Annotated in this window: 48 protein-coding genes (1 of these 48 running past the window's edge); 23 read left to right on the top strand and 25 right to left on the bottom strand. The window is 52.4% G+C overall.

The window, feature by feature from the left end; all coding sequences use genetic code 11:
- A protein-coding gene (gene norR / locus OGX96_RS11835; protein WP_286583122.1) for a nitric oxide reductase transcriptional regulator NorR crosses the window boundary here: on the bottom strand, positions 1–361 show its beginning. It extends 1,160 nt beyond the left edge of the window; the window shows 361 of its 1,521 coding nt (coding positions 1–361); the start codon lies at positions 359–361; the stop codon falls past the left edge of the window.
- Between the two features lie 191 nt (positions 362–552).
- Between norR and norV the strand changes: the two genes are divergently transcribed.
- Together norV and norW are read left to right on the top strand one after the other, a co-directional pair.
- Positions 553–2,007, top strand: a complete 1,455-nt coding sequence (gene norV / locus OGX96_RS11830) for an anaerobic nitric oxide reductase flavorubredoxin (protein WP_286583121.1) — start codon at positions 553–555, stop codon at positions 2,005–2,007.
- On the top strand, positions 2,004–3,137 hold the full coding sequence (gene norW, locus OGX96_RS11825) for an NADH:flavorubredoxin reductase NorW (protein ID WP_032944731.1): 1,134 nt from the start codon (positions 2,004–2,006) through the stop codon (positions 3,135–3,137). The genes norV and norW overlap by 4 nt, the downstream gene beginning before the upstream one ends.
- 162 nt (positions 3,138–3,299) lie before the next feature.
- Here norW and hypF read toward each other — a convergent pair whose 3' ends face one another.
- The 3 genes from hypF to OGX96_RS11810 all read right to left on the bottom strand — a co-directional run bounded on the left by hypF (position 3,300) and on the right by OGX96_RS11810 (position 7,388).
- Entirely contained in the window at positions 3,300–5,540 is a 2,241-nt protein-coding gene (gene hypF, locus OGX96_RS11820) for a carbamoyltransferase HypF (protein ID WP_286583118.1), read from the bottom strand.
- A 143-nt stretch (positions 5,541–5,683) separates the two neighbouring features.
- Positions 5,684–6,229, bottom strand: coding sequence for an electron transport protein HydN (gene hydN, locus OGX96_RS11815; protein WP_003037366.1), 546 nt, complete (start codon positions 6,227–6,229; stop codon positions 5,684–5,686).
- A gap of 145 nt (positions 6,230–6,374) precedes the next feature.
- Positions 6,375–7,388 carry a LacI family DNA-binding transcriptional regulator gene (locus OGX96_RS11810; protein ID WP_048215688.1) on the bottom strand — a complete coding sequence of 338 codons (1,014 nt, stop codon included), beginning with the start codon at positions 7,386–7,388 and terminating at the stop codon, positions 6,375–6,377.
- Positions 7,389–7,652: 264 nt separating this feature from the next.
- Between OGX96_RS11810 and ascF the strand changes: the two genes are divergently transcribed.
- The 3 genes from ascF to OGX96_RS11795 all read left to right on the top strand — a co-directional run bounded on the left by ascF (position 7,653) and on the right by OGX96_RS11795 (position 10,966).
- Positions 7,653–9,107 carry a PTS cellobiose/arbutin/salicin transporter subunit IIBC gene (ascF, locus tag OGX96_RS11805; RefSeq protein ID WP_032944740.1) on the top strand — a complete coding sequence of 485 codons (1,455 nt, stop codon included), beginning with the start codon at positions 7,653–7,655 and terminating at the stop codon, positions 9,105–9,107.
- 22 nt (positions 9,108–9,129) lie between these two features.
- Positions 9,130–10,554, top strand: coding sequence for a 6-phospho-beta-glucosidase (locus tag OGX96_RS11800; protein WP_286583117.1), 1,425 nt, complete (start codon positions 9,130–9,132; stop codon positions 10,552–10,554).
- 172 nt (positions 10,555–10,726) lie between these two features.
- Complete coding sequence (locus OGX96_RS11795) at positions 10,727–10,966, top strand: SymE family type I addiction module toxin (protein ID WP_008785630.1); 240 nt, start codon at positions 10,727–10,729, stop codon at positions 10,964–10,966.
- A 56-nt stretch (positions 10,967–11,022) separates the two neighbouring features.
- Here OGX96_RS11795 and hycI read toward each other — a convergent pair whose 3' ends face one another.
- The 9 genes from hycI to hycA form a co-directional block, all read right to left on the bottom strand.
- Positions 11,023–11,493 (bottom strand): hydrogenase maturation peptidase HycI, encoded by a 471-nt coding sequence (hycI, locus tag OGX96_RS11790; RefSeq protein ID WP_003037382.1) that lies wholly within the window; start codon positions 11,491–11,493, stop codon positions 11,023–11,025.
- Entirely contained in the window at positions 11,486–11,896 is a 411-nt protein-coding gene (locus OGX96_RS11785) for a formate hydrogenlyase maturation HycH family protein (protein WP_003037385.1), read from the bottom strand. Before OGX96_RS11785 ends, hycI begins: the two co-directional genes overlap by 8 nt.
- Positions 11,893–12,660, bottom strand: a complete 768-nt coding sequence (gene hycG, locus OGX96_RS11780) for a formate hydrogenlyase subunit HycG (protein WP_003037388.1) — start codon at positions 12,658–12,660, stop codon at positions 11,893–11,895. Before hycG ends, OGX96_RS11785 begins: the two co-directional genes overlap by 4 nt.
- Positions 12,660–13,202 carry a formate hydrogenlyase complex iron-sulfur subunit gene (locus OGX96_RS11775; RefSeq protein ID WP_032944742.1) on the bottom strand — a complete coding sequence of 181 codons (543 nt, stop codon included), beginning with the start codon at positions 13,200–13,202 and terminating at the stop codon, positions 12,660–12,662. The genes hycG and OGX96_RS11775 overlap by 1 nt, the downstream gene beginning before the upstream one ends.
- 9 nt (positions 13,203–13,211) lie before the next feature.
- Positions 13,212–14,921, bottom strand: a complete 1,710-nt coding sequence (gene hycE, locus OGX96_RS11770; RefSeq protein ID WP_286583116.1) for a formate hydrogenlyase subunit HycE — start codon at positions 14,919–14,921, stop codon at positions 13,212–13,214.
- 17 nt (positions 14,922–14,938) lie between these two features.
- Entirely contained in the window at positions 14,939–15,862 is a 924-nt protein-coding gene (locus OGX96_RS11765) for a respiratory chain complex I subunit 1 family protein (protein WP_003825914.1), read from the bottom strand.
- 2 nt (positions 15,863–15,864) lie between these two features.
- The gene (gene hycC, locus OGX96_RS11760; protein WP_003825912.1) at positions 15,865–17,691 is read right to left on the bottom strand and encodes a formate hydrogenlyase subunit 3; all 1,827 of its coding nucleotides are present in this window, start codon (positions 17,689–17,691) and stop codon (positions 15,865–15,867) included.
- Positions 17,688–18,299, bottom strand: a complete 612-nt coding sequence (gene hycB / locus OGX96_RS11755; RefSeq protein ID WP_003825909.1) for a formate hydrogenlyase subunit HycB — start codon at positions 18,297–18,299, stop codon at positions 17,688–17,690. Before hycB ends, hycC begins: the two co-directional genes overlap by 4 nt.
- A 143-nt stretch (positions 18,300–18,442) precedes the next feature.
- Entirely contained in the window at positions 18,443–18,901 is a 459-nt protein-coding gene (gene hycA, locus OGX96_RS11750) for a formate hydrogenlyase regulator HycA (protein WP_008785633.1), read from the bottom strand.
- A 198-nt stretch (positions 18,902–19,099) separates the two neighbouring features.
- On the opposite strand from hycA, the gene hypA reads away from it, so the two are divergent.
- From hypA to OGX96_RS11715, 7 genes are all read left to right on the top strand, one after another.
- Positions 19,100–19,471 carry a hydrogenase maturation nickel metallochaperone HypA gene (hypA, locus tag OGX96_RS11745; RefSeq protein WP_008785634.1) on the top strand — a complete coding sequence of 124 codons (372 nt, stop codon included), beginning with the start codon at positions 19,100–19,102 and terminating at the stop codon, positions 19,469–19,471.
- Positions 19,472–19,574: 103 nt separating this feature from the next.
- The gene (gene hypB / locus OGX96_RS11740; RefSeq protein ID WP_003037409.1) at positions 19,575–20,447 is read left to right on the top strand and encodes a hydrogenase nickel incorporation protein HypB; all 873 of its coding nucleotides are present in this window, start codon (positions 19,575–19,577) and stop codon (positions 20,445–20,447) included.
- The gene (gene hypC / locus OGX96_RS11735) at positions 20,438–20,710 is read left to right on the top strand and encodes a hydrogenase 3 maturation protein HypC (RefSeq protein ID WP_003037411.1); all 273 of its coding nucleotides are present in this window, start codon (positions 20,438–20,440) and stop codon (positions 20,708–20,710) included. Before hypB ends, hypC begins: the two co-directional genes overlap by 10 nt.
- A complete protein-coding gene (hypD, locus tag OGX96_RS11730; protein ID WP_003825899.1) occupies positions 20,711–21,832 on the top strand; it encodes a hydrogenase formation protein HypD in 1,122 nt (373 codons plus the stop codon). It abuts the gene before it with no gap.
- A complete protein-coding gene (gene hypE, locus OGX96_RS11725; protein ID WP_032944749.1) occupies positions 21,829–22,839 on the top strand; it encodes a hydrogenase maturation carbamoyl dehydratase HypE in 1,011 nt (336 codons plus the stop codon). Before hypD ends, hypE begins: the two co-directional genes overlap by 4 nt.
- 220 nt (positions 22,840–23,059) lie before the next feature.
- Positions 23,060–25,138 (top strand): formate hydrogenlyase transcriptional activator FlhA, encoded by a 2,079-nt coding sequence (gene flhA / locus OGX96_RS11720; RefSeq protein ID WP_032944751.1) that lies wholly within the window; start codon positions 23,060–23,062, stop codon positions 25,136–25,138.
- A 44-nt stretch (positions 25,139–25,182) separates the two neighbouring features.
- Positions 25,183–25,611, top strand: a complete 429-nt coding sequence (locus OGX96_RS11715; RefSeq protein ID WP_003825890.1) for a TOBE domain-containing protein — start codon at positions 25,183–25,185, stop codon at positions 25,609–25,611.
- A 122-nt stretch (positions 25,612–25,733) separates the two neighbouring features.
- Here the strand turns inward: OGX96_RS11715 and OGX96_RS11710 are convergent, their stop codons facing one another.
- Positions 25,734–26,078, bottom strand: coding sequence for a nitrous oxide-stimulated promoter family protein (locus OGX96_RS11710; protein ID WP_048236638.1), 345 nt, complete (start codon positions 26,076–26,078; stop codon positions 25,734–25,736).
- Positions 26,079–26,265: 187 nt separating this feature from the next.
- On the opposite strand from OGX96_RS11710, the gene OGX96_RS11705 reads away from it, so the two are divergent.
- From OGX96_RS11705 to OGX96_RS11680, 6 genes are all read left to right on the top strand, one after another.
- Positions 26,266–27,183 (top strand): metal ABC transporter substrate-binding protein, encoded by a 918-nt coding sequence (locus tag OGX96_RS11705; protein ID WP_008785641.1) that lies wholly within the window; start codon positions 26,266–26,268, stop codon positions 27,181–27,183.
- Positions 27,180–27,995, top strand: a complete 816-nt coding sequence (gene sitB / locus OGX96_RS11700; protein ID WP_003825870.1) for an iron/manganese ABC transporter ATP-binding protein SitB — start codon at positions 27,180–27,182, stop codon at positions 27,993–27,995. Before OGX96_RS11705 ends, sitB begins: the two co-directional genes overlap by 4 nt.
- Before the next feature lie 2 nt (positions 27,996–27,997).
- Positions 27,998–28,855, top strand: coding sequence for an iron/manganese ABC transporter permease subunit SitC (gene sitC / locus OGX96_RS11695; protein WP_008785642.1), 858 nt, complete (start codon positions 27,998–28,000; stop codon positions 28,853–28,855).
- Positions 28,852–29,703 (top strand): iron/manganese ABC transporter permease subunit SitD, encoded by an 852-nt coding sequence (gene sitD / locus OGX96_RS11690; protein WP_032944764.1) that lies wholly within the window; start codon positions 28,852–28,854, stop codon positions 29,701–29,703. The genes sitC and sitD overlap by 4 nt, the downstream gene beginning before the upstream one ends.
- Before the next feature lie 163 nt (positions 29,704–29,866).
- The gene (locus OGX96_RS11685; protein WP_111465136.1) at positions 29,867–30,589 is read left to right on the top strand and encodes a cysteine hydrolase family protein; all 723 of its coding nucleotides are present in this window, start codon (positions 29,867–29,869) and stop codon (positions 30,587–30,589) included.
- A 94-nt stretch (positions 30,590–30,683) separates the two neighbouring features.
- Positions 30,684–32,306 carry a serine hydrolase gene (locus tag OGX96_RS11680; protein WP_191215466.1) on the top strand — a complete coding sequence of 541 codons (1,623 nt, stop codon included), beginning with the start codon at positions 30,684–30,686 and terminating at the stop codon, positions 32,304–32,306.
- Between the two features lie 59 nt (positions 32,307–32,365).
- Here the strand turns inward: OGX96_RS11680 and OGX96_RS11675 are convergent, their stop codons facing one another.
- The 9 genes from OGX96_RS11675 to OGX96_RS11635 are packed head-to-tail and all read right to left on the bottom strand — an operon-like array spanning position 32,366 to position 44,284.
- The gene (locus OGX96_RS11675) at positions 32,366–32,725 is read right to left on the bottom strand and encodes a hypothetical protein (RefSeq protein ID WP_003825861.1); all 360 of its coding nucleotides are present in this window, start codon (positions 32,723–32,725) and stop codon (positions 32,366–32,368) included.
- Complete coding sequence (locus tag OGX96_RS11670) at positions 32,709–33,233, bottom strand: chemotaxis protein CheW (RefSeq protein ID WP_008785646.1); 525 nt, start codon at positions 33,231–33,233, stop codon at positions 32,709–32,711. Before OGX96_RS11670 ends, OGX96_RS11675 begins: the two co-directional genes overlap by 17 nt.
- 11 nt (positions 33,234–33,244) lie before the next feature.
- Positions 33,245–34,921: a diguanylate cyclase gene (locus OGX96_RS11665; RefSeq protein WP_057068091.1), complete on the bottom strand. Its 1,677-nt coding sequence runs from the start codon at positions 34,919–34,921 to the stop codon at positions 33,245–33,247.
- Positions 34,922–34,938: 17 nt separating this feature from the next.
- Entirely contained in the window at positions 34,939–35,298 is a 360-nt protein-coding gene (locus OGX96_RS11660) for a response regulator (protein WP_008785648.1), read from the bottom strand.
- A 22-nt stretch (positions 35,299–35,320) separates the two neighbouring features.
- Complete coding sequence (locus OGX96_RS11655; RefSeq protein WP_286583112.1) at positions 35,321–37,453, bottom strand: hybrid sensor histidine kinase/response regulator; 2,133 nt, start codon at positions 37,451–37,453, stop codon at positions 35,321–35,323.
- Between the two features lie 11 nt (positions 37,454–37,464).
- The gene (locus OGX96_RS11650; protein ID WP_167820607.1) at positions 37,465–38,877 is read right to left on the bottom strand and encodes a CheR family methyltransferase; all 1,413 of its coding nucleotides are present in this window, start codon (positions 38,875–38,877) and stop codon (positions 37,465–37,467) included.
- Positions 38,874–39,941: a chemotaxis protein CheB gene (locus OGX96_RS11645; RefSeq protein ID WP_286583111.1), complete on the bottom strand. Its 1,068-nt coding sequence runs from the start codon at positions 39,939–39,941 to the stop codon at positions 38,874–38,876. The genes OGX96_RS11650 and OGX96_RS11645 overlap by 4 nt, the downstream gene beginning before the upstream one ends.
- Complete coding sequence (locus tag OGX96_RS11640) at positions 39,938–42,028, bottom strand: methyl-accepting chemotaxis protein (protein WP_008785652.1); 2,091 nt, start codon at positions 42,026–42,028, stop codon at positions 39,938–39,940. Before OGX96_RS11640 ends, OGX96_RS11645 begins: the two co-directional genes overlap by 4 nt.
- A 45-nt stretch (positions 42,029–42,073) precedes the next feature.
- Positions 42,074–44,284 carry a sensor domain-containing phosphodiesterase gene (locus OGX96_RS11635; protein ID WP_008785653.1) on the bottom strand — a complete coding sequence of 737 codons (2,211 nt, stop codon included), beginning with the start codon at positions 44,282–44,284 and terminating at the stop codon, positions 42,074–42,076.
- A gap of 610 nt (positions 44,285–44,894) precedes the next feature.
- Here OGX96_RS11635 and OGX96_RS11630 point away from each other — a divergent pair.
- Genes OGX96_RS11630 through lapD form a run of 5 tightly spaced genes read left to right on the top strand, consistent with a single transcriptional unit; the run spans position 44,895 to position 51,528 of the window.
- Complete coding sequence (locus tag OGX96_RS11630; protein ID WP_003825843.1) at positions 44,895–47,087, top strand: putative bifunctional diguanylate cyclase/phosphodiesterase; 2,193 nt, start codon at positions 44,895–44,897, stop codon at positions 47,085–47,087.
- The gene (locus OGX96_RS11625) at positions 47,080–48,012 is read left to right on the top strand and encodes an amino acid ABC transporter substrate-binding protein (protein ID WP_071446382.1); all 933 of its coding nucleotides are present in this window, start codon (positions 47,080–47,082) and stop codon (positions 48,010–48,012) included. Before OGX96_RS11630 ends, OGX96_RS11625 begins: the two co-directional genes overlap by 8 nt.
- 7 nt (positions 48,013–48,019) lie before the next feature.
- Positions 48,020–48,889, top strand: coding sequence for a transporter substrate-binding domain-containing protein (locus tag OGX96_RS11620; protein ID WP_223849080.1), 870 nt, complete (start codon positions 48,020–48,022; stop codon positions 48,887–48,889).
- A 2-nt stretch (positions 48,890–48,891) separates the two neighbouring features.
- On the top strand, positions 48,892–49,584 hold the full coding sequence (gene lapG, locus OGX96_RS11615; protein WP_032945487.1) for a cysteine protease LapG: 693 nt from the start codon (positions 48,892–48,894) through the stop codon (positions 49,582–49,584).
- Positions 49,585–49,593: 9 nt separating this feature from the next.
- Positions 49,594–51,528 carry a cyclic di-GMP receptor LapD gene (gene lapD, locus OGX96_RS11610; protein WP_008785657.1) on the top strand — a complete coding sequence of 645 codons (1,935 nt, stop codon included), beginning with the start codon at positions 49,594–49,596 and terminating at the stop codon, positions 51,526–51,528.
- Between the two features lie 77 nt (positions 51,529–51,605).
- Here lapD and OGX96_RS11605 read toward each other — a convergent pair whose 3' ends face one another.
- Positions 51,606–51,881 carry a hypothetical protein gene (locus OGX96_RS11605; protein ID WP_008785658.1) on the bottom strand — a complete coding sequence of 92 codons (276 nt, stop codon included), beginning with the start codon at positions 51,879–51,881 and terminating at the stop codon, positions 51,606–51,608.
- 62 nt (positions 51,882–51,943) lie between these two features.
- On the bottom strand, positions 51,944–57,671 hold a 5,728-nt coding region (locus OGX96_RS11600; protein ID WP_286583106.1), incomplete at its 5' end, for an Ig-like domain-containing protein.

Raw genomic sequence — 57,671 nt, 5'->3', positions numbered from 1 at the left:
CGGCGAACAACGGCAGCCCAATACAGGCATGCACCTTCAGACTCTCCTGCCCCGGAATCAGACCATCATATGGGTCTGGCAAATCGCTGTCGGCAGGGAAACGAACTACGTCTCCGGCGCGGGCAATCGCCTCCAGACGCGGATGCCCTTCCAGAGTAAAGCGTCTGCCGAGAACATCCTGCGCCAGCCCATCGATCGCCAGCGGAATAAACTGTCGCGACTCGTAGCGCAGCAGTGCCGACGCGTCGCACTCCAGCACCTGACGCAAAGTGGTTATCAGACGTTGAAAACGGTCCTGATGCCCAATACCGCTTTGTAATTCAATGGCGATGCCCGCCAGCACGTCTACGGAAAAGCTCATGACTACCTCATTGTCATTTTGACAATTCATATTGTCATATTGACAATGAAATAAATAGTCATTTTGACTACCACTTAATAAGCACAAAACAATAAAAACATTAAAATCAATAAGATAAAAAGTTGGCACGCAACCTGCAATAAGCAAAACATCTTTTTTAGAAAAACGCTGAATTAATTACTGAGGTTGCTATGTCTATTCTGGTTAAAAATAACATTCATTGGGTTGGCCAACGTGACTGGGAAGTTCGTGATTTCCACGGGACTGAATACAAAACGCTGCGCGGCAGCAGCTACAACAGCTATCTCATCCGTGAAGAAAAAAATGTCCTGATCGATACAGTAGACCACAAGTTTAGCCGTGAATTCGTACAGAACCTGCGCAGTGAAATTGACCTCGCGGATATCGACTACATCATCATTAACCACGCGGAAGAAGACCATGCAGGGGCGCTGACTGAGCTGATGTCCTGCATCCCGGACACGCCGATTTACTGCACAGCCAACGCCATTGACTCCATCAACGGGCATCACCATCACCCGGAGTGGAATTTCAACGTGGTGAAAACCGGTGATTCACTGGACATTGGTAACGGCAAACAGCTGATCTTCGTTGAAACGCCAATGCTGCACTGGCCTGACAGCATGATGACCTACATGACCGGCGACGCGGTGCTGTTCAGTAACGACGCCTTCGGCCAGCACTACTGCGACGAACGTCTGTTTAACGACGAAGTTGACCAGACCGAACTGTTCGAACAGTGCCAGCGTTACTACGCCAACATTCTGACGCCGTTCAGCCGTCTGGTTACACCGAAAATTACTGAGATCCTCGGCTTCAACCTGCCTGTCGATATGATTGCTACTTCCCACGGCGTGGTATGGCGCGACAACCCGACGCAAATCGTGGAAATGTATCTGAAATGGGCGGCGGATTATCAGGAAGACCGCATCACCATTTTCTACGACACCATGTCCAACAACACCCGCATGATGGCGGACGCCATAGCCCAGGGCATCAATGAAGTTGACCCGAACGTGGCAGTGAAAATCTTTAACGTCGCCCGTAGCGATAAGAACGAAGTTCTGACTAACGTCTTCCGCTCTAAAGGCGTGCTGGTCGGTACTTCGACGATGAACAACGTGATGATGCCAAAAATCGCCGGTTTGGTGGAAGAGATGACCGGCCTGCGTTTTCGTAACAAACGCGCCAGCGCCTTTGGCTCACACGGCTGGAGCGGCGGCGCAGTAGACCGTTTGTCTACGCGTTTGCAGGATGCTGGTTTCGAAATGTCGCTGAGCCTGAAGGCGAAATGGCGTCCGGACCTGGATGCACTGGAACTATGCCGCCAGCACGGCCGTGAAATCGCACGTCAGTGGGCGCTTGCTCCACTGCCGGAAACAACCGTAAAAGCCGCATCCAAAGAAGAAGAATGCGCTTGCGCCGCTGCGGCTGCGGCTGCCGCCGATCTTGGCCCTAGCATGCAGTGCAGCGTGTGCCAGTGGATTTACGACCCGGCAAAAGGTGAACCGCTGCAGGATGTCGCGCCGGGAACACCGTGGAGCGACGTGCCGGATAACTTCCTGTGCCCGGAATGTTCATTAGGTAAAGACGTCTTCGACGTCCTGGCAACGGAGGCAAAATGAGCCGCGGAATTGTCATTATTGGTTCGGGCTTCGCCGCCCGCCAGTTAGTCAAAAATATCCGTAAGCAGGATGCAAATGTCCCGCTGACCCTGATTGCTGCGGACAGCATGGATGAGTACAACAAGCCCGATCTCAGCCATGTTATCAGTCAGTCACAGCGTGCAGACGACCTCACCCGCCAGTCGGCGGGGGAGTTTGCCGAACAGTTTAATTTGCGTCTGTTTCCGCACACCTGGGTAACCGACATCGATGCTGATGCCCACGTAGTGAAAAGCCAGGATCAGCAGTGGCAGTACGACAAACTGGTGCTGGCGACAGGCGCGTCAGCCTTTGTACCGCCGGTTACCGGACGTGAGTTAATGCTCACATTGAACAGCCAACAAGAGTATCGCGCTTGTGAAACACAGCTGCGTGATGCCCAGCGGGTACTGATTGTCGGCGGCGGCTTGATTGGCAGTGAACTGGCGATGGATTTCTGTCGTGCCGGTAAAGCGGTAACGCTTATCGACAACGCCGCCAGCATTCTGGCTTCGCTGATGCCGCCGGAAGTCAGCAGTCGCTTACAGCATCGTCTGACCGATATGGGCGTACACCTGCTGTTGAAATCACAGCTTCAGGGGCTGGAGAAAACGGCGTCAGGTATTTGTGCCACGCTCGATCGTAGCCGCAGCGTAGAAGTCGATGCGGTGATCGCCGCCACCGGTTTACGCCCGGAGACCGCACTGGCGCGTCGTGCCGGATTGAACATCAATCGTGGCGTCTGCGTCGATAGCTACCTGCAAACCAGCCACCCGGACATTTATGCTCTCGGCGACTGTGCGGAGATTAACGGTCAGGTGCTCCCGTTCCTGCAGCCGATTCAGCTGAGCGCCATGTATCTGGCGAAAAACCTGCTCGGCGGCAATGCGCCATTGAAACTGCCAGCCATGCTGGTAAAAGTCAAAACGCCAGAACTGCCTCTGCATTTGGCCGGGGAAACCCAGCGCCGGGATCTAAACTGGCACATCGCCGCCGAAGCGCAGGGGATGGTCGCCAGAGGGATGAACGACGAAGGCCAGCTGTGTGCGTTTGTCGTCAGTGAAGACCGCATGAAAGAGGCCTTTGCGCTGCTGAAAACGTTGCCCGTGTAAGTCCGGGATGCCGGATGGCGCCGCTTCGCGTCTTATCCGGCCTACGACTTTGCCCGGCAACGCTGCTACTGATTTATTAACCTCACGCACATGGATGTGCGTTGCCACTTGTCGGTATGCCCCGACATGTTTTCCTTGCCCCGCCAGTCCCGGGGCTTTTTTTTATTTTTTCGCCAATGCTCGCGCTGCGGCAGTCACGCCCTGCCCCAATGACAACCCGCCGTCGCCCGCCGGTAAACGCTGCGGGAACAGTAAGGTAAAATCACGCAGATAAAACGCCAGACGGGCCGACAATAAGCGGTTATGCATCACGCCACCGCTAAATACTAACGTCTTAATCCCGCGCGCTTCGGCCTGCATTCGCATCAGAGTGGCAAACCCACGCGCCAGCGCGTCGTGAAACGCCCACGCCCTTTCTGCTGGTTTGGCCTGCCAGTTCAGCCATTGCTGCCAAAAAACTGCTAAGTCCAGCTGATTGTCATCAAGCGGCACCGTGACTGGGTGATCAACGCCATCACATTGCGATGCCATCGCCTCAAGCGCACAGGCCGCTTCACCTTCATAACTCAATGATTCCGGTGCACATTGCAACGCGGCAGCAACGGCATCAAACAGTCGTCCGCACGATGACGCCAGCGGAGCGTTAATTCCCCGTTCAATAGCGCGCGCCAGCACGTTCCAGTTTTGATGTTGCAGCACCGATGTTTCCGGATAACGCTGCCAGTCAGGAACAAAACGCAGGCACTGCGCGAGCAGATTACGCCACGGCTGTTTTGCCGCCAGATCGCCGCCCGCCAGCGCTACCGCCGGTAAGCCGCCAAGGTGTTCGCATTCACGATAGTTGACCCGCAAACACTCCCCTCCCCACAGCGCGCCGTTTTCCCCCATACCGATACCGTCTAGCGTCAGAGCAATCACATCATCGCCATTGAGCGGCCAGCCGTGCTCCGCAAGACACGCAGCGGCATGCGCATGGTGATGCAGCACCGTTTCAGTTGGCAGCTCCATTTCACTGGCCCACTGGCTGGAAACATAGCCAGGGTGTGCATCATGCACGATACGCTGCGGCGTAAAGTCATAAATGTTCTGGATCAGGCGTAGCGCATCACGCCACTGTTGCTGAATGCCGTCATCGCTGAGATCGCCCAAATGCTGGCTGATAACCGCCTGTTCACCACGGACCAGACAGAAAGTATTTTTCAGATCCGCGCCTAAGCACAGCATCGGCGGCACGTCGCGAAATCCTGGTGGTAGTGCGACCGCATCCGGCACATAACCTCGGGAACGACGCAGCATTTCCCCACTGTCACGCACCACGGAGTCATCCATCCGCTGCACAATTTCGCGATTATGCAGCAGGAAACCGTCGGCAATGTCATGTAAATCTTCCAGCGCCTGGGCGTTAGTAATGGCCGGAGGCCTGCCGCTGAGGTTGCCAGAGGTCATCACCAGCGGACAATTCATCTCTTGTAAGAGTAAATGCTGTAACGGATTCGCTGGCAGCATGACGCCAACCTCCGTTAACCCCGGCGCAATGCCCTCGCTCAATGCAGCGACATAGCGTTTCTGCACCAGCACGATCGGCGCAGCAGGGGTAGTCAGCAAACGACGAGCGGGTTCAGGCAATCCCTCATCAGAGGGCAGCATCACTGCCAGAGGTTTCGCCGGACGGTGTTTGCGCAGCCTGAGTAGCGCTACGGCATTATCATTTCGCGCATCGCACACCAGATGAAACCCACCAATGCCTTTAACCGCCACAATACCGCCTGCTTTCAGCCGCGATACCGCCGCCTGCAGCGCCACTTCTTTCTCCGCTCGCTCACCCGCACAGAACCACTCCAGATGAGGGCCGCATGCCGGACAAGCCACTGGCTGGGCGTGGAATCGACGGTCGTACGGATCGCGATACTCTTTGTCACATTGCGCGCAGAGTGGGAATGACGCCATTACGGTAAACGGACGATCGTAGGGCATCGCGCGGATAATCGTAAAACGCGGACCACAGTGGGTGCAGTTGATAAAGGGGTATCGGTAACGACGTTCGCCGGGGGTGTTCATTTCAACAAGGCATTCGGGACAGGTCGCGGCGTCCGGAACGATTTGCGTATTCATCGTACCGCCAGCACTTTGACGAATCGAGAAATCGGCGGGCTGCTGCGTCCAGGCGAATAGTTCGCTCTCAACGCTGTCAATGCGCGCCAGCGGTGGGCAGTGTTGATGCAACTGCGCAATAAATTCCGCCGGATCTTCCTGTAAGCGCACAACCACACCGTCACCGTCGTTACACACATCGCCATGCAGTTGTAAGCGCTGCGCCAGTTGCCAGACGTAGGGGCGAAATCCGACGCCCTGTACTTTGCCGCGAATACGCAGCTGTACGCCGGAGTGGTTGTTTATTGTCATTAAGTCGTTCCCGCAGTCATCTATCCCGGTTTGCCCGATGACGCTACGCTTATCAGGCCTACGTGGATGCGAACAGTAGGCCGGATAAGGCAAAGCCGCCATCCGGCATAAGTACTACCGTATTTTACGCGGATTTTCAGATATCAGAACAGCAAAGATGCGGTGGAATCCAGCGCGGCGCGACGACGTTTTTCCGCGCTCAGTTGCTCAAGCTTATTGCGATCCACATATATCAGCGCGTGAGTTGGGCACACTTCCATACAGGCAGGACCGGCCTCACGATGGTGGCACAGGTCGCACTTATTGGCTTCAGCTTTTTCTGCGCGGACGTTCAGACCTGCGCCGCTGTTACGCACGACCGGACGCACGACCACTTCCATTGCGCCGTAAGGACAAGCCACAACGCAGGTTTTACAGCCAATGCAACGTTCCTGCATTACATGAACAAAACCTTTATCACGGCTGATCGCACCGTTCGGACAGACGTTAGCGCACGGCGCGTCTTCGCACTGGCGGCACAGCGTCGCCGTGGAGACATTAACGCCTTTGATGACGTGAATGCGGGGTAAAAAGGTTTCAGGGGTCAGCGATGCGCAATCCTGGTTATCCTGATGGGATACCACGCAGGCCACTTCACAGGTACGGCAACCAATGCATTTATTGGCGTCTGCAATGATGAAACGGTTCATCAATTTCTCCAGCAATGACAGAATATCTGCCGAAGCATACACAAATCGTGCCAGAATTTAATTTACTGTTATTAAAGGAATTTTATTCTGAAGAACGCAAGAAGGGCGTGTCATCGTCACTAGTGACGATGACAAATGACAGCCGTCAGCGCGAAACGGGCGGCGCAACTGAGTCGCGCGCAATGAGTTCACCGGTGAAGGTCTTTGACGGCGTAAACGCCCCGTCACCTAGCATAAAGATCAGACGCCCAATCGTTTCCTGAATCATTTCTGTTACCGGAATTTTAACGCTGGAAAGCGCCGGAATAGTGTATGGCGCGAGGGCGATATCATCAAAGCCAATCACCGACACCTGTGCGGGAACGCTCACACCATGCTCGTGCAACTGCTTCATCGCGCCGATCGCCATATCGTCATTGCTGGCCACCAATGCGGTAAAATTGACCTTGCGCGAGAGCAAAGTATCCACACCCGCTGCGCCGCAGGCTGGCGTCCATTTCCCTTTAACAATCAGATCATTATTTAGCGCGATCCCATGATGTGCCAGCGCGTCTTTATAGCCTGAAAGTCGCTCCACGCCGGTTGGCGAATCCATCGAGCCGGTAATAAAACCAATCTCTTTATGCCCGGTGGCAATGAGCTGAGTAACGGCGTTAAAGCTGGTCTGCTTTTGATCGCACCATACGCTGTGGCTACTGTTTTTCCGCAGGCGTCGATTAAGCACCATAATCGGCTGGCTGTGGGCATCGATGATGTCATCTATCTCATCCACGCTGAGAAAACGCGGATATATCATAATCGCGTCACAGCGCAGGTCGAGCAGGTACTGGATCGCCTGGCGCTCTTCCTCAGCGCTATGCTTACCGTCAGCCAGTAACAGCTGGCGCCCTTTATCTTCCGCCATCCGCGCGGTATGAAACAGCAGTTCGCTGAAATAGACGCCGTGATAAAGGGTGTTTGTTACCACCAGGCCCAGTGTCTGCGTGGTTTTCGCCGCGAGACTGCGCGCCAGCAAATTTGGGCGGTAACCACTCTCTTCAATGGCCTGAAACACGCGGTCTTTGGTTTCCTGGCTGACATAGCCGTTTCCAGAAAGCACCCGGGAAACCGTCGCTTTCGACACTCCGGCACGCTTCGCCACCTCCAGCATCGTGGTCATATTACTCATCCCTTTTCTCTCAATGTGACGCAGTGTACTGCACCGTTTTGCCGCTGTCCTTGCTGCTAAATCGCAGACGCTGACATCTGGTGATCGGAGTCACAATTACAAAAATTGATCAAAATTAAATCTTGATCAGTTAATACAATTTAAACATGATTTTGTGGAACCGGTTTCCTATCTGAGTTTCATCAACCCAGAAAAGCGATCCACGTAAACGGATAAAAAATAACGTACTCTACTGATAAAACAGGATTAAATCCGATGTCCAAGAATTATGCAGCGCTGGCGCGCTCCGTTGTGACGGCTCTGGGAGGCGTCGACAACATCACAGCAGTGACCCACTGTATGACCCGTTTGCGTTTCGTTATCAAAGATGACTCGCAGGTCGACAGCGCGACGCTGAAAACCCTCACTGGCGTGCTGGGCGTGGTGCGCAACGAGAACCAATGTCAGGTGATTATCGGCAACACCGTTTCGCAGGCGTATCGTGAAGTGGTCAGCCTGTTGCCTGCCAACATGCAGCCTGCTGAGCCGCAAATCAAACCCCGACTGACGCTGAAGCGGATTGGCGCGGGGATCCTTGATGCGCTGATCGGCACAATGTCGCCGTTGATCCCGGCGATTATCGGCGGATCAATGCTCAAGCTGCTGGCGATGGTTCTGGAAATGACCGGCGTGCTGGTGAAAGGATCGTCCACGCTCACCATTCTGACCGTCATTGGCGACGGTGCATTCTTCTTTCTGCCGCTGATGGTCGCCGCGTCGGCCGCTATCAAATTCAAAACCAACATGTCGCTGGCTATCGCCATCGCGGGCGTACTGGTGCATCCCAGCTTTATCGACCTGATGGCGAAGGCCGCGCAGGGTGAGCACGTTGAGTTTGCCCTGATCCCAGTGACGGCGGTGAAATACACCTACACGGTGATCCCGGCGCTGGTCATGACCTGGTGCTTGTCATACATCGAACGTTGGGTCGATCGTATAACTCCGGCGGTGACCAAAAACTTCCTCAAACCGATGCTGATCGTGCTGATCGCCGCCCCGCTCGCCATCGTCATCATTGGCCCGATCGGTATCTGGATTGGTAGCGCGATTTCAGCGCTGGTCTATACCATCCACGGCTATCTCGGCTGGCTGTCAGTGGCCATTATGGGCGCGCTGTGGCCGCTGCTGGTAATGACCGGTATGCACCGTGTCTTTACGCCAACCATTATTCAGACCATTGCCGAAACCGGAAAAGAAGGCATGGTGATGCCGTCGGAAATCGGTGCCAACTTGTCGTTAGGTGGTTCATCGCTGGCAGTGGCATGGAAAACCAAAAACCCGGAGCTGCGCCAGACGGCGTTAGCGGCCGCCGCCTCAGCCATCATGGCGGGCATTTCCGAACCCGCGCTGTATGGCGTGGCAATCCGCCTGAAACGTCCGCTGATTGCGAGCCTTATCAGCGGTTTTATCTGCGGTGCTGTTGCTGGAATGGCCGGGCTTGCAAGCCACTCCATGGCGGCTCCAGGTCTGTTCACCAGCGTCCAGTTTTTCGATCCGGCCAATCCGATGACCATCGTTTGGGTATTTGGCGTGATGGCGCTGGCGGTAGTGCTTTCTTTTGTACTAACGCTGATTCTCGGCTTTGAAGATATTCCTGTCGAAGATGCAGCCGCGCAGGCCAGAAAAAACCAGGCCGCACAACCGGGCAATATCAATGGAGCCAGCATTTGACTGGTATGAACTGAGGTTAATTATGTCTGTTTTTCCGCAAGGATTTTTATGGGGCGGCGCACTGGCCGCCAACCAGTCTGAAGGGGCATACCGGGAAGGCGGCAAAGGGCTGACTACTGTCGATATGATCCCCCACGGCACACACCGCATGCCCGTCAAACTGGGTCAGGAAAAGCGCTTTACGCTGCGGGATGACGAATTTTATCCCAGCCATCAGGCGATCGACTTTTATCATCGCTATAAAGAAGATATCGCGCTGATGGCGGAAATGGGGTTTACGGTTTTTCGGACTTCCATTGCCTGGAGCCGCCTCTACCCTAACGGCGACGAGCTGACGCCGAATGAAGACGGAATCGCGTTTTATCGGGCCGTGTTTGCCGAGTGTAAAAAATACGGTATTGAGCCATTAGTCACGCTGTGTCACTTCGATGTGCCTATGCATCTGGTCACCGAGTACGGCTCCTGGCGTAACCGCAAAATGGTGGAGTTCTTTACCCGCTACGCCCGTACCTGCTTCGAGGCCTTTGACGGTCTGGTGAAGTACTGGCTGACGTTCAACGAAATCAACATCATGCTGCACAGCCCCTTTTCAGGCGCCGGGCTGGTATTTGAAGAAGGTGAAAATCAGGATCAGGTGAAATATCAGTCCGCTCACCACGAACTGATAGCCAGCGCCCTGGCGACTAAAATAGCCCATGAAATTAATCCGCAAAACCAGGTCGGTTGTATGCTGGCTGGCGGTAATTTTTATCCTTACTCGTGTAAGCCGGAAGATGTGTGGACCGCACTGGAAAAAGACCGTGAAAACCTGTTCTTCATTGATGTGCAGGCGCGTGGGGCCTACCCGGCTTACTCTGCCCGCGTGTTTCGCGAAAAAGGCGTGGTAATCGAAAAAGCCCCGGAAGACGACGACATCCTGAAAAACACCGTCGATTTCGTCTCTTTCAGCTATTACGCATCGCGCTGCGCCTCCGCTGAAATGAACTCGGGCAATACCAGCGCTGCCAACGTGGTGAAGTCGCTGCGTAATCCGTACATTGCCGCCAGTGAATGGGGCTGGGGCATCGATCCGCTCGGCCTGCGCATCACCATGAATATGATGTATGACCGCTACCAGAAGCCGCTGTTTCTGGTGGAAAACGGGCTGGGAGCGAAAGATGAAATCGATGCCAACGGTGAGATCAATGACGACTATCGCATCAGCTATTTACGCGAACATATTCGCGCCATGGCAGACGCGATTGAAGATGGCGTGCCGCTGATGGGTTACACCTCCTGGGGCTGTATCGATCTGGTTTCTGCCTCAACCGGTGAGATGAGCAAACGCTACGGTTTTGTGTATGTGGACCGCGATGACGCGGGCAACGGCACGCTGGCACGTACACGCAAGAAATCATTCTGGTGGTACAAAAAAGTCATCGCCAGTAACGGTGCCGATCTGGCATGACGGATCTGCCGGAGGGGGTTACAGCCTTCCGGCAGAAGTACACATTTTCATTTCATTTATTACATTCCGGATTTGGAATCGTCCTTCCAGTTTCAGGTTTGCCCTCCCCCTTTTTTACTGGCATTTTATTCAGTAGTTTTTAATCCTGGCCGTTCACCACAAGGAAGCGTGCATGTTTGATAAAAAGGGCAAAACAGCGGTGGCAATCACCAAACCGGTACGTCGCTTGAAAGTCAGCTATGTCAGAAAACGCCATGAAGATCCAAAAACGGGATATACACGACGAATCAGTCGTCACGCCTCACTCACGCTGAACGGCGACTGGCTGGAACAAGCTGGATTTCCGACCGGTACGGCAGTGAATGTATCAGTGATGCAGGGGAAATTAATTATTGAGCAGGCAATTGAATGACGAGGATACACTGGGAAAACAGGCCGGATGTGGTTCACATCCGGCACTGATACAGTTTACTCTTCTGGTGCTTCCAGCTCGGAGAATCCACCGTGTCCTTCCCAACCGGCTAATCGCTGATAGACGGTATCAACCGCATCTTTGATCGGCTGTGTCATCGGGTAGTAAAAACCGACGATGTCCGGTTGAATGCCGAGGAAAATCACCTCACCAACATCGTCTTTCAGTTGATCTACCAGGTAGTTCAGCGGCATGTTGTGGGTGGTCATCATGAACATCTCGGCAATGTCATCAGGATCGATAATGCGGATTTCACCGGGGTTCAGCCCCATATCGGTGGCATCAACAATCAACAAACGTTGCGGACGCAGTTCACGGATGGCGACAATATCGTTCTCCGGCGCGCTACCGCCGTCGATGACAACCCAGTTGCCTTGAGGATTTGCAGCACACATTTCAGCCAGCAGCGGGCCCGCGCCGTCATCGCCCATCATGCTGTTACCCACACATAATAAAACGTCAGTCACGGTGTCTCCTCACCATCAGATAGATGGCGCTTTCCTGGTGTATGTCGTGCAGCATGCTAAGCATCAGCTTGCTCCACTCCTGCTGCTGCGGGGTCTGCACGGCACGCGCATCATCGAACGCGCGCGCCAGCATTTGTACATGGTTGAAATCGATAACGATCTCGCCGTATTTCGGCACGCCTTCCATTTTCCGGCGGGCTTCGCTTCCCTCAGCAAGGGTAGCAATCCATGCCAGATATTCGTCCCATGGACAAGTTAACGCCGCTTCCAGGCAATCGATGATCCCAAGGTGGTGACCAATCGCCAGGCTGTAATAGACAACCTGCTGCGCCTCAGCAGGCGTCGCATCGTTCTCATCAATAAACTTACGGCTCAGTTGACTGAACACCACCGTTTCACTCATCGGATACGCGCCTCTTCGACAACATGATTAAGATGCGTGACGATCTCGGTCAGACGCGGATCGTTTTCCGCTTCCAGCCAGCGCGCCACCTGATGCTCGCCCTGCCCTAACTGCGTCATATAGTCATCAGCAATCTGGCGACCATAGCGGTATCCCGCCAGACGGCGAGCCTCGCGATCCACCTTCACGCGCAGCGGCTGAACCATGTCCGGATGCAGAATTTCCGCCGGCTGTTCGTCCAGTTCACCCGGCGCACGCGCGTGAATTTTTTGCTCCAGCAGACCCAGCGCCATGGCAAAACCATACAGCGTTGCCGCAGGCGTCGGCGGACAACCTGGAATATACACGTCCACCGGTACGATTTTGTCCGTGCCGCCCCATACGCAGTATAAGTCGTGGAAGATACCGCCGCTGTTACCGCAGGCACCGTAAGAGATACAAATTTTCGGATCTGGCGCAGACTGCCAGGCACGCAGCGCCGGAGAGCGCATGGCACGGGTTACCGCGCCGGTAAACAGCAGAATATCCGCATGGCGCGGTGACGGTACGACTTTGATGCCAAAACGTTCGGCATCAAACAGCGGAGAAAGCGTAGCAAAGATTTCGATTTCGCAACCGTTGCAGCCGCCGCAGTCCACGCGGTAAACATACGCTGAACGCTTGATGCTTTTCAGCAGCGATGCTTTCATGCTGGCAATGGATTCATCCACCGTCATCGGTACCGGAATACCGTTGGCGTCACGTGGGCCTAATAAATTGCTCATCAGCTAGCCTCTTTCATATGGCGAGTCAGTTCAATACGGTCAGACGGCACCAGGCATTTCTGGCGCTTACAGTCCGGGCAGGTCTCAAAGCTTTCACGGTGGTTTTCCGCGCGGGTATCACCGTTGTGCTTAAGCAGCGCAATGGCGTAATCAATCTCTTTTTGCACCGCAAACGGACGGTTACATACGCGGCAATTGCACAGCGCAAAACGAGACTGCTGCAGGAAATCATCTTTCTTCCACACCGCCAGCTCATACTCCTGCGACAGCTTGATTGCCGCTGTCGGGCAGACTTCTTCGCAGCGGGCGCAGAAAATGCAGCGCCCAAGGTTGAACTGCCACGCCAGCTCATTGGTGACCAGATCGGTTTCTACCGTCAGCGCGTTCGACGGGCACGCGTTCACACAGGCCGCACAGCCGATGCACTGCTGCGGATTATGTTCCGGTTTGCCACGGAAGTTTTTATCGACCGCAATCGGCTCGAGCGGATACGACGACGTCGGTGCCCCGGTTTTGATGACTTTTTTGATAAAGGTAAACATGGCGATTCCTTATTTCAGCGGCGAGTTTTTACGCTCGATGCTGTAGCGCTCAAGTTCTTTGTACGGCACGACTTTGCTCTTCTTCTTACGCACATCGACCACGGTCATACGGTCAGTACAGGAGTAGCAAGGATCGAGGCTACCGATAATCAGCGGGGCATCGGAAACGGTATTGCCACGCAGCATGTAGCGCAGCGTCGGCCAGTTGGCGTAAGTCGCCGCACGGCAGCGCCAGCGATACAGTTTCTGGTTATCGCCGGTCATGCTCCAGTGGATGTCATCCCCGCGCGGCGCTTCGGCAAAGCCCAGCGCGAAGCGGTGAGGAATATAGGTAAAGCCTTCCACCGCCAGCGGGCCGCCCGGCAGGTTGTCCAGACCAAAGTCGATCATGTTCAGTGCGGTATAGACTTCATTGATACGGACTTTAAGACGAGAAATAACATCGCAACCCTGCTCGCTGTGCACTTCCATCGGCAGCAGGCCATAGCCTACAAACGGGTGATCGGCGCGGGTGTCACGCGCGTGACCGCTGGCGCGAACCATCGGGCCGACGTTACTGAAGTCACGGGCAATTTCTGGATCCAAACGACCAATACCCACGGTACGCTGTTCCATGTTCGGCGTGCTGAGCAGCATATCGACCAGTTCCTGCACCTCACGACGCATCTGCTGCGCCAGTTGACGGGTCTGGATCATATCGTCTTTCAGCAGGTCACGACGGATACCGCCGATCAGGTTCAGACCGTAGGTTTTACGCGCCCCGGTGAGGATCTCCGCCATCTTCATCGACGTTTCACGCACACGGAAGAACTGCATAAAGCCGGAGTCAAAACCGGTGAAGTGGCAGGCCAGGCCGAGGTTCAGCAGGTGCGAGTGCAGACGCTCAACTTCCAGCAGAATGGCGCGGATCATCTGCGCACGTTCCGGCACCACGATGCCCATCGCATTCTCAACGGAGGTGGTATAAGCGGTGCTATGTGCAAAGCCGCAGATGCCGCACACGCGATCCGACAAGAACGTCACTTCGTTATAACCCATACGGGTTTCCGCCAGTTTCTCCATGCCGCGGTGGACATAGAACAGACGGTAGTCGGCGTCGATGATGTTCTCACCGTCAACAAACAGGCGGAAGTGACCGGGTTCATCGGAGGTGACGTGCAACGGGCCAATCGGCACCACGTTATTTTTCTTGTCGCCCAGTTCGTTGATGAACTCGTAGGTTTCAGCATCGGTAGTCGGCGCCGGGCGCTGACGATAATCCATGCTGTCTTTACGCAGCGGATAGAGTTCGTCCGGCCAGTCATCCGGTAACACCAGACGGCGCTCATCCGGTAAACCAACCGGGATCAAACCGTACATGTCGCGCACTTCACGCTCGCCCCAGACCGCTGCTGGAACGCGCGGCGTGACGGACGGGAACTCCAGTTTATTGGCATCGACTTCAACGCGGACGGTTATCCAGCACTTGGTGCCCTGCTCCATCGACATCACGTAATAAACGGCGTAATGACCGCACAGCTGACGTTCGTCGTTACCAAACAGCACGGATAACCAGCCGCCCTGTTTGTAGTACAGGAACTCCACCACTTCCGGCAGGTAGTTCACCTTGACGGTGATCGTCAGCTGATCTTTGGTCTGCCAGGCTTCATCCAGCACCACGCCCGGAAAGGCCTGGTGCAGCGCAGCGAGATATTGTTGACCTAATTTTTCTTCAGACATGCTCAAACTCTCTTAAATCACGCCACCAGCAAGGAGACGAACGCTAAAAACGCAAACCCAAAACCGGCCCAGGTCACGCGTGAAGTGGCGCAAAAACGCAGACGCGCCATGCTGTTTTCGAACAGGGCGATAACCAGCACGCCGAGGACCAGCTTGACGACGGCAATCACCAGCGCCAGCAGCAGTCCACCGGCGGTGAAGGTTTCCATCTGTCCCCACGGCAGGAACACGCCAACGAACATTTGCAGAACGACCAGCTGTTTGAGGCTAATGCCCCACTTCAACACGGCAAAACCGCTGCCGCTGTATTCAGTCAATGGACCTTCCTGCAGCTCCTGCTCTGCTTCCGCCAGATCGAACGGCAGTTTGCCCATTTCGATAAAGGTGGCGAAAGCACAGGCGCACAGTGCCAGAATCAGCGGGATGCTGCGCGCAGCAGGCCAGTGGTAAATGGTATCGGCGATATTGCTGATATGGGTTGAACCCGCAACCTGTGCCGCTACCCACAGCCCCAGCAGCAGGATAGGTTCGACCAGCACGCCGAGCATCGCTTCACGGCTGGCGCCAATGGCGGTAAACGGGCTACCGGTATCCAGTCCCGCGATAGAGAAGAAGAAACGGGCGATGGCGAACAGGTAAATTAAGGTGATCAGATCGCCCAGTTGTGGCAGCGGCGAGCCAACGGTCACGACCGGCAACGCAGTGGCGATAGTCAGCATCACGCCCACCATCACAAACGGCGTCAGGCGGAAAACCCAGCTGGAATCCGCTGGCGCAATGCTCTGACGGCCCAGCAGTTTGATAATGTCGCGGTATTCCTGCAAAACGCCCGGACCGCGGCGATTGTGCAAACGCGCACGCGCCACGCGGGTAACACCGGACAGCAGCGGCGCAACGGCAAACAGCACCAGCGCCTGAATTAACGGATATAAAACACTCATTCTCAGGCTCCTCGTGAAACCACAATCACCACCAGCACCGCCAGCTCAATCAGCGCCAGGCGACGGAACAGCACCGGTGCAGCCGCATTCTGCCAGCCCGGAACCAGTGATACCGGGTTCAACCATTTACGCAGTTTGAGTACCGGGGCAAAGGCTTCTTTCACCGGCATAGCAAAACCGTGCGCGGTAATCACCATTGACTGCTCGTGATCGTAACCACACACCCATGCCGCACCGCGTGAACGCGACGGCAGACGGTTGCCTTTGAAAATGGCCATGATGATGAACGGCAGCAGCGGACACGCGATCAGCAGCAGCGTGATCATTGGCTGAGAAACGGTGGTGTTCGCGGTTTCCAACGGCAGCGGAACGGCAGAGGAGATCATCGGCAGCAGCCACGGCGCAGCAACGCCGCCAATCACGCAGCAGATAGCCAGCGCGACGACGCTCACTCCCATCAGGATTGGCGCGCAGCAAGCATTTTCAGCTTCCTTCGTGCGCGGTGCGCCAAGGAACGTAACGCCATAGACTTTCGCCATACACATCACCGCCAGCGCGCCGGTAATTGCCAGCCCTACCGCCAGCAACGGTCCTAACAGGCTACCGACAAACGCGCCGCTGTTGCCAAGCTTAAAGAAGGATTGGTAGATAACCCACTCACCGGCAAAACCGTTCAGCGGCGGCAGTGCGGCCATCGCCATCAGACCAACCAGCATCGCCAGCGAGATAACCGGCATACGTTTACCGATACCGCCCAGTTTTTCGATATCACGATGACCGGTACGGAACCAGATGCTGCCTGCACCCAGGAACAGAACGCTTTTGAACAAGCTGTGGTTTACCAGGTGGTACAGACCGCCGGTCAAACCCAGCGCGATCAGCGCCGGTTGATTCAGGGAAATTCCGGTCACGCCAGCGCCCAGACCCAGCAGAATAATGCCGATGTTTTCCAGCGTGTGGTACGCCAGCAGGCGCTGGATATTGTGTTCCATTAGCGCATACAGACCACCAACAAACGCGGTGATCATGCCCAGCACCAGCAGCGTAATCCCCCACCACAGCGGCGCGTTACCGCCCAGCAGCGACAGGGAGAGAATACCCAGCAGACCAACCTTCATGACGACGGTAGAGAACAGCGCAGCAGCCGGTGCGCTGGCATTGGCGTGTGCCTGTGGCACCCAACCGTGGAGCGGAATAATCCCGGCCAGCAGGCCAAAACCTGCCACGCCCAGCAGCCAGATGTCAGATCCGAGCGGCAGTTCCTGGGTGCGCAGGTCTAGCAGACGCAGCTCCAGCGTGCCGTAACGTTGCCACACCAGGTAGCAGGCGACCGCCAGCAGCAGCGTACCAATACGCCCCAGCGCAAACCAAAGTTTGCCTTCTTTACTGCATCCGGTAAGGAACACGGCACACAGCGCCATGATTTCCGCCATCACCACCAGCGTACCGAGGTTACTGGCAACCACCGCACATACCGCCGCGGCCATCAGCAGATTCACCAGCAGGCCGTTAGCTTTCACCTGCGGATGACGATGCCAGTCAATGTTGTACAGGCTGACAAACAGGCCGCACAGGCCCAGTGTAATCAGCCAGATAGCATTCAGCGGAGTAATTTGCAGACTGTGACCAATAAACGGCATCACGCCGCTCACTGCCAGCGCATTAGTCAGAACGGTAAAACCCGCGGCTGCCGTACACAGGCTGCCGACTGCACCGCCAACCCCAGCAATCCAGCCGCTCAGCGATTTATGAAATGAAAACAGAAATGCCAGAACCGCCGCAGCCGTAAACCAGGCCACGCCGCTGTTAATCAGTGAAATTGCGCTCATTTTGCATCCCCACTCTGAGCCTGCTGAAACAAGGTGAGATCGCCGAAATCGGTATTGAAAGTCAGCTCACGCTTACGTTTGCTGGCGCGGGCGATATCCATGTTGCTCACCAGATGCAGGGCTTTGGTCGGACACATGCGCACGCAGGCAGGACCTTGCTCGTCAAAACTACACAGATCGCATTTCACCGCGATAGCACGAACGCCAGGAACCCAGTCCAACAGCGAACTCACGCGAGCAGGCGCTGGCGGAGCCGGAGGCGCTTTTGGCGTATTGGCGTTTGCCGGAATGTGTAGCGGACGGCTACCGGAAAACTCTATCGCGCCAAACGGACAAGCGATCCCGCACAGTTTGCAGCTTACGCACAGGCTTTCGTTCAGCTGTACGGCGCCATCAACGCGGTTAATGGCATTAACCGGACACACGGTGGCGCAAGGCGCATCTTCACACTGGTGGCAAAGCTGCGGCGCGGATTCTTTTTCATTTAACATCACTTTCAGGCGCGGCATTGACTGCAGGCCATGCTGGCGATGTGTCTCTGAGCAGGCGGCTTCACAGGTGTGGCAGCCAATACAAAGAGTGGAGTCAGCAATTACAAAACGATTCACCAGGCATTCCTCAGGTGATAGTCATTTTTGACGAAAACATGTCTACCAAATGTCATTTCGACATTTTTCGACATGCCCATTCCCTAAAACGTCGTGACGCAGTATGTAGACCGCACCATGACAAAGTGGGCAGCACCCGAGGCTTAAGCCGGGCTGTGTCCCTCAACCAGCTGGCTTAAATTCACCGGCATATTGTTCTCAACCGCGGTGTACAGGCTGTCGTAGACGGTGGCGATTTTTTCGAGATAGTGCTCCAGCACCTGCTCGCGATCGCGGTTGCTAATACGCTCATCGACCTTACCGTCGATAGTCAATTCTGCCTGTGCAATCAGCTGCTTATCATCACCGTCTTTCGTTTCGACGTAGTATTCGATGGTATGGCTGTTAAAGCCGTCCGCCAGCGTGACGTAGATAGTGAAGTGTTCAAAAAGGACGAAGCAGAGATCCTTGTCCGGTGCGCAGCTCATCGCATGATGCAAACGCGCTTTTGACAGGGTGATCCCCTGAACCAGCGAGTTGCAGTAAATACGCCACTGGTCCTGTAGGCGACGATGCCGTTCAGCGATGTAATCGGCTTTTTCGCTTATTTCCCAAATAGTCATGTCAGGTTACCCGTTTAGCAGAGATGAACAGCCTTAAGCACATTTCATGCCAAAATTAAATCACTTAATTTTCATATAGATAAAAAATCAAAGGCGGGTGACGACATGTCATTTCGTCATCGTCGTCATTGTCACGAATGAAAAAAATCAACCTGGCATGCTTATTGCTTTTAATACGGCAACTTCACAGGAGGCGGTATGCACGAAATAACCCTCTGCCAACGGGCACTGGAATTGATTGAACAACAGGCCACGCAACACGGTGCTAAGCGAGTAACTGGGGTCTGGCTCAAAATTGGCGCATTTTCTTGCGTAGAAACCAGCGCTCTCTCCTTTTGTTTTGATCTGGTATGCCGCGGGACCCTTGCAGAAGGTTGTAAACTCCACCTCGAAGAACAAGAAGCCGAATGTTGGTGCGAATCTTGTCAGCAATACGTCACGTTACTGACGCAACGCGTGCGCCGATGTCCGCAATGCAACAGCGATATGCTGAGAATTGTGGCCGATGACGGCTTACAGATTCGACGTATTGAAATAGATGAAACTCCAGCGCCGGATGGCGACGCTTAAGCGTCTTATCCAGCCTACAGAAACAGCTCGTTTGTAGGCCGGATAAGGCAACGCAGCCATCCGGCAACAGATGTATCGCAAGTAAAAAGATCAGGAGTGAGCGATGTGTACGACATGTGGTTGCGCTGAAGGCAACCTATATATAGAGGGTGATGAGCATAATCCCCACTCGGCGTTTCGCAGCGCGCCATTTGCCCCGGCGGCTCGTCCGGCGCTGAATATTACCGGTGTGAAGACCTCAAATTTCACACCGAGCCAAACTGAAGAAGGCGATTTGCACTACGGTCACGGTGAGGCCGGAACCCACGCACCAGGTATGAGCCAACGCCGTATGCTGGAAGTGGAAATTGACGTACTGGACAAAAACAACCGCCTCGCCGAGCGCAACCGTGCCCGCTTTGCGGCCCGTCAGCATCTGGTGCTGAACCTTGTTTCAAGCCCGGGCTCTGGTAAAACTACCCTGCTGACCGAAACGCTGATGAAGCTGAAAGATAGCGTGCCGTGCGCCGTTATTGAAGGTGACCAGCAGACGGTGAACGATGCCGCCCGTATTCGCGCCACAGGCACACCCGCCATTCAGGTCAACACCGGTAAAGGTTGCCACCTTGACGCACAAATGATTGCTGACGCCGCGCCGCGTTTGCCGCTTGACGATAACGGTATTCTGTTCATTGAAAACGTCGGCAACCTGGTCTGCCCGGCCAGCTTCGACCTCGGAGAGCGCCATAAAGTGGCCGTGCTTTCAGTAACCGAAGGTGAAGACAAACCGCTGAAATACCCGCATATGTTTGCCGCCGCATCGCTGATGCTGCTCAACAAAGTGGATCTACTGCCGTACCTCAATTTTGACGTTGAAAAATGCATCGCCAGCGCCCGGGAAGTGAACCCGGGGATTGAGATTATCCTAATTTCCGCCACCAGTGGTGAAGGGATGGATCAATGGCTCTCCTGGCTGGAGACACAGCGATGTGCATAGGTGTTCCGGGTCAAATCCGCACCATTGATGGCAACCAGGCCAAAGTCGACGTCTGCGGTATTCAGCGCGACGTCGACCTGACGCTGGTCGGTAGCTGTGATGAACATGGCCAACCGCGTCTCGGCCAGTGGGTACTGGTCCACGTCGGTTTTGCCATGAGCATCATTAATGAAGCTGAAGCGCGCGATACGCTCGACGCGCTGCAAAACATGTTTGACGTTGAGCCGGATGTCGGCGCGTTGCTGTACGGCGAGGAAAAATAAATGCGTTTTGTTGACGAATACCGCGCACCAGAACAGGTGATGCAGTTGATAGAGCACCTGTGCGAACGTGCCGCCCACCTCTCCTACACGGCTGAACGCCCGCTGCGGATCATGGAAGTTTGTGGTGGTCATACCCACGCTATCTTCAAATTCGGGCTCGACCAGTTGCTACCGGAAAACGTGGAGTTTATTCATGGTCCGGGTTGCCCGGTTTGCGTTCTGCCGATGGGCAGAATCGACAGCTGTGTAGAAATTGCCAGCCATCCAGAAGTGATTTTCTGCACCTTTGGCGACGCTATGCGCGTCCCGGGTAAGCAAGGCTCCCTGCTGCAAGCCAAGGCGCGCGGTGCGGATATCCGTATTGTCTATTCACCGATGGATGCACTGAAGCTGGCGCAGGAAAACCCAACGCGTAAAGTGGTGTTCTTTGGCCTGGGTTTTGAAACCACAATGCCAACGACCGCTATCACCCTGCAACAGGCAAAGCAGCGTGACGTGCAGAACTTTTACTTTTTCTGCCAGCACATCACGCTTATCCCTACGCTGCGCAGCCTTCTGGAACAGCCGGACAACGGTATCGACGCCTTTTTAGCACCGGGCCACGTCAGCATGGTAATTGGCACCGACGCCTACAACTTCATTGCTTCAGATTTCCATCGCCCGCTGGTGGTCGCCGGTTTTGAACCGCTCGATCTCCTGCAAGGCGTAGTGATGTTAATTGAGCAGAAAATTGCAGCCCAAAGCCAGGTAGAAAACCAGTACCGCCGCGTGGTACCGGATGCCGGTAACGCGTTAGCGCAACAGGCCATTGCCGAGGTGTTCTGCGTCAATGGTGACAGCGAATGGCGCGGTCTGGGCGTTATCGAATCCTCTGGCGTTCACCTGACGCCGGACTATCAGCGCTTTGATGCCGAAGCACATTTCCAGCCAGCGCCGCAGCAGGTGTATGACGATCCGCGCGCGCGTTGTGGGGAAGTGCTGACGGGCAGATGTAAACCACATCAGTGCCCGTTATTTGGCAAAACGTGTAACCCGGAGACCGCGTTTGGCGCCCTGATGGTCTCCTCAGAAGGCGCATGTGCCGCCTGGTATCAGTATCGTCAGCAGGAGTGTGAAGCATGAGCAGCGTACAACTCGCCCACGGTAGCGGCGGTCAGGCTATGCAGCAGTTGATCAACAGTCTGTTTATGGAGGCTTTCGCGAATCCGTGGCTGGCGGAACAAGAAGATCAGGCGCGTCTGGAACTGGCGCAACTGGTGGCAGAAGGCGATCGTCTGGCGTTTTCAACTGACAGCTACGTTATCGATCCGTTGTTCTTCCCCGGCGGCAATATCGGCAAGCTGGCCATCTGTGGTACGGCTAACGACGTGGCGGTCAGCGGGGCTATTCCACGCTACCTCTCCTGCGGTTTTATCCTCGAAGAGGGTCTGCCGATGGAGACACTGAAAACCGTTGTTAACAGCATGGCAGCAACCGCGCGCGAAGCAGGCATCGCCATCGTGACTGGCGATACCAAAGTCGTGCAGCGTGGTGCAGCAGACAAGCTGTTCATTAACACTGCCGGAATGGGGGCAATTCCCGCCAACATTCACTGGGGCGCACAGACTCTCAGCGTGGGTGATGTGCTGCTGGTCAGTGGCTCTCTTGGCGATCACGGGGCAACTATCCTTAACCTACGCGAGCAATTGGGTCTGGATGGCGAACTGGTCAGCGACTGCGCGGTGTTAACACCTCTTATCCAGACGCTGCGTGATATTCCTGGCGTGAAGGCGCTTCGTGACGCCACCCGTGGCGGCGTGAATGCGGTCACGCATGAATTTGCCGCTGCATGCGGATTTGGTATTGAGCTGTCGGAAGCTGCTCTGCCCGTGAAGCCCGCGGTGCGTGGCGTTTGCGAGCTGCTGGGTCTGGATGCGCTCAACTTTGCTAACGAAGGCAAACTGGTGATTGCCGTTGAACGCCAGGCCGCTGAAACCGTACTTGCCGCGCTGCGCGCGCATCCGTTAGGGTGCGATGCCGCAATGATTGGTGAAGTGGTCGAACGCAAAGGTGTTCGTCTTGCCGGACTCTACGGCGTGAAACGAACCCTCGATTTACCACACGCCGAACCATTACCTCGTATATGCTAGCAGCCGGTTGGCAGCATGCTGTAGGCCGGATAAGACGCATTAGCGTCACTATCCGGCGTTAATGCTGCATTATGCCTGATACCGCTTTGCTGAGCGGGCCAACGGATTGTATATCCTGGCCAGTTCAGTGGCAGGCCATCCGGCAATAATTTACGACTTATACCTATAATTCATTTACCGTTTTCGCACCGTTCTGCGGTGCTTTCCCTGGAAAAGCAATATGTCGTATACACCGATGAGTGACCTCGGACAGCAAGGCCTGTTCGATATTACTCGTACATTATTACAGCAGCCCGATCTCCCGTCTCTTAGCGAGGCGCTTTCGCAGCTGGTCAAGCGTTCAGCGCTGGCCGACTGCGCGGCTATTGTCTTATGGCAGGCACAAACGCAACGTGCGCGTTATTTTGCAACGCGTGAAAATGGTAAACCCATCGATTATGAAGACGAAACGGTGCTGGCACATGGTCCGGTACGCCGTATTTTGTCTCGCCCTGATGCGTTGCACTGCAACTATCATGAGTTTACGGAAACATGGCCACAATTGGCTTCAGGTGGACTGTATTCTGAATTTGGCCACTACTGCCTGCTGCCACTGGCGGCAGATGGGCGCATCTTTGGCGGTTGCGAATTCATCCGTAACGAAGACCGTCCGTGGAGTGAAAAAGAATATAACCGTCTACAGACCTTCACTCAGATAGTCGGCGTCGTTGCTGAACAAATTCAAAGCAGAGTCAGCAACAACGTCGATTACGATCTGCTGTGTCGTGAGCGTGACAACTTTCGCATCCTGGTCGCCATCACCAATGCCGTGCTCTCCCGACTGGATATTGATGAGCTGGTCAGCGAAGTCGCCAAAGAGATCCACCACTACTTCGATATCGATGCCATCAGCATCGTGTTACGCAGCGATCGCAAAAATAAACTCAGTATCTATTCCACTCACTATCTGGATGAACATCATCCGGCACACGAACAAAGTGAAGTGGACGAAGCGGGAACGCTCTCTGAACGGGTCTTCAAAAGCAAAGAGATGCTGCTGATCAACCTGAGCGAACGTGACATCCTTGCCCCTTACGAACGGATGCTGTTCGAAACCTGGGGCAACCAGCTACAAACCCTGTGTCTGCTACCGCTGATGTCCGGCAATACTATGCTCGGCGTACTCAAGCTGGCACAGTGCGAAGAGAAAGTTTTCACTACCGCCAACCTCAAGCTATTGCGCCAGATTGCCGAGCGTGTGGCAATTGCCGTGGATAACGCCCTCGCCTATCAGGAGATCCACCGCCTGAAGGAACGTCTGGTCGATGAAAACCTGGCGTTGACTGAACAACTCAACAACGTAGAGAGTGAGTTCGGCGAAATCATTGGTCGCAGCGAAGCGATGTACAGCGTACTCAAGCAGGTCGAAATGGTGGCGCAAAGCGACAGCACCGTCTTGATTCTGGGTGAGACCGGAACGGGTAAAGAGCTGATCGCACGAGCCATTCACAACCTGAGCGGACGTAACGCCCGTCGGATGGTGAAGATGAACTGCGCGGCAATGCCTGCCGGATTACTGGAAAGCGATCTGTTTGGTCATGAGCGTGGCGCGTTTACCGGTGCCAGCACGCAGCGGATTGGTCGTTTCGAGCTGGCAGATAAAAGTTCGCTGTTCCTCGATGAAGTTGGCGATATGCCGCTGGAGCTTCAGCCTAAGCTACTGCGGGTTCTGCAAGAGCAGGAATTTGAACGTCTGGGCAGTAATAAGCTGATCCAGACCGACGTGCGCTTGATCGCCGCTACCAACCGCGATCTGAAGAAGATGGTTGCCGATCGCGAATTTCGTAACGATCTGTACTACCGGCTGAACGTCTTCCCGATCCATCTGCCGCCGCTGCGTGAGCGCCCGGAAGATATTCCGCTGCTGGTAAAAGCCTTCACCTTCAAAATTGCTCGTCGGATGGGACGCAATATCGACAGTATTCCCGCCGAGGCTCTGCGCACGCTGAGCTGTATGGAATGGCCGGGTAACGTGCGTGAGCTGGAAAACGTGGTAGAACGTGCGGTTCTGCTTACCCGGGGCAACGTGCTGCAACTGTCCCTTCCGGATATTGCCCCTTTGACGCCGTCCACGCCTCCGGTGGCAACCGAAGTCGCGCAGGACGGTGAAGATGAATACCAGTTGATTATGCGCGTACTGAAAGAAACCAACGGGGTGGTTGCCGGTCCCAAAGGCGCGGCACAAAGGCTGGGGCTGAAACGTACAACGTTACTCTCACGCATGAAGCGATTAGGCATTGATAAGGATGCACTGGTTTAGCCAGTGTGGCTATACTGGGTGATATCTCAACGAAAGGAGGCAGTATGGCGGTATCAGCACGTAATCAATTAACCGGTACGGTGAGCGCAGTCGCTACGGGCGCAGTGAATGATGAAGTTGAACTGACGCTGGCTGGCGGCGCAAAACTGGTCGCGATTGTAACCCATAGCAGCCAGCAGGCGCTGGGTCTGGCGAAAGGGAAAGAAGCAATTGCCCTGATTAAAGCGCCATGGGTGACGCTGGCAACTGAAGACTGTGGTCTGAAGTTCTCTGCCCGCAACCAGTTTGCTGGCAGTGTTTCCCAGGTCACAGAAGGCGCAGTCAACGCCACGGTACATATCAAAACTGACGCAGGCTTCGAGATTGTTGCCGTCGTCACCAACGAAAGTCAGCAAGAGATGAAACTGAGTCAGGGAAGCCGTGTTGTTGCGCTGATCAAAGCCTCAGCTATTCTGATTGCCACCAAAGCGTAGTCGCCATTCATCACCACATGGCTAAGTTGCCCGATGGCGCAATGCGCATCGGGCCTACGCGACAGATGCACTTATTCTCTTAGGCCAGATAAGGCGCAGCCGCCATCCGGCGCACAGCGACCTTATTTTTTCCGCTGGTACTTCTCGGGTAACTCCGGCACTGGACGTTTGTCATCAATCAGGTGACGTACGGTCAGAATCGGGTGACGCCAGAGCATTCTCGGCCCAGCCCAACGCATAATTTGCTTCATCTCTTCGCGTTTAGCAGGTTGATAACAGTGCACAGGACACTGTTTACAGGCCGGTTTTTCCTCACCAAATACGCACTTGTCGAGGCGCTTTTGCGCATAGGCAAATAACGCATCGTAATGCCCCGGCTCGCCTGAAGCCTGCGGGCACTGGCTCTCGTAGAGCGAAATCATTCTCTGGATCGTCATTTTTTCACGTGCAATGCGTTTGCCGGACATGATGCCTCCACAATTAAGTTGCATAAATAATACACCTTAACTAAGCACAGAACTATTACCTGAAGGTGATACATCCTTAGCACCCTACGCAAATAAGAATTATTTTCATTTGTTTATGCCATGTGCTATATAACATAGCAAAGGCTATATTCGATGATAAATTAACCACTTTGTTGCGAGGGATACTATGCCGCATCTGCCCCATCTGAAGTCATTTCTCCTTGCCAGCGTGTTAACAGCGCTGACGCTGTCACCCGCCTGGGCGAAAGAAAAATTCAAAGTGGTGACCACCTTTACGGTGATTGCCGATATGGCAAGCAATGTAGCAGGTGACGCGGCGGACGTTAGTTCTATCACCAAACCGGGTGCTGAAATTCACGAATATCAACCAACCCCAGGCGATATTAAACGGGCGCAAGGCGCACAGCTTATTCTCTCCAACGGTCTAAACCTCGAACTATGGTTTTCCCGCTTCTACCAAAATTTGTCCGGCGTACCAGAAGTGATGGTCTCAAACGGCGTGCAGCCAATGGGCATCAGCGAAGGGCCGTACAACGGTAAACCAAACCCGCATGCCTGGATGTCAGCAGAGAACGCGCTGATCTACGTGGATAACATTCGTGATGCGCTGATCAAATATGATCCGGACAATGCCGCAACCTACCAGAATAATGCGCAGAATTATAAAGCGAAAATCCAGCAGACCCTGGCGCCACTGCATACAGAACTGGCAAAGCTCCCTGCTGATAAACGCTGGCTGGTCACCAGCGAAGGCGCATTCTCTTATTTAGCTCGTGATAACAATCTCAAGGAGCTGTATCTGTGGCCGATCAATGCCGATCAGCAGGGTACGCCCAAGCAGGTACGCAAGGTTATCGATGCCATCAGAGAGCATCATATCCCGACGGTATTTAGCGAAAGCACCGTGTCCGACAAACCAGCGCGTCAGGTTGCCCGTGAGTCTGGCGCACATTACGGCGGCGTGCTGTATGTCGATTCGCTCAGTGCAGCCGACGGTCCGGTACCGACCTATCTGGATTTACTGCGCGTCACCACGCAAACCATTGTTAACGGCATCAACAAGGGTCTGGAGAGCCAACCATGAGTCACTCTGCGATTACCGTAAATCAGGTTACGGTGACGTATCGCAACGGTCATACCGCATTGCGGGACGCCACTTTTCAGGTTCCGGGCGGCTCAATTGCCGCGCTGGTCGGCGTAAACGGTTCGGGAAAATCAACGCTTTTTAAAGCGCTGATGGGTTTTGTCCGCCTGGCGCAGGGGGAAATCTCAATTCTGCAACAGCCGGTAAATAAGGCGCTCAAACAGAATCTGATCGCCTATGTCCCCCAGTCAGAAGAGGTGGACTGGTCGTTTCCGGTACTGGTGGAAGATGTGGTGATGATGGGACGCTTTGGCCATATGGGCTGGCTGCGTCGACCAAAACAAATTGACCACGCCTGCGTAGATGCGGCGCTGGCGCGGGTTGATATGCTGGATTATCGCCATCGTCAGATAGGTGAACTGTCCGGAGGGCAGAAAAAGCGTGTTTTTCTGGCAAGGGCCATCGCACAGGACGGACAGGTTATTTTACTGGATGAACCCTTTACCGGCGTGGATGTAAAAACCGAGGCCCGGATCATCGACCTGCTGCGTGAACTGCGTGATGAGGGTCGAACCATGCTGGTCTCTACCCATAATTTGGGATCCGTCACCGAGTTTTGTGATTACACGGTGATGATTAAGGGCACGGTGCTGGCAAGTGGACCCACCGAAACCACCTTTACCCCCGAGAATCTCGAACTGGCATTCAGCGGTGTACTGCGTCACGTTGCGCTGAGCGGCGGTGAACAGCACGTAATTACCGATGATGAACGCCCGTTTATTTCGCGACGCACGGCAAACGAGGGGGAATAACCATGAACTGGCTAACGGAGCCGTTTGGCTACCAGTACATGCTCAACGCCATGTGGGTCTCGGCGATGGTCGGTGGCCTGTGTGCGTTTCTCTCCTGCTATCTGATGCTCAAAGGCTGGTCGCTGATTGGCGATGCGCTGTCGCACTCTATCGTGCCGGGCGTGGCAGGCGCTTATATGTTAGGGCTTCCCTTCGCGCTTGGCGCATTCCTTTCCGGCGGACTGGCGGCGGGCAGTATGCTGTTTCTTAATCAACGTTCGCGCCTGAAGGAAGATGCGATTATCGGACTGATTTTTTCGTCTTTTTTCGGTATCGGGCTGTTTATGGTGTCGCTCAATCCGATGTCGGTGAATATTCAGACCATTATTCTCGGCAACGTGCTGGCGATTGCGCCAGAAGATATTCTGCAACTGGCCATCATCGGGGTTATTTCGCTAACCATCCTGTTTTTGAAGTGGAAAGATCTGATGGTGGTTTTTTTTGATGAAAACCACGCGCGCTCTATCGGTCTGAATCCGGGCCGGTTGAAGCTGTTATTTTTTACGCTGCTCTCCGTTTCCACGGTCGCCGCGCTGCAAACCGTCGGCGCATTTCTGGTGATTTGCCTGGTGGTTACGCCCGGTGCAACGGCCTGGCTGCTGACCGATCGTTTTCCACGCCTGCTCACTATCGCCGTAGCTATTGGCAGCCTGACCAGCTTTTTCGGCGCCTGGCTGAGCTACTGGCTGGACGGTGCAACCGGCGGAATTATTGTCGTTCTGCAAACGCTGCTGTTCCTGCTGGCATTTGTCTTCGCGCCAAAACACGGTCTGCTGGCGAATCGCCGCCGCGCCCGTCTGGTGAACAAGGAGTCAGTATGATCTTAACAACGCTGCTGGAACCCTTTCAGTTTGGTTTTATGGTCAATGCGCTGGTCATCTCCACCATTGTCGCCGTGCCCTGCGCGCTGCTGTCTGTATTTTTAGTACTCAAAGGCTGGGCGCTGATGGGCGATGCAATGAGCCACGCGGTTTTCCCGGGAATTGTACTGGCGTGGATTGCGGGCATCCCACTGGCAATTGGCGCATTTATCGCCGGGCTGTTCTGTGCGGTGGCGACGGGTTATCTCGACGATAACAGCCGCATCAAACGCGATACCCTGATGGGAATCGTCTTTTCCGGCATGTTTGGCGCAGGGCTGGTGCTGTACGTCTCTATCCAGTCAGAGGTCCATCTCGATCATATTCTGTTCGGCGATATGCTGGGCGTATCGTTCAGCGACATCATACAAACCGCGGTTATTACGCTTGGGATAGCACTTATTATTGGGCTTAAGTGGAAAGATCTGCTGCTGCATGCGTTCGACCCGCATCAGGCAAAGGCCAGTGGGCTTAACACTGCACTGCTACATTACGGCCTGCTGTGCATGATCGCCCTGACGATTGTCGCCACGCTAAAATCAGTAGGGATTATTTTGTCGATCTCCTTACTGATTGCGCCTGGCGCCATTGCGATTTTAATGACGCGGAAATTTTCCCACGCCTTGTGGCTGGCGGTGATTATGTCGGTCGTTACCTCGTTTATGGGCGTGTACCTGTCTTTTTTCATCGACAGTGCACCGGCCCCCACCATCGTCGTACTATTTTCACTACTGTTTGTGATGACCTTTATTTATTCCACCCTGCGCGACCGTCGTTTAGAACGGCGACGCCAGCAATACGACCTCTAACGGAGTGGGCAGTGATATGCCCACTATCGTTATTAGAATACGTAATGACAATATTCCCAGCGTCCTGAACAAATGCCCCGTTCTGAAACCATGCCATATTTACCAGCGCTATTTAATAATCAGATAGTCACTATCACATTAGATAAAAATACAGGTAAATTTTATGAGCAAGATGAGAATGTCAGAAATCTATTCTGAACCAGAGGCCTATGGCTTACCACGCAAAGGTATAACACTTAATAATAAGGAAGCTGCGTTGGTGGTAGTCGATCCACAGATCGATTTTTTAAGTCCTCAGGGTATTGGCTGGGAGGTTTTTAAAGACAGCATTATTGAAAATAATACTGTAGAAAATCTCGAGACGTTGTTCAAAATGGCAAAAGAAGCACAAATGCCTGTTTTTATTTCTCCACATTATTACTTTCCGCACGACCATAAATGGCAATCTACCGCTCCGGGAGAAACATTTATGCACGGCACTGGAATGTTCAATCGTAAAGGTCCACTGACGATGGAGAATTTTGAAAATTCCGGCGCAGACTTTTTACCGCAGTTTAAGCCATATATTTATGATGGCGAAACGGTCATTGCCTCACCGCATAAGATTTTCGGACCAGAAACCAACGACCTGGTACTGCAATTAAGAAAACGCGGTGTCTCACAGGTCATTCTCGCCGGTATGGCTGCCAATCTGTGTATTGAATCCCATATGCGTGAATTGATTGAGCAAGGTTTTGAAGTTGTCGTCGTTAAAGATGCGACAGCGGGTCCGCGCATTCCAGAAGGTGACGGTTATCTCGCTGCTCTAACCAACTACCGCATCATTGCCAATGATTTATGGGACACCGACACCACGGTTGAAAAGGTAAAGGCAGCAGCTAAGTAATAGCTATGAGTACGGTTACCGAGGGTAATTGTATGTACAACATCGCTCATCCATTAGCCATCAAAATAAATTTCATTAAGCGCGGAGCTTTTCCATGAATCTTAAGTTAAAGGTTATTTCGGCATGTATTTTACTTTCCATGTCTGTTTCAGCTACTCAGGTATTGGCCGCTGCCAGTACAAATGAGACAACTTACTTAGTTAACCGTGGTGATCCACAATTAAAGGTCAACGGCAAATATATCGATCAGATCATTGCCGAGGTAATGGCGAAAAATAATCTGCCGGGTTTATCCATGGCGATTGTTCAGGCGCCTTATATTCCGCGCTCAGCGGGATACGGTCTGGCAACGGCTGCCAATGATGAGCTTGCTTCCACCAAAACCATGTGGGGAATTGGCCCTATCACGCAAGCTTTTACTGCAGTCGCAGTAATGCAACTGGTAGAGCAAGGTAAATTGGATCTTAATACTCCTGTGAGTGTTTATTTGCCTGGCCTGCCGGAAAGCTGGCATAACATTACGATTCTGGAATTAATGCAGCACTCATCCGGGATCCCTGATTTCAGATCTTTCGGCTATAAACAAGAGCAAAAATATACACCTGCGCAGCTGGTTGATCTTGTTAAAGATAAACCGCTCGAATTTAAAAATGGCACGGACATCAACTCCAGCGCAACTGACTTTATCCTGTTAGGTATGGCTATCGAGAAAGTCAGCGGAATGAGTTACGTAGACTTCGTCAACAAATACCAAATTGCGCCGTTAGGTCTGCAAAGCACCATGTTCGCAAAAGACATGCCAACGAAAGCATTCCTTGATCGCCCGACGCCTGATAAGCAACATAATCAGCATTCGAAATTTAAGTCAGAAATTGACTGGATCAACCCTGTTGAGCCTGCAACAGGTTACGTCGCAGCGGGTGACAAACTGGCGCCTGTCAGCGCGATCGCCACTGATAATCTGTTCGCCTACGGTGGTCTGTGGTCGTCAGCGGAAGACATCAGTAAGTGGGATATCGGTCTTGCCGGCAGCACGCTGGTTAAAGACAAAAAGCTACGTGACATTATCTATAGCCCGGCAAAACTGAAAAATGGCAAAGTCGTGCCTGCCATGGCCGGCTGGGAATTTACCCGCCATCCTGGTTTTCTGGAAATCAAAGGAACCACAGGTGGCTTTAGTGCCTATCTGAGCCGCTTTACCGCCGGTGATGAACTGGTTTGCGTGACAATGCTGACCAACAAAGAAGGCGTAGACATGACTCAGGTGGCTCGTGATATCGCTGAAGCCTATAAAATCGGGCTGGGTTCTGGGTTAAATTCAGAGAAGATCAAAAACCAGGAAAGTAAATTCTCAGTCGATGAGACGGTCTCCCGACTGAAAGCCATTCTGAAAAGCGAAGGCGTTCCGGTATTCACCGAAATTGATCACGAGAAAAATGCCGAGGGCGCGGGAATGAACCTCAGGCCAACTAAAGTCCTGGTATTTGGTAACCCTAAAGTCGGCACAAAACTGATGCAGGATAAACAGGGTGTCGCGCTGGATCTGCCGTTACGTGTCTCCGTATGGCAGGATAAGATCGGGCGAGTTTGGGTCGGTTATGAAAACCTGGATGACGTAGCAAAAACCTACGATCTTCAGGACAAGCAGACCATTGATAAGATTGACAACTTTATGACTAAGCTGGTCAGTCGGGCTGTTGATGCTTATATCCAGTAACGGGATTTAGCACTCCCAGCCTTCTCATGCTGCGGGACCGTTAAAGCTCCCGCAGCGTGTCAGCGCCAGCTTAATAGCGGGCTAAACGCCTCACGTCCCACCAGGGCACGAAGCGCAGGCAGATGACAGTTACGCGCCAGAAGCGGAGGTACGGCAAAAATAATGTCGCCGGAGAGCATCACATTCTCAAGTTGTCCCCATAGGTACCAGCCGGTTTCAACGCCACTGTCCGGGACGCGTAAATGCAAATGCCATCCCTCCTGCGGCTCATCAGCAATCCCCAGCCACTGGCTAAATCGGGGGATTTCAGGCACAACCTGAGTCACTAACGAACACACACCAACCTGGTTTGCCGGTATATACAACGTTAGCGCTCCCAAAGTAATACGTACCGCCGCCAGATTAGTGGGTGCCGTCATAACCGCTGGTCTCCTGATAACGCTCAAAGACCAGATTCAGATCGAGCAGCGTGTACCAGGTTTCTATCACGTTAACCACCCCCACAGCGATGCTTTGTAACGCCGGGGGCAACGAATCTCCTGGCAAATGAATCTGGCTTTCGGCGACTTCCAACACATCAATCAGTTTATCTATCAGGATCCCACTTTGCATTTTCTCGGCGCATCCAATCAAAATAGTGCGCTTACCTGCCGAATTAACGGTAGGTTTATCGATCAGGCTGTCCAGTCTCATCACCGATTCCACCCGTCCACGATAGTTGATGACCCCTTCAAGCATTGGCGCGCAGCAGGGAACCCAGGAGATCGGGCGCTCTGCAAGGATCTCTTTAATTTGCGCCCCATAGAAGGCAAAATTTTTACCCGCCAGTTGAAATAACACCAGCGTGCGCTGGGGTTCATCAACGTTTTCACACTCCGGTTTTTCACCATGGTTCAGCGCAAGAATCTGCTCCAGCTGTTGGCTCATATTGACTCCTTTTACTCGGCAATGCAGAAAGTGTTACGGCCATTTTGTTTCGCGGCATACAGCGCCTGATCGGCGCGTTCGCGTAGCGTTTCAATCCGATCGCCAAACTGCCACTGGGCAATACCCGCGCTGAAGGTACTGTGAAAACTAGCGTCGTTAACGGAAAACGTGACCTGCTCGTAATCCCTGCGCAATCGTTCGACCACGCGCGCGGCCTTGTCACTGCTGGTGTTGGGCATAATGATGACAAACTCTTCACCACCGTAACGGCCAACGATATCGGTGCTGCGTAAGCGATGGGAGAACAACTGAGAAATACCGACAATTACCTGGTCACCGACCGCATGACCGTAGGTATCGTTAACGCTTTTGAAGCGATCCAGGTCCACCATCACCATACAAAACGGGTTGCCACTGTAGTTCGACTCGGCAATCGCGCTTTTGAGAAAATGGGTGGTCGTTGAGTGGTTATATAACCCGCTCAGACTGTCCTGCGACATGCGTGCACGCAGGACGCGCATTCTTTCCGCGCGAATCGATACGGCGCGGATCAGCTCCTCAGGGTCGCTCTGTTTGAGGATAAAATCCTCCGCGCCAATGCTCATTGCTCCCAACTGCGCATGCTTATTGGTCTCGCTGGAGAGATAGGCGATAGGCAGGCCAATATGCTGCGGTATTTGGCGAATCAGTTTTGTCAGTTCCTCACCGCTGAACTCCGGCATGTGATAATCCATCAACACCAGATCGATCGGCTGCGCATTCAGTACATGCAGTAGATAGTGAGGTTTTTCCAGCACATGCACTTCCATGCCCGCCAAGCGCAGCATCTCCGCGTTGTATTCCGCCACCGCCGGTTCGTCATCGATCAACAATACCTGGTAAGGCTTTTTCAGCGACGGTTGAGTCAGGCGATGAAGTTCCTGGACTAAATCGGTGATAGAGGCAGGTTTTACGTAGTAGCCATCGCAGCCGGATTTGATGGCGTTGACGCGGGCATTGAAATCGCTATGACACGAGAGAAACAGCACAGGGAAAGGTTTGCCCACTTTTTGTTTCAAATCCGACATTGCCAGCGGTCCACCGTAGGCGTTGTCCGGAAAGCTAACATCCATAATCACCACGGCAGGCGGTTGCGACAATACGGCCTGAGTGAAATCCTGCGTGTTCGCGAACACATGGCAGGTAAAACCAAAACAGCGCAGTTGGGTCGCGAGAAGCTCGACCTGGTCAATATCATCATCACACAGGTAGATAGGCTTACTGGCCCGCCGAACATATCCCTCTTCCGGGCGCTGTGCGGCGATCGGTAATGTGAACTCCGTATCGCTGATACGATGTTCAAGATTGAGCTGCTCCTGAGTCAGGGTGTACAACCACCTGATGATTCGCCGCAGCTCATCGTAATGCAATGTGCTTTGCTCTGTTTCCGGTTCTGTTAGTAAACGCTCACCTTCTGCTGAGGCATTCGCCAGCGGGCTAAAGCCAAAGGACCCTGCCGAACCGTGAATACTGTGCAGCAGGATATGTAGCTGTTTGCGACAGGCTTCGCTAGGCTCTGCGACCAGTTGAACGAGTAATCTTTCCGCTTGTGCCAGCATGTCGGGAATTCGGCGTAGAAACCCCTGCCGCAAACGCGCTATTTTTTCCTGCGCTGCCGCCATCGCTATATGCTTATTTTCTTGTTTCATCAAACACGTAGGCTTATTCAGTTAATCGCAGATGGTTGCAGTAGCGCATTGACAGCAGCCCCCAGATTTTCCGCGAGGTTTTCATCTTTTTTCACCCAACGGTCGTACAGAGCGTCGCTGCCCGTTACTTCATTGGCACTCAGTAAAATAAAAGGCTTAGCCCAATCCTGAGCGCGTAACAGCGCCAGCAAATCCAAACCACTGATCTCTGGCATATGCAGATCGCTAATCACCAGGTCGATGTTGTTATCCGAGTCCAGGCACGCCAGGGCGGAAATCGCGCTTTCCACAATCACCACATCGTAGCCGTCCATTTGCAAAAATATGGATGCCAGTTCAGCCGCAAAAAGATCATCATCAACTAATAAAATTCGCATTTTCTCTCTCGATTTTGCGCCATCAGCACAAAAGCATTTTTAATGTTTTTATCAAACTGTCCTGCTCGAAATCGCCCTTGGCGATGTAGGCATCCGCGCCCACCTGAATCCCCCGTCGCCGGTCCTCTTCCTTCGCGCGGGACGTCACGATGATGATTGGCGTATGCTGGTAGTTTTTCTCCCCACGCAACGATTTGGTGAAGGTGAAACCATCCATAAACGGCATTTCGACATCCGTCAGTACGGCATCAAACTGGGTCAGTTTCGCTTTTTGCAGCCCCGACAGCCCGTCTTCTGCCAGAGTCACCTGATAGCCGTGCGCTTCCAGCACGTTCTTTTCTATCTCACGGGTATTCAGTGAGTCATCGACCACCAACACATGCCAGGCATCCTGCGTTACGCTCGTGGCGGGCGCTGGTGTACTGGTTTGCCGTGATTGTTGCGCCATCGCCATCAGCGCAGGAACGTGCAGGATGCTGACCAGTTGGTTATCCGGTGTTTGTACCATCCCGGAGACCAGCGACTGCTGTTGCATATGCTTCGGTAACGGTTTGATCATCATCTTGCGTTCATCGAGCAGCTTATCCACCTGCAGCGCCATTTTGCTGTACTGGTTCTGCACCACGATTAATCGCTGTCCGGGCGTTGAAAAGCTGATCTGGCGTTCATGAATGCCCAGCAAGCTGCCTACGCAAACCACCGGGATAAACTCGTTATGCAAGATAATGGCAGGACGTCCGGCGATATCGCTGATCCCCTGTGGCGTGCATTCCACCACCTCAACCACATACTGCGCAGCCAGTCCAAACAGGTGCCCCTGCTCTTCAAATTGCAAAATCCGCATCATGGTTAACGAAACAGGCAACCGCAGGTTAAAGCTGGTTCCGACTCCCGGACGGCTATAAACCTGCAAATCGCCTTGCAGGTCGGTCACCACCGTTTTGCGCACCACATCAAGACCAACGCCGCGACCAGAAAGCTCGGAGACTATCTTGCTGGTCGAAAAGCCGGGATGAAAAATCAGCTCATTACATTCCTGCTCGGAGAGCTGCCCGACCATTGAAGCGGGAACAAGACCTTTACTGACCGCCTTCGCGCTGATGGCCTCATAGTTCAGACCACGGCCATCATCTTCGATACGCAGTAGTATCCCGCTGCCGTCCTGCTGAGTAGTGATGGTAATCGTGCCGCGAGTGGATTTACCGAGCGCCAGACGTTCGTCGATCTCACCAATCCCGTGATCGACGGCATTACGCAGTAGATGCGTCAGCGACTCCGAAAGCCGATCAATGAGCTGGCGGTCGATTTCCACTTCTCCGCCAACAAAGCGGCACACCACCTGCTTGTTCAGTGTGGAAGCCAGTTCGCTGACCTGCAGCGAAATGGGTTCAAACAATGTTGAAAGTGGCAGCATACGGATCCGCGCCGCCACATCGTACAGTTCAAACATCTGCAAATGCTGGAGCTGAACGCTTTCTTTTAACTGGGCGCTAAAGTCGTGGATCTGCTGGCGAAGCTGTTCAGCACTCAATCCCGGTAACCGTGGTACCAGTTGACTCAGGTTTTGTATCTGCTGTTCCAGGCGATCATGTCCGGCGAGCACCTCCCCCAGAATGTCGATCAGTCCATCGAGCTTGTTCAGCTTTACCCGAACGAAATCCGCCTGCTTAATACCGGCATCCATGCTGGAAGGTGTCGTAGGCGCTGGGACTACCGGTTTTTCTGTTGCCCCGGCAGTTTCGACAGCCAGCGTGATATTCTCTCCCCGACTGGCGCGGGCAAGGCGTTCGCACAGCCCGGCATCCGCCGGTGGCAACTGATTATCCCCTTCGCTGACAAAAAGCTGGGTAAGCTGACCAGAAAGATACTCCACAGACTCATGGATCAGATTGCCCAGCGCCCTGTCCGGCGTCAGTTTGTTGTCACGCAGTTCACTCAATACATCTTCAAGATGATGCGTGACATCGGCAATACTTTGCAGCTTCAGCATCCGCGCCCCCCCTTTCAGGGTATGCGCAGCGCGAAACATCTCACCTATCCAGGCGTCGGTATGCTCATCAGCGGAGAGGAGAAAAGCCCCTTCGCTGATCGTCTGCAAATGACCTCTCCCTTCATCAATAAAGCGCAGAACGAATTTTTTCAGATCGATAGCCATAATCGCTCTTATTAGCCACTTTGGTGGGCGAATTGCGCCAGTTGATGTTCACACAAGAAACGAAACGTATTGCCAGGAAATACCATTGGCAAACGCAGACGACAAACCGAGGACGGATTGTTTATCTCGTCGTTCAGTAACTGCATCACCACACGATAAGTCCGTTGAGCAGGCTGGTATAACTCGCTTTGCCGGTACATTTCAGCCAGATAATAGTGTGCAGGCCAGTAGCCAGGTTCCTGATAAACCACCTGTTTGAACCAGGCGATGGCCTGCTGGGTCTGGTGTTGCCACATCATCGCCAGGCCGAGCAGCATTTTGGCCTCTGCCGACCACTCATCCTGGGCGAGGATCTGCTGTGCGTTTCCGGCTGTTTGAGAAAACTCACGCTGTTCGAGGGCAATAACGCCCTGGATCAAAAGCGCATCCTGATTACGGGGATCGTCACGTAATACACAGGCGATACACTTTTCAGCTTCAGAAAAACATTTTTCATCGAGGCTGGCGCGTGCTTTCTTCAGCCAGTCATTACTCTGCTGCGCAGTGGGCACGAGAGGAACCTGTTCAACTACCGCTCTCGGCTGCGGAATGCGCACCGCAACTCTGGGGACAGGCACAACCCTTGCCGCTTCACGATGGTGGCAAAAATAGAAAATCCCCTCTTCCTGCTCCAGCTTCAGAATGTCGAAATTGTTAGCCAGCGTTTCCGCATTGCCAAAAAATAAGGCTCCCTGTGGTTGCAACATCTTCAGCAAATTACCGTGCAGCTCGCGACGCGTTGGCGTATCAAAATAGATGGACACATTGCGCAGCAAAATGATGTCCACTTCCGGCAGTAACTGTTCTTTTATAATGTTGGTGCGATGGAAGGAGACCTTCTCACGGATCTCATCATGCAGCCGGTAGAGGTTTCCCGAGCGGGTAAAGTAGCGTTGCTGAATACTCGGGTCGACGCCGCGAAACGAGTAGCTTGAATAGCAGGCGTTGCGGGCTTTTGCCAGGATTGCTGGGTCAATATCACAGCCGTAAATTTCGATGCGCTGGGCCATCCCGCCGAGGTATTTCTCATGCAGCTTGATCGCCAACGAGTAGGCTTCCTCTCCGGAAGAGCATCCGGCACTCAGAATACGCACCGGGCCGCTGCGCTGTTGCAACAGACGCGGGATCCATTTATCGCAGATTAAATCCAGCGTATCGCTTTCACGGAAAAAATAGGTTTCGTTAATCGTAATCAGCGTGATGAAACTATCAAACTCATTCTGCGAGCTACGCAGTTGTTCATAGTATTCATAGTAATCATTGATTTTTCGCTCGGCCATTCGCCGACCCAGCGCCGTTTTCAGCAATGCTTCCATGGCGTTATCGAAGTGCAAACCGACCCGTTCTTTGATCAGGCGCGCATAGTCAGGAAGATTAGGGATCATGGCAATTTACTCTCAACATGCCCGTGGCAAGCCATCGAAAGCAGTACCGCAGCAAGGCCATCCAGAGGGATCGTGCGGTGTATTAGTTGCTTGTCGATCGCGTTCTTATTCATACCGAATACCACCGAACTTTCTTCGTCCTGCGCCAGCGTTGTTCCGCCACGGCGGACAATAAGCTCAATGCCGCGGCAGCCATCGCTGCCCATGCCGGTCATAATCAGTCCGACGGCTTTTTCGCGAAACACCTCAGCCACCGACTCCAGCAACAGGTTGCAACTGGGATGGTAAACATCGCTTTCCTGTCTTGGGATCGCCGCTAAACGCTGGTTGCTTTTGACGATCAGGTGCTGCTCCGGCGGCAATATATACACATACCCCGCATCCACCCGATCGTCCTCCTGCGCCAGTCGCACCTTCAGATCGGTCACGCTATCCAGCCAATGCACCATATTTTTCGCGAAGCCATCGGCAATATGTTGGGCAATAAGTACCGGGCACGGGAACGTACCGGGCAGATCCTGTAACAGCTTACTTAGCGCCTGCGGCCCGCCCGTCGAACAGGCAATCGCCAGCACAAAAGGCCAGTCCTGTGGCGTTTTTACAACGTCTATCATCGGTCGTGTAGTGGGGATTACCGGTTCGCTTGGATAGCGTAATCCCTTGATATGTCGAATGACTTTCACACCGACCAATAATTCTACTTTACGATGCAAAGCATCCGTTGAGAGTGGTGAATCACTGCTATGGTGCAACACCGCCAACGCACCACGGGAAATGTAGTCATCATCCCATTGATTCTCTGGACAAAATCTCATGACAAGGATCGGGATTGCGCTGGTTGCCATGATCGTTTCCACGATCTCGACGTTATCGGCGCTCGAAATATCCAGCGTCAGAATCAGCAGGTCCGGCATCAGCTGTTGCAACAGTCGGATCGCCTGTCTGCGATGGGCTGCTTGCCCCACCACCTTAATGTGCGGGTGATCCTCCAGTTGCCTGACCAGCTCATTACGCGATGCGCTGCCCAGGTCGAGGATCAGCACCCGAATGTTGCTGCTATTCATGCATCTGTTTCCGTCAGTGTGAATGAGGACGAAGCCTCTTTCAGCGCTTTCGACAGTTGTGTCATATCCTGACTGACAACCAGAATGTCTTTGATAGATTGCGAGGTATAGTTACTGGCAACAACGATCTCACGTAGCGCCATGACCACCTGATTACTCGCCGTTTTCTGTTGCTGTGTTGATAGCGATATTTGTAGCGCCGCCGTCGAGGTTTGCTCAGCCGTAACAACGATATCGTTCAGATGTTCAGCACTGACTTTACAGGCTATTGCGCCCGCTTTAATGCTCTCGCCGCCTTTTTCCGCGTTCAGCACCAGACGATTAATCGCGTTTTGGATCTCGTTGATCTTATTTTCAATTTCAACCGTCGATTCCGTCACCGAATCCGCCAGACGGCGGATTTCAGCCGCCACCACCGAGAAACGCTTACCAGCTTCCCCGGCGCTGGCAGCTTCGAGCGCTGCGTTAAAGGCGATAAGTTTCGTCTGATCCGCGACGCTGTTAATGATCACCATCACGCGACTGATTTCCGTCGACTTATTACCAAGCATCATGATTTCACGCATATTTTGCTGATTGTCGGTATCAATATCCGTCATACGCATCAGCAATTGCGACATCGACTCGGAGCCTTTATTGCAGTCCTCGAGCGTCTGGTTGGCAATATCCACAACCGCCCGTGAGTGTTCGGCTATCTGTGTCGATGAGGCAGACAGCTCTTCCATGGTGGAGGTAATTTCAGCCACTGAAGATGAGGTTTCCACGCTGGTTGATGCCTGCCCATCGACCGCTTCGGTAATATGCAAAGATGCCTGATGTACCGAATTTGCATGAGAAACCATACCGCCTACCAACGAGTGCAGACGCTGACGCATCATCTCCACCGCACTCAGCAGTTCGCCGATCTCATCGTGGTGATCGACCTGAACATCCACCGTTAAGTCGCCTTCGGCAATGGTTTGTGCAATCCCTAGGACACGGTTTAAGCGCCGGGAAATCAGGAAACGGCTGGCCACAGCAATCAGCAGTAAAATGATGGGCAGCAGCAGCGCGGTGAACAGCAGCAGACCGTTACGCACCAGATTGCTGCTCTTGGCGACATCATCAACATAGTTGGTGGTGGCGATTATCCAGTTTATCCCTTCAACGTATTCATAAACGGCAACTTTGGTCTTCGGCAATGCGCCATAACCGCTCACCCAGTTGTAGTAAGTGATGCCATTCTTGTGTTCGAGCATGTCGGCAAACAGCTTAAAACCATTGGCATCGGTAATATTAATTGCCTGCTGGTTGCTCAACGAGGGGTGGACCAACATACGACCAGGTTCAAATCCGGCATCCAGCACATAGGCGTAGCCATCTTTACCAATATGCACATTCAACAAACGCTGAATGATCGGTTGCAAACTCTGTTTGACGTCGAAACCCACCGCGACGGCCCCCACGACCTGACCATATTTGTCGGCAATCGGTTCGTAGTGACTAATAAACTGTTTACCGAACAGTGTGACCACACCGGAAAAGGGTTTATTTTTCAAAAGCAGCGGCAACGCAGGATTATCATGCCCTAGCGCTGTTGCTGTTGCTGTATTGCCTGAACTCGCCAGTAACGTACTGCTGACACGTACAAATTGCTCGCCTTGCAGAATAAACGTACTGGCAAATACGCTGGTTAATTCGGTGAAGTGCGCGTTGGTGTTCGGGTTGCTCAGCACCGCTTTTAATTCAGTAGAGTCCATATAACGCAGCGGTTTATTGGCAACGTTTTGATAATTATTAATATAAACATTGCTGTAATGTTCTGCATCGCGAGTCACACGCTGAAACTCGTTAGAAATACTGTTGTGGAATATCCGCGTGTTGGTTTTAATCATCTCCAGCGCATTGACCTGCAATTCTCTGGAAAGATAAGACGATAATATAAAAGAGGCGCCAATCAGCAACGTTGCAATACAAACAACCAAAATCATACCGAGCTTCATCGCCACACCGGGATGGATGTTGTGCAGCCAGGACAATAGTCGAGCGCGCGGTCCCTCACTGGTGGTATTCGCCGTTCGATTTTTTACTTTAATAATGTCACTCATGATTTTTATTCTCTACCTGAGAAGAAATTACTCTTTTTTTGGTCATCAGGAGCTAGCGCCCTGTGATTCGAGCGTGAACAGCGGCGTAGGTTTGCCAATGTGATATCCCTGTAACCAGCCCACATTCATTTTTTCCAGACAGGCCTGAATAGTGGCGTTCTCGACAAATTCAGCGACCACCTGCATTTTTTTCATTTCAGCAACGCGGCAGAATGACTCAACGATGTAGTAACTAATTTCACTTTCGGTGATCCGTCGAATAAACGAGCCATCTATTTTCAGGATATCTGCTTCGATGTTCATCAAGCGCGCATGACTCGCAAACCCGGTGCCAAAGTCATCAATTGCCACCCGACATCCCAGCTGACGTATTAAACGTAGCGTTTCCACGGTTTGTTCTTTGTCTGATAACGTATCTGCTTCCGTTATTTCAAAAATAATCCGCTGTGGCTCCACCGCGTAGTCGTGCAGGAGTTGGGTGATCTTCATGACAATATTTGAACGACACACCGTCACCGGTGCCAGGTTAATAGAAAAACAATGCTGCGGGTGGTTACGCATAAATTTGAGGGTATTTTCGATAACCCAGAGATCGATATCCGGTGCCAGCCCCGCATCATGAGCAACCGGCAGGAAACTGTTTGGTGGAATAAATTCTCCCCGTTCGTTAAGCATACGGATCAATATTTCATGATACGGCGCTTCACCGTGGGTACTAACTATTGGCTGTGCCATCAGGACAAACGCATTGTTATCCAGCGCATTTTGCAGCGCAGTGCGAATTTCCGTTTTATCAACAATGTGGTTGCCAAGGATCCGGCTATGCTGCGCCTCAAGGTTTTCCGGCCTGCCGTTGGTGAGTGATAAACCCGCCACCATGCCCAGTTTCCCCACCAGCTGATAAATGTCATCACTTAGATCGTTAATCAGGCAATAGCCCAAACCACTGCGAAAACCCAACCGATGGTTGTTGTAAAAGAGACGAAAACTGTTGGCGGCCTGATACAGATCGCATAGCCGCTCCCAGGTGCCATTTTCCAGCCGAATGAGCAGATCATAACCCGCGTGGTAATAGACTTTCTCGCTTTTCACCAGATGTCTGCGCAAATGCTCAGCAAGGATCTTCTGGTAGCGGGCGCGGAAATGAAAACCATAGCGACGCGAAAAAAGCTCCAGCTCGGGGATCTGTATCAGACATACAGTCGCGCGTTCAGTGGTAAATAGCTCCGTCTTCAGCGCCCGTAAATTTGCCATGCCTGTCATCGGGTCAGTCAGCCCCAGCAGCAGCGCCTGGTTAAAGCGCTGACGGGTAAATTTTGCCAGTACCCCCATGATCACAATGGTGAGTGAAAAGACAAAGATCAACGTCGAAACCAGCGCCTGATGCAGCATGAAGTTAACATCGCTGGCGATATAGCTGTCGTTATGTTTGCCTAAGATGATTAATACGATCGTCCACACCAGCATTGTGAACAAGTGGCCAATCTTGATTGCTCCCCACAACATCAACGGAAATAACAGGATCAGGCTATAGATAGAGAAAAAAACATCCAAATTATCCGGTGATGTTAAGAAGAACATCAGAAAAAACAGCAAGATGCACCAGGATATAACGCCGTAGACACCGATATTGCCTTTACACTGTTCGGCAATGGCCCGCAGAAAGGTCAGCAGGAAAGACGGTCGACGAATGATACGGTAAATCTTGTAAAATAAAGGGATCCCCGTCAGGCAACCGTTGATGATCCCCTGAATACGTACCAGCATGCCCAGACTCAACGCCGGAATGTTATCCACATCGGGGCGTTGTCCGTGGGCGACAAACATTGCAAAGAGTTTGCTGAACACCAGATACAGCAGGACGTTGTAGCCACAAAGCCAGAGCAGACGATTAAAGCTAATTTTGATGCGACCAAAGCTAACGCAGCTGCGTCTGCCGGTGAATTTGCGGTACGCGGCATAACTTAAGGTCGACGCGATGATCAGGCACAACGCATCTACCCGTTCATTTTGCGGACCGACCACAAACATGACCGTCAGGAACAGAAGAAACCCCGGCAACACCCGAAAACCAAACAAGACCAATGCGGCAGAAAATACGGCTAGCTTGAGATCGTAAACTGTTAAAATAGTATTATTGAGAATGCTATAACCGTTAAGATATTGTGCCAGCGGGTAAAAAAGGCCAGGTAAGACAAGTGGCAGGCACCATTCCCGAATGTTTTTTATCGTGTTTGAGTTTATTATTGCGTCCAAATCAATTTATCCGCTATGCACTATACCAATAGGACTTTAATCCAGACTCGAATGTCACAAACAAATCCTTTTGGGTCAGCCGATGAACCATAGCAAAATTGTCAACATTGACCGCGCACTGAGAAAATAAAATAAGGTTCTATAATGAAGAGAGCATGTTATTCATATCAAATCAGGAAATAAATACCCATTTATAGACAAAAATGGACATCCGGTGGGGATGAAATCACTAAAATGCCTGTCCAAAAAACTGCTAATTCATTGATGTTTAGTAAAAAACAAAAAAGCCTTTGTCAGTTTCCCAACACCTCCAACCAGTACGTATAAAAAATCTTCTCAAGCACCATGAATGTCAACATTAATATCCTGAAAGGGGCATTCAGAAAATGTATTTTTATGTACACTTTTGCCTATTGACGAAAAGAGCAGCGTTATCTATATTCGCATACCGTTATTTTTGTCATTACTCACCATGGTTCAATGTTAGTTATTTGTTACGTCATTACGTTTCACATCTTTCATCTACTTATTTGCAACAATAATATTCCATCAAGTAATAACAGAAATTAATTTTAGCACCGAACAATCTTTTCAGGAATTAACATAATCCGTGGCAAAGTCTCTGTTTTCCCTTAAAGCAATAAAAGGGTGGCAACATTCAATCACTGGCAAAATAACGCAATTCTTGCTGGCGGGTATCGTTATTGCGTTTAGTGCTGGCGCGTTTACCAACTGGAGCCTGATAGATAACTTTTCTTATCAGCAGTGGGTACAGCGGGCTGAAGCGAATGCACAGATTATGACCTACATCATCCGCAACGTGTATACCACCGTTTCGGTCGAAACCAGCGATGCAGGGCAGATATCCCGCATTGTCTCCGACAGACAGATTGGTGACACCGACTCTATTATGCAAACCGGTTATAACCCGGTTGACGTTCTGGCACTGGCATCAGTACAGACGCATAGCCCCACCTGGTTGTTTCTGTATACGCCGGAGAAAGGCTTTGTTGGCATCAACAACAAGTCAGAAGAGGGTGATGGGATCATCTCTTTCCCCGGTCGTCTGCCGCGCGATGTGCTGGGTAACTACTATGTTGGCTTCGCCCAAATTAATGGCGAAGAGTGCTTTATCAGCGCCGTTCCTATTTTGACGCCTTCAGGTGAGATCCTCGGTAGCCTGATAAGCAGCATTGGTAAAAAAAGCGATCTCTACGCCACCTACGATGCGATGCTGAAAAAAAGCAGTATCATTTTTGTCCTGATTTTGCTGGTAACGCTGGCACTGGTCACGATGTTTATGCGCCGTTTATTCCGTCCGGTTCCGCTGCTGATTAACTCCCTTACCCGCATCGCCCATGAAGAGACGGACTGTATAACGCCCTATCTTGATCAGGACGATGAGATTGGACATCTGGCCGGGGCGATTGAAAAATTGCGCGTCGCCATGAAAGAACGCGGCTATCTGCAACGAATGCATGAAATGTCGCAAAAGATGGAGCATATGGCCCATCATGATTCACTGACCGGATTGCCCAACCGCGTTTCGTTTGGCCAGGCGTTAGATAAGCGCGTCAGTGAAATCCATCAGGACGAAAAACCGTTTAACCTGCTGTTGATTGACCTCGACAACTTCAAACCAGTAAACGACACCTTTGGTCATAAAGCGGGCGATGAGCTGTTAATCAGCGTTGCCCAGCGCCTGCAGCTCTTGCTGGGACCTAACGATATCGCAGCGCGTCTGGGCGGTGATGAATTCGCCATTCTGCAACATGTCAGCGATAACGCCATCAAAGAAGCGAATCGGCTGGCGAAGCGGATTATTCGTGCGCTGAGCACCCCGTTTACCTGGAGCACGCATACTTTTTCCATCAGCTGCAGTATCGGTATCACCACCGCGCCGTATCAGGGCAATAATACCTCGACGTTGATGATCAATGCCGACCTTGCCATGTACGCCTCAAAACATCATGGCCGGGGTTGCTTCCATTTCTTCGAAGACGGCATGGTGATGAAGCATACCCACAGCCTGTTTATTAATCAGGAAATCATCGATGGTATTGATAACAAGGAATTCGAGCTTCATTACCAGCCAATCATCAATCTGGAAGATGAAAGCGTATATGGCTACGAATCGCTGATACGCTGGAATCATCCCACCAAGGGTCTGATTTACCCTGATTATTTTATCAACATCGCCGAGAACTCCGGTCTGATTGTCCGTTTGGGCGAATGGATTATTCGTCAGTCCTGTGAAGCCGCTGCCAAATGGCCGGAGCGTATCAGGGTAGCCGTCAATATATCGGCCTACCAGCTGCACAGCCCAGGACTGGTTGACGTTATCAAAGATGCGTTACGCATCAGTCAACTTTCAGCCGAGCGCCTTGAAATAGAAATTACCGAATCCGAAAAGCTGGATAAGTCGATTGCCTTGCCCGTGCTGCAAGAGATCCGCTCACTGGGCATTGAAATCGCGATGGATGATTTAGGCACCGGCTACGCGGCGCTGGATTATCTGCTGATCTATCCTTTCACTCGCATCAAGATTGCGCGCACGCTGGTCGATAAGCTCCAGCAAGATAATGCCAGTCAGTATTTGATTGTGATGCTGATTCAGTTTGCCCATAAGTACAATATGTCGGTCACCGCTGAAGGGGTAGAAACCGCGCAGCAGCGTGACATTCTGCGCGACATTGAGTGCCAGAATGTTCAGGGCTATTTCTTTAGCTATCCGCTGCGCGAGCGTGAAGTGCTTTCCGCATTTGCCAAAGAGGTCATTGAAGAAGGACTGTGCAATGTCTGACTTCTTTCGCCCGGTAAAGCGCATGCTGACGATTTTTGCCCTGTTAATTGTTTCAGCAACGCCATGCTTAGCAGGCTCAGCCCTGCCGTTGCACACGCTGGAGCAAATCGCCAGCAAGAAAAGCATTACCCTTGGTTATCAGGATGATGCGTTTCCTTTCTCCTGGCAGAATGGCAACGTACCTGCCGGCTATTCCATTGATATTTGCAACAGTATCGTCAGCGCGCTCAAGACAAAACTTCAGCTTAAAAACCTGAAGGTCGAGTGGGTAAAAGCTAACTCGGCCTCGCAGTTTGTCCTGATTAAAAATCACATGGCAGACATCATGTGTATCCCGGCCTTTTATTCGAAAAGTCGCCACAGCATTAGCGAGTTCTCGCTGCCGTTTTATTTTTCAAGTACCCGCTTCGTCATGCGTAAAAATGAAAGCAACGACAATCTGGCAGAGCTTTCCGGACATAGCGTACTGGTAAAAAGCGGCACGATTTACGTTGAGCAACTGCAAAAAGTGAATGCCGCCAATGACCTGGATATTAATATTCAACTCGATACCAACAACATTACCGCCTTCAATGAACTGAAGAATGGTGAGTATTCTGCACTGATCTCCAGTACGGTTTTACTCAAAGGGATGATCGCGCAAACGCCTAATCCTGGAGACTATAAACTTTCCGACATTGCGCTCAGCGCCCCGCTACCGGCCGGCTTGTTACTCCCGTTACACGATAAAGAATTTAAAGAATTTGTTGATGACACTCTCTCCTCGCTGATGGCCAGCAACGAATTTACTGCGCTGTACAATAAATGGTTTCAGTCACCGATCCCGCCGAAAGCCATTAATTTAAACATTCCCATGTCAGATAACCTGAAAGCATTAACGTCTGCTAAAAAGAAGATCAGTTTTGATTATGAAAAATATAATTAATCGTGAGATGACAAGGGTGAACCGCATAGTGCAATGGCTGTTTTTACTGGCAGGCATCGGTATCACCCCCGCGCTGATGGCGCAGCAGAACGCTGCGACGCTCGATCATATTCAGAACAGCAGCGTGCTCAACGTGGGTTATCGCCAGCTGCCACCGTTTTCTTTTACTGACCACAATGGCAAAGTCACGGGTTATACCATCGCGGTATGTAACATGATTGCCGATAAGTTGCGCCAGTATTTGAAGCTCAACAGCTTAACCATTCATTATATTCCCGTGAATTTTGCAGAACGCTTCTCCGCATTAAACACACGCAAAATAGATATGGACTGTGGTGTAAATACTAACGCACCGGAGCGGACCTCCAGCGTTTCATTTTCGCTCAACTACTACACCGCGAAAATGCGCATCATCTCTTTGCGTAAAAATAATATAAATTCAATTGCCGATCTAAAAGGACGCACGGTAAGTCTGACCGGTAGCTCTAAAGATTTGCTGGAATTTAATAAAGCCAACAGAGAGCAACACCTTAATATTTCAACGATTACCACCACCACTATAAACGGCGCATTTGAGAAAATGGCGCATAATGAATCCGCCGCTTTCTTTGTCGATGACATTCTGGCCTGGCCGCTGATTAATCATAGCGAGCAACCTGAACTGTTCAGCGTCTCTTCTGAGAGCATCGGCAATGAGATGCACTATGCCATTATGATGAGGAAAAACGATCCGCAGTTTGTGACGTTTGTTGACAGTACGCTGACAGATTTTTTTGCCTCGCCGGCCAACGTGCAATTACGTAAAAAGTGGTTGTCCCCCTGGTCCTGCGAAAAGATGAAAAACCCGTCACCGGGCAGTTGCCAGCATAGCCATTGAACATTATCCGCCGCTGCTTACGCCACCGCCTGCTACGCCTATGGAAAATCCCCGGGGCGCTGCTGCTATTGCTGTCAGTCCATTCGCTACGCGCGGCCTGGGATTTTGCCAATATTCAACAAAAGTCCGATGCGCTATATGGCCCGGCAACACCAGAAGCACAGCAACGGATCCGCGCCTGGCAACAGCTTCTGCTCCAGTTGCGTAATGCTGACGAGCAAACGCAATTACGCGCCGTAAACCAATTCTTTAACGAGAAGATCCGCTATACCGAAGATATTGATGTCTGGCATAACGTCGATTACTGGGCAACCCCTATCGAGTCGCTGCGCAAAGGTGAGGCGGATTGTGAAGACTACGCAATCGCCAAATATTTCACCCTCCGCCAGTTGGGCGTGTCAGAAGACAAACTTCGCATCACCTACGTTAAAGCCCTGCGTTTAAATCGCGCGCATATGGTGCTCACCTGGTACGCCACCCCTGGGGCGATTCCTCTGGTGCTCGACAGCCTGACCAGCACCATTTCGCCTGCTACGCAGCGCATGGACTTATTACCCGTCTACTCCTTTAACAACACTGGCCTTTGGCTTCCCGGCAATCAAAACAATAAACGCGTTGGGGACAGCAAGAGGCTTTCTCGCTGGCAGCAAGTTTTCACCAAAATGCGGGAAGAAGGCTTCCCGATGGATAAATAGGAATCGCCCGTGTCTCTTTTTAAACAGTTACTTCTGGCAATCTCTCTCTTTATGATGGTTGTGTTCAGCGGCAATTTTATTGTGACGCTGGAGAGTTCTCGCAATCAGTCCAATAACCAACTCCTTTCACATGCCCAGGATGCCGCAACGGCGCTAGGCGTTTCGCTGACGCCCAACGTCAACGACCCGGCAATGATCGAGCTGATGGTCAGTTCCATTTTCGATAGCGGTTACTACAAAAAAATCCGCATCGTCGATCTGGCAAACGGCAAAATAATGCTTGAGCGTAGCGCGGTAGCGACAATTCCCAACGTTCCCGGTTGGTTCGTCGATCTGGTGGATGTCACCCCGCAAACCGGTGAAGCAACGATTATGCGCGGCTGGCAGCAGGCAGCTCGCGTGGAAGTGACCAGCGATCCTATCTTTGCCGTGCAGCGTCTGTGGGACAATACCTTAGGCAATCTGTTGTGGATGCTGTCCTGTAGTCTTGCCTGCTTAATCGCCGGTATTCTGCTGCTACGCAAACTGTTGCGCCCACTCAATTACATGGCAAAACAATCCGAAGCGATTACCCGTCGCGAGTTTCTGACACTCCACGAGTTACCCAAAACGCCGGAATTACGCCGCGTTGTAGGCGCCATGAATTTAATGGCAGCTAAGCTTAAATCGTTATTTGAAGAACAAGCTATCTACAGCGAACGCCTGCACAATGAAGCTTATCTCGACAGCCAGACCGGGGTAGCCAACCGCCGGGCATTCGATATGCAGCTCCAGGCGCGACTGAGTGATGCCGATACGGCACCAGGATATCTGATGCTGGTTCGCGTTCAGGATTTAGGTGGCCTGAATCAGCGCTTTGGCGGACCGCATACTGATAAGCTGTTGCTCAACATCGCCAACCTGCTGAACGCGCACAGAGAAAAGTATGCCCCTCTCGACAGCACGCTCGCCCGCATTCGCGGCGGTGAATTCGCCCTACTCTGCCCTGGCGTGACGCACGGAGAAATGCTGGAGCTGTGTAATTCATTGTCTCAGAAACTCACGGCCTTTTACGCTACTGGAATGTCAGACCAACAGCCGGTTGCCTATACCAGCATGGTGCCATTCAGCGCCGGAGAAAATGCCCAGTCATTGCTGATCCAGGCCGATCGCCTGCTGGTTGAAGCGGAAACACACACCAACCATCAGGTCGTTCCTACCACCGAAATACCTGCAGCTACAGAAGATCAGCATTTGTGGTTTGTTCGCCTGGAGCATGCGCTGACAAATCAACAGTTTCAGTTGGTTTATCAGCCGGTGGTCGATTGCCGCCAGCCGGACAAAATCCTGCATTACAAGGTACTGTCGCGCATTATTGATGAGCAGGGTAACGCCATTACCGCGGGGCGGTTCTTGCCCTGGATCCACCGCTTTGGCTGGAGTCATCGACTCGATAAAGTCATGTTGAAGCTCACATTGAACCAGTTGAAAACCGCGCCCGGAAAACTAGCGTTGAGTATTTCTGGCAGTTCTGTCGCCAGCGCGACCGCCATTGCAGACCTGCTCAATCCGTTACGGTACTCACCGAAATTAGCCAGCAAGCTGATTCTGGAACTGGATGAAAATCAGTTACCAGGCCCCCATCAGATGGCGGCATTTGTTAAAGCCGTAGGTCAGCATCGCTGCGCGCTGGGACTGCAACACTTCGGTAGCCGTTTCGATATGATCGGTCATCTGTCGCAATGGGGTCTTGCCTATCTGAAAATCGACAGCAGCTATATCCGCAAAATTGATGAGGAAAATGATAAGCGTTTGTTTATTGAAGTATTGTGCAGTGCCACGCGCAGTATTGATTTGCCGCTCATTGCCGAACGTGTTGAAACGGAAGGTGAGCTTATGGTGCTGCAAGAATTAGGGATTGATGGAGCAATGGGGCAATTATTAGGTGAGCCCGCGCCATTGTGATAAAACTGGCGTCTTGATACGCCTTTGTATAGCCGGATGGCGCTGCGCTTATCCGGCCTACAAACTGCCTGCATCAGCTAAAATATACGATCATCGTTGCCAAGCAGTTGTTCTAACCCGCCAAGTTCCTGGCGCGCGTTCGCACGATTCATTAATTTAACCTGCGCCATCGGTGGAAGATCGGTAATGGCAATCACGCCTTTACGGATCAACAGGTAAATCAAATCGTCGAGCACGCGAACCATCTCCAGGTCGCTTTTTTGCAGCATCGCTAAAGCCTGCTGGTTGTCATTTTCAGGACTTTTTGCCACGCCTTCTGTCTGCACGTTTGCAGCAGATGAATCAGAGTTCATATCAGTGCCTTTTCATTTTGCATGATGCTGCTGCCCTGTTTACACAGGGCAGCAGGCAATCGTTAGTGAGTGTGGTTTTGATCGGGTTTAGCAATCAGGTGATCCAACGAGTAGGTCGGAGAATGCAGATCGCCGCTTGCCGGAGTAGACAGCGCGGTATCTATTCCATGCGCCACTTTTGCCGGACTGGCGATCAGGTGATGATCGCCGCCGCTTTGAATGTACTTCGCAATATCCACGCCTTCATGCAGTTCACGCGCCAGATCGCTGAGATCGACTTTTTCAAGCACCCCCTTCGCCTTATCGTCAGCGCTGAGTACCGCTGTCGTCTGGCCGTGTCCGGTCGCAGCTGGTGCGTAAGACAGAGATAATGCGTTGTCATCGAACAGGTTGTGCAGCGCATGTTGCATCGCAGCATGATTTCCTTTATCCACCGTATGCCCTTTCACTGGCGCGGGATCGTCCATCGTCACGTTCAGCGTTTGGGTATAAGGCGTAATATTGCCGTGGTTATCATTCGCCTCAACCAATACGTTCACCCGGTTATGACCTGCCCGGAATGCGGAAGTCTCAACCTCAATATCATAGGTCAACCCATTATTGCCCTGATGAAGAATGGCATCGTACTGATGACCATTTACCAGCGCTTTAATATGATCGCCATCATTCACATCACCGCTCACGCTGCCGGTAATATGCGTGACGGTATCGTGTGATTCGGCACGCGAGATGTGGTTATCACCGGCGATCTTATCTACCACGATACTGGCGTCAGCGTGTGTATCAAGGACGATGGTTTTGTGATCGCTCACATCGATTGTATTACCCGCGTCGTCGTGTAACGTCGTTTTCACATCAATATCATTGATACCTTCCTTCAGATATGCGCTCTGGACAGCAACCTGGTAAACCGTTGATGATCCAGGTGCCAGCGTAGCCTTCATAAGGTGACCGTTGATATTCACTTCAACAACATCGGTAGAATGGGTATCCCCAGAGACCGTAAAGCGAATCACTGTGTCTGACTGCGATTCTTTCAGGTTAACGACGTTATCTGCTGCGATGCCGTCATTGATAGTAATCGCACCATCGGCATGAGTATCCAGCACCACGTTTTTCTGATCGTGCACGTCTAACGTATTCCCTGCGTCATCGTGTAACGTCGTTTTCACCTCAATCTTATTATCGCCCTCATTCAGATACGTTCCCGGAACCGCAACCTGATAAACCGTCGAGGAGCCAGGTACCAACGAAGCCTTCATGTTGTTGCCATTGACGCTAACATCAACGACATCGGTCGGGTGAGTGTCGCCGGAAACCGTAAATTTAATCACCGTGTCTGACTTCGATTCATTCAGGTTAACGACGTTGTCGCCTGCGATGTGGTCATTAATGGTAATTGCACCGTTGGCCTGCTCATCAACGGAATAGGTATGTGTCGATTTTGCGGTGAACGGGTTCCCCGGCGCGTCATGGCCGGTAAGCTCAACGTCAATAACTTTGTGCGCATCACTACGTAGAACCGCCGAATCCACGTCAATCTGATAGCCCAGACCGCCGCCGCTCAGGGTGATGACGCTCCCTTGATACTTATGCCCGCCGATGGTCAAGGTAACCGGATCATAAAGCTGCGCGTCACCGCCGACATGGCCGGTGATGGTCACCTTCTGCCCCGACAGCTCCTGGTGGTTGAGGACGTTATCCGCCGTGACGCTGTCAATGTCGACGGTACCTGAAGCCACGCGGTCGATGAGGATCGTCTTATCGGTATCAATCTGCTGGCGGTTACCGGCATCGTCATGGGCGACGACATGGGCAGTAATATGCTGGTCATGAACCAAATCAACCGTACTGACTTCAACGCGGAACACCTTCTTACCGCCGCTGTCGGAGACTATCGCCGGCAGATCTTTGCCATTGACGGTGACGGTAACCTGATCGCCGACCTCAACGTCGCCGGTCACAGAACCGGTGATGATGGTGGTCGGTTGCCCGGCGTCAACGTTATTCAACACGTCATCATTGGACACTGGGTCCAGGACAATTGTCGCATCCACGCGATCGTCAATTATCACGGTTTTGTCATACGTCGCAGTCTGGATATTCCCTGCCGTATCATGACCCGTCACGCTGACATGAATAGTCGGATCAGTCTGAAGATCCGTGGTACTCACGAATGCTTTATACCCCAACTGCCCGTTCATATGCGGCAGCTCAATGACAGTGGCCTCAACCTGGTTGCCATTAACGGTGATATAGACCTTGTCGTTTTTGTGTACGTCACCATCCACGGTACCGCTGACTTCAACCTTGCCAGCCTGAATCTCAGCGGCATTGATAACGTCGTCACCGCCCACGGTATTAACCGTTACCGCAGCCGTCGCGGTGGTATCAACAGAAAACGCTTTGGTGATACTGGTGTCCTGGACGTTGCCGTGATTATCGTGGCCAGTCACCGTAGCCTCGATGGAATGGTCAGCCACCAGGTCTGACGTATTTACATCAACTGTGTAGTGATTACTTGCATTAATAACGGCATTGTAATCATGACCATTGACCGTCAAGGTCACGTTTTCACCGGGTTTAACATCGCCGGAAACGGAACCACTCACCGTGGTCTTTGCTTGTCCAACTTCTTGCGAGTTCAGTACGTTATCAGTTGTGATGTTATCAATCGTAACGCCCGCATCAGCGTTGAGATCGACCTCAACGTGCTTCGACGTCGAGTCAGTACCAGTGTTTCCGGCAGCATCGGTAGCGCTTACCGACGCGGTAATGTCCGGGTTATTACGCAGATCGTTGATGCTGACATCCTGCGACCAGACCCATCCCGTGGTGCCTGCATGTACCACAGCGGTTAAAGTATTACCATTCACCTGCAGCGAGACTACGCTACCGTCATGGATGCCTTCGCCGCTGACCGTACCGCTGATCGTTGTTGTACCGCTTTTCGCTTCCGAACCATTGATAACGTCATCGCCAGCGACATTGTCCATCGTGATATGGACCGGGTTATCGGTGTCGACGGTGATGGTCTTCGTTACCGCCGCCGTGTCATCGCCCGCAGAATTATGCACGGAGACGGACACTTCGAACGTCGGATGCGCTTTAAGCACGTCAGTAGGGACATCAACCTGATAGCCAAATTCCCCCGGCAGACCCGGGATCTGGATCACTTTGCCAGGATATGGATGGCCGTTAACGGTGACAATAACCGTATCATTAATGCTCACATCCCCAGTGAGCAGACCACGAATCGGCGTAGTGGATTTACCCTCTTCAACTTGGTTGATTACATCATCGCCCGTCACCGGATCGACGGTGAGGTGGACATGCGGTTTCTGTGGCAGCGAGGTTCCCGTGCCGGTTGTAGATGTAGTGATTGGCGTCAAATTGGTATTAAAACTGCTACCGCCAGCAACAGGAATTTGTGCTACCCAAGGTAGGTCATAATATTGATGTGCCACCGCCATAGCGACATTGCCATGATTGTCGTGGCCAATGACAGTTACAGTAATATTGCCGTCATCATCCCAATAATCAGTGCTAATGTTCAGTGTGTATCCCAGCTTCCCATCCGGTAAGGTGATAACAGTGGTGTCCAATCTGTTTCCATGACCTACGTCAATATGGATAAGATCGCCGAATTGCGCATCATGATCAACATGTCCCACAACCGTCACATAATCAGGTCTGGCTCCAGCAGCAAGGTCTTGCGGAACCCAGTTTTTAGCTGAGTCAATAGTGATGCCAATCTGAGCAACGGTATCAATCACTACCGGCCTATCATCATGCCCGCGCGCAACGTTGCCAGCTGCATCCTTTGCCGTCACCTCGGCATGGATATTCGGATCCATCAGCAGATCGAGCGTTGAAACCTGAGTGCTAAACACGTGCTGACCGTTGCTGCCATCCTGCACCGGGGCATAGTAGGTCTGATGGTTGATGGTCAGTTCAACCAGATCCCCCACTCGTACATCGCCACCCACGGTACCGGTCACGGTGGTCAGCGGGTTATGCGCATCTTTGTAGCTGATAACATCATCATTATGATCCGTCACCAGCGGGTCAATATGGACGATAGCCTCGGCGCGATCGTCTATTTTCACCGTGCTTGTCGCATCCGCCGTCGCGGTATTTCCTGCGGCATCATGGGTGGTAATCGTCGCCGTAATATTTGGATCGTTTTTCAGCCACTGGGTATCAACCTCGATGCTATAGCCCAGCGCCCCCAGCTTCGGCAGTTCAACAACCGTCGCATCGACTGCATGGCCGCCAATCACCAGATGAACGATATTCCCCTTTTGCGCATCGCCGCCCACCGTACCGCTGATGATCGTTTTCGGCGCCTGCAGTTCAGTACCGTTCAGAACGTCATCACCCGTCACGCGATCGATGGTGATCGCAGCAAAAGCCTCGTCGTCCAGATTAACGTCATGGTGCGCCACCACATGAGCATGGTTCTTCGCCGCATCGGTAACGTCCATGGAAACTTCAATATGCGGGCTGGCGACCAGATCGGCGGTATTGACGAGAATACGGTAGCCCAGATGACCACCGATATCGTCCACCGAACCCTTATAAGTGACGCCGTTGATCGTCATGACCAGCGGGTCACCCTTGTGAACTTCACCGGTCACGGTGCCGGTCACGACGGTGGTGGTCTGATGCTGCTCGTCATAATTCAGCGTGTTGTCTGGCGTAACGGAATCAATCGTAATTGTCGCGTCGATGAGGGTATCGATCACCACCGTGGTCTGAGCATTGGCCGTTGCCGGGTTACCCGCAACATCGGTGGTGCTAACAGTCGCCGTTAAATGCGGGTCGGACAGCAGATCGGCAGTACTGACTTTGATGCTATACCCGAGATGCCCACCCTGATCGATGACTTTCCCGGTCAGAGTGTGACCATTGACGGTCAGATACACGATGTCGTTCACATGCACATCACCGCCGACTTTGCCGGTGACCATCGTAAACTGATCATGCGACTCCGCACCGTTAATCATATTGTCGCCAGTAATCGGATCGATAGTCAGCAGCGCTTTCGCGTGCAAATCCACCGACAAATCCTGCGTGGTTTCAGCTCTCTGCTGGTTGCCAACATTATCGACCCCAACCACCTGCGCAACGATATGCGGATCTTTCACCAGATCGCCCGTCAGCACATCCAGCTTATAGCCCAGCGCATTATTGTGCTCCGGGAGTTTCTGTACCGTTGCGTCGTAGTGGTGACCATTGACGGTAACAATCACTTTATCGCCCATGTGCACATCACCAGAAACGGTACCCATCACTTCGGTGGTGTGTTTTGTGGACTCGGCGCCGTTAATCATATTGTCGCCCGCCACGGTATCAATGGTAATCCCTGCCTGGGCGTGGTTATCAATTTTTACTGTATGCGTCGTGGACTTGACAACTTCGTTCCCCACGGCATCGTGCGACGTTACGGTAGCCTTGAAGGTGACATATTTGTCCTGGTTGCTCTGGTTGTCGCTAAAGTCAGAGGACAGAACCGGGATTTGATACCCCAATTGACCGTTGCCCAGAACGATAACCTTGCCGGTATAGGTGTTACCGTTAATCTCAACGCGCACATCATCGTCAACCTGGGCGTCTTTACCCACGACGCCGCTAACCAACTGCCAGGTCTTGTCCAACTCGAAATGGTTGAGTACGTTATCATCCGTCACCGGATCAATCGTAATCGTCGCTTCCGCGTGCAGATCGATATGCACCATATGGTCGTGCGTTACCGTTGACGGGTTACCGTGTTCATCGACGGTTGAA

Origin of the sequence: Citrobacter sp. Cpo100 (assembly GCF_030332595.1) — a bacterium.
GTDB classification, from domain to species: domain Bacteria; phylum Pseudomonadota; class Gammaproteobacteria; order Enterobacterales; family Enterobacteriaceae; genus Citrobacter; species Citrobacter portucalensis.
Note: the sequence above shows the minus strand (reverse complement) of the source record. Positions and strands in the feature narration are given on the sequence as shown.

What these genes read in the sequence shown, in the direction of transcription:
- OGX96_RS11620 (WP_223849080.1), top strand. Translation starts at nt 48,020, where the DNA reads ATGACAAGGGTGAACCGCATAGTGCAATGGCTGTTTTTACTGGCAGGC.
- hypB (WP_003037409.1), top strand. Translation starts at nt 19,575, where the DNA reads ATGTGTACGACATGTGGTTGCGCTGAAGGCAACCTATATATAGAGGGT.
- hycG (WP_003037388.1), bottom strand. Translation starts at nt 12,660, where the DNA reads ATGAGCAATTTATTAGGCCCACGTGACGCCAACGGTATTCCGGTACCG.
- hycA (WP_008785633.1), bottom strand. Translation starts at nt 18,901, where the DNA reads ATGACTATTTGGGAAATAAGCGAAAAAGCCGATTACATCGCTGAACGG.
- OGX96_RS11710 (WP_048236638.1), bottom strand. Translation starts at nt 26,078, where the DNA reads ATGTCCGGCAAACGCATTGCACGTGAAAAAATGACGATCCAGAGAATG.
- OGX96_RS11685 (WP_111465136.1), top strand. Translation starts at nt 29,867, where the DNA reads ATGAGCAAGATGAGAATGTCAGAAATCTATTCTGAACCAGAGGCCTAT.
- OGX96_RS11645 (WP_286583111.1), bottom strand. Translation starts at nt 39,941, where the DNA reads ATGAATAGCAGCAACATTCGGGTGCTGATCCTCGACCTGGGCAGCGCA.
- OGX96_RS11705 (WP_008785641.1), top strand. Translation starts at nt 26,266, where the DNA reads ATGCCGCATCTGCCCCATCTGAAGTCATTTCTCCTTGCCAGCGTGTTA.
- sitD (WP_032944764.1), top strand. Translation starts at nt 28,852, where the DNA reads ATGATCTTAACAACGCTGCTGGAACCCTTTCAGTTTGGTTTTATGGTC.
- sitB (WP_003825870.1), top strand. Translation starts at nt 27,180, where the DNA reads ATGAGTCACTCTGCGATTACCGTAAATCAGGTTACGGTGACGTATCGC.
- OGX96_RS11680 (WP_191215466.1), top strand. Translation starts at nt 30,684, where the DNA reads ATGAATCTTAAGTTAAAGGTTATTTCGGCATGTATTTTACTTTCCATG.
- OGX96_RS11715 (WP_003825890.1), top strand. Translation starts at nt 25,183, where the DNA reads ATGGCGGTATCAGCACGTAATCAATTAACCGGTACGGTGAGCGCAGTC.
- hypA (WP_008785634.1), top strand. Translation starts at nt 19,100, where the DNA reads ATGCACGAAATAACCCTCTGCCAACGGGCACTGGAATTGATTGAACAA.
- hydN (WP_003037366.1), bottom strand. Translation starts at nt 6,229, where the DNA reads ATGAACCGTTTCATCATTGCAGACGCCAATAAATGCATTGGTTGCCGT.
- OGX96_RS11670 (WP_008785646.1), bottom strand. Translation starts at nt 33,233, where the DNA reads ATGAGCCAACAGCTGGAGCAGATTCTTGCGCTGAACCATGGTGAAAAA.
- ascF (WP_032944740.1), top strand. Translation starts at nt 7,653, where the DNA reads ATGTCCAAGAATTATGCAGCGCTGGCGCGCTCCGTTGTGACGGCTCTG.
- norV (WP_286583121.1), top strand. Translation starts at nt 553, where the DNA reads ATGTCTATTCTGGTTAAAAATAACATTCATTGGGTTGGCCAACGTGAC.
- OGX96_RS11655 (WP_286583112.1), bottom strand. Translation starts at nt 37,453, where the DNA reads ATGGCTATCGATCTGAAAAAATTCGTTCTGCGCTTTATTGATGAAGGG.
- hycC (WP_003825912.1), bottom strand. Translation starts at nt 17,691, where the DNA reads ATGAGCGCAATTTCACTGATTAACAGCGGCGTGGCCTGGTTTACGGCT.
- OGX96_RS11800 (WP_286583117.1), top strand. Translation starts at nt 9,130, where the DNA reads ATGTCTGTTTTTCCGCAAGGATTTTTATGGGGCGGCGCACTGGCCGCC.
- OGX96_RS11650 (WP_167820607.1), bottom strand. Translation starts at nt 38,877, where the DNA reads ATGATCCCTAATCTTCCTGACTATGCGCGCCTGATCAAAGAACGGGTC.
- OGX96_RS11765 (WP_003825914.1), bottom strand. Translation starts at nt 15,862, where the DNA reads ATGAGTGTTTTATATCCGTTAATTCAGGCGCTGGTGCTGTTTGCCGTT.
- hypF (WP_286583118.1), bottom strand. Translation starts at nt 5,540, where the DNA reads ATGACAATAAACAACCACTCCGGCGTACAGCTGCGTATTCGCGGCAAA.
- OGX96_RS11660 (WP_008785648.1), bottom strand. Translation starts at nt 35,298, where the DNA reads ATGCGAATTTTATTAGTTGATGATGATCTTTTTGCGGCTGAACTGGCA.
- OGX96_RS11675 (WP_003825861.1), bottom strand. Translation starts at nt 32,725, where the DNA reads ATGACGGCACCCACTAATCTGGCGGCGGTACGTATTACTTTGGGAGCG.
- OGX96_RS11810 (WP_048215688.1), bottom strand. Translation starts at nt 7,388, where the DNA reads ATGACCACGATGCTGGAGGTGGCGAAGCGTGCCGGAGTGTCGAAAGCG.
- sitC (WP_008785642.1), top strand. Translation starts at nt 27,998, where the DNA reads ATGAACTGGCTAACGGAGCCGTTTGGCTACCAGTACATGCTCAACGCC.
- hycE (WP_286583116.1), bottom strand. Translation starts at nt 14,921, where the DNA reads ATGTCTGAAGAAAAATTAGGTCAACAATATCTCGCTGCGCTGCACCAG.
- hypC (WP_003037411.1), top strand. Translation starts at nt 20,438, where the DNA reads ATGTGCATAGGTGTTCCGGGTCAAATCCGCACCATTGATGGCAACCAG.
- OGX96_RS11665 (WP_057068091.1), bottom strand. Translation starts at nt 34,921, where the DNA reads ATGAAACAAGAAAATAAGCATATAGCGATGGCGGCAGCGCAGGAAAAA.
- OGX96_RS11795 (WP_008785630.1), top strand. Translation starts at nt 10,727, where the DNA reads ATGTTTGATAAAAAGGGCAAAACAGCGGTGGCAATCACCAAACCGGTA.
- OGX96_RS11605 (WP_008785658.1), bottom strand. Translation starts at nt 51,881, where the DNA reads ATGAACTCTGATTCATCTGCTGCAAACGTGCAGACAGAAGGCGTGGCA.
- OGX96_RS11640 (WP_008785652.1), bottom strand. Translation starts at nt 42,028, where the DNA reads ATGAGTGACATTATTAAAGTAAAAAATCGAACGGCGAATACCACCAGT.
- OGX96_RS11775 (WP_032944742.1), bottom strand. Translation starts at nt 13,202, where the DNA reads ATGTTTACCTTTATCAAAAAAGTCATCAAAACCGGGGCACCGACGTCG.
- OGX96_RS11625 (WP_071446382.1), top strand. Translation starts at nt 47,080, where the DNA reads ATGTCTGACTTCTTTCGCCCGGTAAAGCGCATGCTGACGATTTTTGCC.
- norW (WP_032944731.1), top strand. Translation starts at nt 2,004, where the DNA reads ATGAGCCGCGGAATTGTCATTATTGGTTCGGGCTTCGCCGCCCGCCAG.
- OGX96_RS11785 (WP_003037385.1), bottom strand. Translation starts at nt 11,896, where the DNA reads ATGAGTGAAACGGTGGTGTTCAGTCAACTGAGCCGTAAGTTTATTGAT.
- flhA (WP_032944751.1), top strand. Translation starts at nt 23,060, where the DNA reads ATGTCGTATACACCGATGAGTGACCTCGGACAGCAAGGCCTGTTCGAT.
- hypD (WP_003825899.1), top strand. Translation starts at nt 20,711, where the DNA reads ATGCGTTTTGTTGACGAATACCGCGCACCAGAACAGGTGATGCAGTTG.
- hypE (WP_032944749.1), top strand. Translation starts at nt 21,829, where the DNA reads ATGAGCAGCGTACAACTCGCCCACGGTAGCGGCGGTCAGGCTATGCAG.